The following is a 57,671-nucleotide window of genomic DNA, read 5'->3' as shown; positions in this document are numbered from 1 at the left end:
TATAGGATTGAAAACGTAAAATTAAATGGAATACAGGCTGGAAAAAATGGTTATGCTGTTGAATTGGATTTGGGGCAGACGATTCAGTTGATACCGTATCAGTACGACAGTTTCATGCTTTCGACACATTACAATGTTATGCAATGATAGCACAACTTTATGCAATCCTGGCTTCACCGGAGAAAATAATCCGGATGGCGTAGATTTTTGGATGGGATGGTCCGGATAACGAAAGATCCCGCGGGGCAAGACCGGCCGCTGCAAAAACGGCCAGGAAGCAGGATGGTGGCGGGCGGGGGGATGGGTGTAAAAACGAAAAAGCCGCTTCGTAAAGCGGCTTTTTTCTTTGTTGCCCGACCAGGATTCGAACCTAGACAAACAGAACCAAAATCTGTCGTACTACCATTATACTATCGGGCACCGTTCGTTGGGATTGCAAAAGTATCAATTTTTTTATTTCCGCAAAAAAAATGTTCGGAATTTTCTCATTTTTTTACTGAAACACCCTCCTGCCAAGGCTTTCACGCTACAACAACCGCGTCACCGCCGCCACGATCCTTTCCGGCGCCAGCTCTTCCATACACGCATGGTCCCCACGGAAACAGGGCTTGCTGCCAAACACCGAGCACGGCCGGCAATACAGGTCCAGCTGCACCGCGTTCGCTTCCTGCTGCCCGAATCCCATGAACCCTGCAAATGGATGCGTAGCGCCCCATACAGACACCACCGGCACGCCGTACAGCGATGCCAGGTGCATGTTGGCAGAATCCATGCTCACCATCACGGTAAGACTGCTGATAATGTGCAATTCCTCCTCAAGGGAATGTTTCCCTGCTACCACTTCCACTCCCGGGACCCGCGCAGCCAGGGCTTCCAGTTTCGCGGTTTCTTCCTTGCCGCCGCCGAACAGCAGGATGTCTGCGTCCGTTTTCCCGCGTAGCGTGCGGATGGCCATTTCCATCTTTTCGATGGGATACGTTTTTTCGCGGTAAGTGGCGAACGGCGCGATGCCGATCCGCGGTTTGGCGGAAGGCTTGCGCGGCAATGTGCCGGGCGCGTCCGCATCTACCGGGTACCCCAGTTCCGCGAATACGGCGCGGTAGCGGTCGAGGGTGGAAGTCAGCGGCTGGAGGATTTTGTTTTCTTTCCGCGTCAGCGCCTTTTTCCCCGCCCTTCCCTTGTCGATCACCGCTATTTTGACGGCCGTCATCCGGAAAAAGGAACGGAGTATCTGGCTGCGCAAAACCTGGTGAAGGTCAGCCATGGCGCGGATGCCGGGGAATTGCGCGCGGATGGAGCGGAACAGGCGGAAAAGGCCGTTTACACCTTTGTGCTCGCCTTTTACATCGGCCGGTACGAATATGAGCCGCGGGATGCCCTGGCACAGGGCTCCCCAATTCTTATTGGTGACGAAAACGATGGTAAGGTCCGGATAAGCATCCAGCACCTGTTTCATAACGGGAATGGTCATGGCCACGTCGCCCATGGCGCTCAGCCGCACGGCCAACAGCGTCGTGGGCTTATTGCCCGGATTTTTGCCCATACAGAACGGGGTTGAGCGAAGGATCGTTGTACATTTTCATCTGCTTGTACACTTTCATGTACTTGCGGCCTTTGGAAATATCTTCCAGCAGGGCTTCGATGGCGGTAGACAGGTCGCGCTGCTGTTCCAGCAACACTTCCAGCTTGCGGGCGCAGGCCAGGCGGTGCTCTTCGGTAGCATCGGGCCGTGTAGCCTCTTCCCGCATGTGATAAATTTTCAGCGCGAGGATAGACAGCCGGTCGATCGCCCAGGCGGGGCTTTCGGTGTTAATCGTCGCATCCGGCACGGGGATCACGTCTTTATATTTTTCGAGGAAAAAACTGTCGATATATTCTACCATGTCTGTCCGTTCCTGGTTCGACTTATCGATCCAGCGTTTCATACCGAGGGCTTTCACGGGGTCGATGGCCGGGTCTCGGATCACGTCTTCCAGGTGCCATTGCACGGTATCGATCCAGTTTTTGGCGTACAGCAGGTGTTCTACGGAGGTGTTTTCATAAGGGTTCCGGATCGCCTGGTGGATATCGTTGGCCACATGGTAATCGCGGATACTCTGGTCAAAAATTTCGATGCAAAGTGCGGTAAACATGCAGCAAATGTAAATAAAAAAGCACGCTGTGGAAACAGTGTGCCGGGCATAAAATCATGTGAATGTTCGAGAATGCAATTGTGTAGGCTTTCAATGGTTCTCTAAAGAGGGCTTCGAGTTATTTTCAGACAACGAAACCATCCGCTGACCATATGGTGCCGGCATGTTGGAGACGCCCGCAACACGGCCGGCAACAATAGTCAGATATTATTGATAGGAAAACCCGGTAAGTGGAGATTTTCCGTGCCTTTCTGGTTAATACATATGTTTTCAGGAGAATGCGGTCAGGGGGTACTGTGTCGTTATGCGGTCTAAGCTAAATTGGCATTTCCTGGACATCTGGTACTAAATTACGTCGAACGCCTGTATTATTCTTGCAGTGGTGAAAAATCTATGTTACCACATACAAATGATTGTGAACTAACGCCTTCCTATACGAAAAAGCCGTGCAGAACGGGTGTCTGCACGGCTTTCCGGATATTTCGAAAGTCTTATTTCATTTCTTTCCTGGCGGCGTAATACAGCGGAATGCCGAGCAGGATGATGCCCAGGCCGGGAACGGCGTACTCCGGTTCGTAAATAAGCAGCAACACGGCCAGCGAAAGGGCCACCAGCACGTAAAGCGCCGGTAACACCGGATATCCGAAGGCTTTGTGGCTCCGGGGTATTTCCGGGCGGGTCTTCCGCAGCACGAAAATCCCGATAATGGTGATCACATAAAACAGCAGCACACCGAAAATCACCATGGTGAGCAGATCGCCGTACTTGCCGCTGAGGCAGAGCAGCGAAGCCCACAGGCACTGGATCCACAGGCCCGTACCGGGAACGTCGTATTGATTGAGCTCGCCCGCCTTGCGGAAGAAAAGCCCGTCTTTGGCCATGGTATAGTAAATCCGGGCGCCGGAAAGGATCAAACCGTTATTGCAGCCGAACGTGGAGATGATGATCATCACCGCAATGGCCATAGCACCCACTCCGGGGCCGAAAATCCGCTCCGCGGCGGCTACCCCTACCCTTTCCTGCGGCGCGAATGCGATCTCGTTAAAGGGCAGCACGGCCAGGTACATGAGGTTGGCGGAAACGTAGATGATGGTCACGATGAAAGTTCCCAGGAACAGGGCGCGGCCGATGTTCTTCTCCGGGCTCTTGATCTCCCCGGCAATGAACGTCACGTTGTTCCACGCGTCGCTGGAAAACAGCGTGCCTTTCATGGAAACGGCGATCGCGCCCAGGAAGGCCATGCCGCTGAGCGCCGTGGTCACCAGCTGGCCGTCCACCATCTTCAGGTTGGCCGTTTGCCAGGCGTTTTCCCAGTTGGCGTTCCAGATTTCCGCCTTGGCGCCGATCATCAGGCCAAAAACGATCAGCCCGAAAAGGGAGAACAGCTTGGTGAAAGTGAATACGGTCTGGATGATCTTCCCGTTTTTCACCCCTTTGGTATTGATCCAGGTCAGCAGCACGATGGAAAGGATGGCGATAATTTGCGCCATGTTGACGGAAAACGCCCAACTGCCCAGGGGTATTTTCAGCAGAACGTTGGTTTCCCCCAGACCTGGGGCCAGATAGCCGAGGTATTTGGCAAACGCCATGGCAACGGCTGCGATGGTCCCGGTCTGGATGACGCCGAACTGCGTCCACCCGAAAAGGAAAGCGATGAATGGATTGTAAGCTTCGCGGAGGTAAACGTATTGGCCGCCGGCTTTGGGGAACATCCCCGATAATTCGCCGTAACTGAGGGCGGCGATCAGGGTTACGACCCCGGCCAGCACCCACATGGCCATCATCCAGCCCGAAGAGCCCATGGAGCGTGCCACTTCGGCCGAAACGATAAAGATGCCGGAACCGATCATGGACCCCGCCACGATCATCGTAGCGTCTACAAGGCTCAGTGTGGGCTTGAAGGAGTGTGTCTGGTTGGACATAGCGGTTGATAAAATGGTTGATAAAAGAAAATCCCGGTTGTTATACCGGGATCAAACGTAGCAATCGTTTAATTATTTGGTCGGAGTCGCATCATTGAGCGCCTTGATCACTTCTGCTGTAATGTCGTACGCTTCATCTTTGTACAGGATGTTGGAGGCACCTGCGCGGTAAGAGAAGATGAATGCGTAACGGTTGCCGTTCACGGCCTTGATGGTTTCTTCCAGCCGCTTCTGCAGATCTTCGGAGAACTGCGCTTCCTGGGTTTGCAACTGCGCGATGAGGCTTTGGCGGTTCTGCTCGTGCTGCTGCGCCTTACGCTGGAGGCTGGCTTCCGCCGCCTGGCCTTCTGCCTGCGTCATGGAAGGGGCCCTTTGCTGAAGTACCTGCAATTCGTTCTGCAATGCACGCTCGCGACCGGCAATGTCGTTCTGCGCGGCTTCTTTCTTACGGTCCAGCTCCGCTTTTTTGTCCTTGAAATAAACGTAGTGAGCTTCCAGCGAATCAATATCTACATAGGCAAGCCTTTGCGCGCCGCCAGCCGCCTGAACGGAAGAATCAGCACCGGCTTTGGGGGCAGATTTACCGTTGTTTTGCTGACAGGCTGCAAATACGCCGGCGATCGCCATCAGGAATAAACCATTTTTCACAATAAGTTGACGGGTGTGCATGTTGATCGATAGATTTTAATACGCTTGGATATAATTAGATTGTTGCGGCGGCTAAAATAAGATTTTTGGGATATAAAAAAACGTTAAAAACAAAATAGTGGAAAGATAGGTTCGGTAAGGGTTTGAGGTCGATTCTCCCCTGAAAAACGAAAAAGGGGGACATCGTCCCCCTTTTTTATCATTACTTTTTAGACTTTTCCAGTGCGATTTCCGGCTCGTCCGTCGTCAGGAAATCGGCCCCGGCCTTGAGATACGTCTCCATTTGCGCCGGGTCGTTGACGGTCCAGATGTTGACGGTCACGTTGTTCTTTCTGGCTTGCTGGAAGATGGTCATGTCCTTGTCGATGGTCTTCCAGTTGTAATCGAAGCCCCAGATCCCGTCGGCCTTCAGTTCCGCGGGCGATTTATCGCCGTTGAGATAAGCCACCTTGGCGTGGGGGTCGAGCGCCACGATCTTCTTGCAGATACTGTAATCGAAGCTGATATACAGCATCCAGGCCTGCGATTTGTGCTGGCGGATGAGGTCGTAGCATTTTTGGGCCAACTCTTCACCGCGGCCGGTTTTCGAAGGTTTCAGCTCCAGCACCAGGCGGGTTACGTTCTGCTTTTTGCCTTCTTCGAGGTATTGCTCGAACGTGGGCACTTTGTCGCCGTTTTTGAGGTCGATGGAAACGAGGTCCGCGATGTTCGTCTCTTCCACGACTTTACCGCCGATATGGGGGTCGTGGGACAGTACCGGGATGCCGTCTTTCGACAGCCACACGTCGAACTCGGAGCCTTCACATCCCAGGCGCGATGCTTCGCGCAGCGATGTAATGGAATTCTGGCTGCCCTCGGTATGTTTCCAGGCGCCGCGGTGTGCAACGATCTTGTTCCGTGCGAAATCGTCCTTCACGAAAATGAACGATTCCTGCTGGCCACCCAGTTCCAGGGTTACCGCGTATTGTACGGCGGACGATTCGCCGATGCTTTTCTTCTTCTTTAACCGCACTTCACCTTTCTTCCCGATCATGAAAAGCCCGGAAGTGTCTTCCGCAACCTTTACGCCCGTTGCAGGCCCCTGCGGCGTGAACACCTGCCCGATCACCGCGCCGGACTTGCCTTTCGGAATGGTATAATTGTCCAGATGGAATGCGGGCGCTTGCCCGTTCACCGCTGCTGCGGCCAGTAATGCCGGAATCATGAATCGATAACGTAGACGCATGGTAATGTGTTTTCTATGCTTGTTTAATATTTCGTCAACTTACGGATTATTATGTTCTGCTTTCAAATCAGTTACATAAGCTTACAAAATACGATGGCGTATCCGTAATTCAAAACCTCCGCAAGGTAAATATTCAACTTCCTGTTATCAAGTTAATTTAGTATTAAGATCCATATGGCTTGTCAGGGAAACTGGTGTGAAATGATTCAGTGACTTTTTCGCCTTCAATCAATCTGACATAGAATTTATTCATGTCTGGTTCTATCGGACCGAAAGTCTTAGTTGGATCGTATGCATATGCATGGACTTCGACCCGGTGTCCATCTGTACCAATTTTTGTAAATAAATCATTGGGAGCTCTTCCTGATAATTTCTCGTTCTCATTCAAATCCTTCTTATCAAATCCTAAACTGATAAGGTTATCCACATTTGGATCGTCAGCTATTTGTGCTTGCTTTATCACTCCAACTGCTGCTTCGAAAATTTCTTTAGACGTCATTTTGCAAATTATTTGATGTGATTTACTGATACAAATAAGTTTGAAAAGGGTGAAACAACTCACTATAAATCAGTGCGAACAAAAAAAAAGGCCGCCCCTCGCGGGACGGCCTTGAATTATAATCGGTTGTGAGACCTATTCTTCTTCGTCGAACTGGAACACTTCTTTCGAAGATGCGAGTATGTCGTATTCTTCTTTCGAACCTACGATCATGTTCTCGAATTCTCTCAGACCGGTACCAGCCGGGATCAGGTGACCCGTGATAACGTTCTCCTTCAGACCGAGCATGTCGTCGGTTTTGCCGTTGATGGCTGCGGAAGACAGTACCTTGGTCGTTTCCTGGAAGGACGCTGCGGAGATCCAGCTGTGCGTACCCAGAGAAGCCTTGGTGATACCGAGGAGGAGCGGGCTGGAAGTAGCCGTTTCCGCATCGCGGTATTCCACCAGTTTCTTGTCGGAGCGGCGCAGTACGGAGTTTTCTTCACGTACCTGGCGGAGCGTAACGATCTGACCAGCCTTCATGTTGGTGGATTCACCGGCTTCGGTTACCACTTTCTTGTCGAAGATCTGATCGTTCTCTTCAAAGAATTCGAATTTGTCGGTAGTGTCGCCTTCGAGGAAGCGGGTATCTCCCGGATCTTCGATGGTTACCTTGCGCATCATCTGGCGTACGATCACCTCGATGTGTTTGTCGTTGATCTTCACACCCTGCAGGCGGTATACCTCCTGGATCTCGTTCACCAGGTATTCCTGTACGGCGAACGGACCTTTGATGGAGAGGATATCGGCCGGGGTGATGGAACCGTCGGACAGTGCGGTACCTGCTTTCACGAAGTCGCCGTCCTGTACCAGGATGTGGCGGGTCAGCGGAACGAGGTACTTTTTCACATGGCTTTCGCGGCTTTCGATGATGATCTCGCGGTTACCACGCTTGATATTACCGAATGCTACTACACCGTCGATCTCGGATACGATGGCCGGATTGCTCGGGTTACGCGCTTCGAAAAGCTCGGTAACACGGGGCAGACCACCGGTGATGTCGCGGAGCTTGCCGATCACGCGGGGGATCTTCACGATCACCTGGCCCGATTTAACGGATACGCCCTCTTCCACGATGATGTGGGAGCCCACCGGCAAGTTGTAGGATTTCACTTCCTTATTACCGTCTACAAGGAGAGACGGGATCTTGTTCTTGTCTTTCGTTTCAATAACCACTTTCTCGCGGTGACCAGTCTGCTCGTCAGCTTCTTCACGGAAGGTAATACCCTCGATGATGCTGTCGAAACGAACCTTACCGGCGATTTCGGATACGATAACGGCGTTGAAGGGGTCCCATGTGCAGATCACGTCGCCTTTCACCACTTTCTGGCCATCTTTCACGTTCAGGGTAGAACCGTAAGGGATGTTGTTGGTGATGAGCAAGCGGTCGTTCTTCACGTCCATGATCCTCAATTCACCCGTACGGCCGATAACCACCTGCAGTTTCTCGCCTTCGTTGTTCTCGAAGGTAGTGGTGCGGAGGCCGTCGAACTGTACGGTACCGTCGAATTTCGCAGTCAGCGTGGATTCTACCGATGCGGAACCGGCCACACCACCTACGTGGAACGTACGCAGTGTCAGCTGTGTACCAGGCTCACCGATAGACTGTGCAGCGATGATGCCCACGGCGTCGCCACGCTGCGCCGTGTAACCGGTCGCCAGGTTCTTGCCATAGCATCTTACGCACACGCCGCGTTTGCTTTCGCAGGTCAGCACGGAACGGATTTCTACCGTTTCGATCGTGCTTTCCTCGATCTTCCGGGCGATCTCTTCCGTGATCTGCTCACCGGCAGCAACGAAGAGCTCTTCGTCGTTGGCGGGGTTGAATACGTCGTGGAGCGACGTACGGCCGAGGATACGGTCGTACAGCGGTTCTACCACCTCTTCGTTGTCTTTCAGCGCAGAAGTCGCGATACCACGGAGGGTGCCGCAATCTTCTTCGGTGATCACCACGTCCTGCGCAACGTCTACGAGACGGCGGGTCAGGTAACCCGCATCCGCCGTTTTCAGTGCCGTATCCGCAAGACCCTTACGGGCACCGTGCGTGGAGATGAAGTATTCCAATACGTTCAGGCCGTCCTTGAAGTTGGAGAGGATCGGGTTCTCGATGATCTCCGAACCGGTGGAACCGGATTTACGCGGTTTCGCCATCAGACCCCTGAGGCCGGCCAGCTGTTTGATCTGCTGTTTGGAACCACGGGCGCCGGAATCAAGCATCATGTATACAGAGTTGAAGCCCTGTTTGTCGGATGCCAGCTCACGGATCAGCGTTTCGGTCACTTTCGTGTCCACACGGCTCCAGATGTCGATGATCTGGTTGTAACGCTCGTTGTTCGTGATAAGACCCATGTTGTAGTTATCCCAAACCTCGTCCACCTCGCCGGCTGCGCCGTCGATCATGATCTGTTTAACGTCGGGGATGATCAGGTCGTTGATATTGAAGGACAGACCACCACGGAATGCCGTACGGAAACCAAGCTGCTTGATATCGTCCAGGAATTTCGCGGTTTTCGGAATGTCGGTCGCTTTGATGATGTCACCGATGATCTCACGCAGCGATTTCTTCGTCAGCAGGGCGTTTACGAAACCTGCTTCCTTCGGAACGTATACGTTGAAGATCACGCGGCCCACCGTGGTTTCGATCAGCTTGCGCTCCAGGGTACCGTCTTCCTTACGCACATCCGCTTTTACGCGGATGTGAGCGTGCAGGTCAACGCGGCCTTCGTTATGCGCAATGATCACTTCTTCCGCGGAGTAGAAGGCCATGCCCTCTCCTTTCACGATTTCGGTGGCGGTGGTTTTCTTACCCTTGGAAATGTAGTACAGACCGAGTACCATGTCCTGCGAAGGCAGGGTGATCGGCGTACCGTTCTGCGGGTTGAGGATGTTGTGCGAAGACAGCATCAGCAGCTGTGCTTCCAGGATCGCGGCGTTGCTCAGGGGCACGTGTACCGCCATCTGGTCACCGTCGAAGTCGGCGTTGAACGCAGAACACACGAGCGGGTGCAACTGGATCGCTTTACCTTCCACCAGTTTCGGCTGGAATGCCTGGATAGACAGGCGGTGAAGGGTCGGAGCACGGTTGAGCATCACAGGGTGACCTTTCAACACGTTTTCCAGGATGTCCCAAACCACCGCTTCCTTCCGGTCAACGAGCTTCTTCGCTGATTTCACGGTTTTAACGATGCCTCTTTCGATGAGCTTGCGGATAATGAACGGTTTGAACAGTTCCGCAGCCATATCTTTCGGAAGGCCGCACTCGTGCAGTTTCAGTTCGGGGCCTACCACGATAACGGAACGACCGGAGTAGTCCACACGTTTACCGAGGAGGTTCTGACGGAAACGGCCTTGCTTGCCTTTCAGTACGTCGGAGAGCGACTTCAGCGCGCGTCCGCCTTCCGCTTTCACGGCGTTGGATTTACGGCTGTTGTCGAACAGGGAGTCTACCGCTTCCTGGAGCATACGCTTTTCGTTACGCAAGATCACCTCGGGCGCCTTGATCTCGATGAGACGCTTCAGACGGTTGTTACGGATGATCACGCGGCGATAAAGGTCGTTCAGGTCGGAAGACGCGAAACGGCCACCGTCCAGGGGAACGAGCGGGCGCAGTTCCGGCGGAACAACGGGGATGTATTGCATCACCATCCATTCCGGGCGGTTGTCTACACGGCCATTGGCATCGCGGAAGGCTTCCACCACGCTGAGGCGTTTGAGGGCCTCTGCCTTACGCTGCTGGGAAGTTTCCGTGGCAGCCTGGTTGCGGAGCTGGTAGGAAAGGCCGTCCAGATCGATCCGGGCCAGCATCATTTCCACCGCTTCGGCACCCATCTTCGCGATGAATTTATTCGGGTCCTCGTCGGGCAGCAGCTGGTTGTCTTTCGGAAGGGTATCCAGGATGTCCAGGTACTCTTCTTCTGTCAGCAGATCTGCATAGTTGAGGCCTTTCTCTTGCTTCACGCCAGACTGGATCACCACATAACGTTCGTAATAAACGATGGTTTCCAGTTTCTTGGAGCTCATGCCGAGCAGGTAACCGATTTTATTGGGTAAAGATTTGAAATACCAGATATGAACAACGGGCACTACCAGGCGGATGTGCCCCATTCTTTCACGACGCACTTTCTTCTCGGTCACTTCCACACCACAGCGGTCGCACACAATGCCTTTATAACGGATACGCTTATACTTTCCGCAATAGCACTCGTAATCCTTTACAGGACCGAAGATCCTTTCGCAGAACAAACCATCGCGCTCCGGCTTGTAAGTCCGGTAGTTGATGGTTTCGGGTTTCAGCACCTCTCCATAAGAACGCTCCAGGATCGTGTCCGGCGAAGCGAGGCTGATGGTAATGCTGTTAAAATTTGATTTGGGACGATTTTCTTTCTTGATGGCCATTGTATGTTGTTTAAAGAAAACTCATTGTCTTGCGTGAAGCCGGTTGGTCAGGTTTCCTTTCCTTTTCTCTTGAACATTCACGCTATTACTCCTGCATTCTGCTACGACGGTATCGGAAGGAGGCCCGGGCGGTTTGTCAACCGTCCAGGCCTCTCCTTTAATACAGTTATCAGTCGAATTTCAGGTCCAGACCCAGGCCTCTCAGCTCATGGATCAATACGTTGAAGGACTCGGGCACACCGGCTTTCGGTATGTTGTCGCCCTTAACGATCGATTCGTAAGCTTTCGCGCGGCCCACGATGTCGTCAGACTTGATGGTGAGCAGTTCCTGCAGGATGTTGGCGGCACCGTACGCTTCCAGGGCCCACACCTCCATCTCACCGAAACGCTGGCCACCGAACTGGGCTTTACCACCCAACGGCTGCTGCGTAATGAGGGAGTAGGGTCCGATCGAACGGGCGTGCATCTTGTCGTCCACCATGTGGCTCAGCTTCAGCATGTAGATGATACCTACCGTTGCTTTCTGGTGGAAGCGCTCCCCGGTTTCGCCATCGTACAGGTACGTGTGGCCGAAGCTCGGCAGTTTCGCTTCGGAAATGTATTCCGCGATCTCTTCGGTGCTCGCACCGTCGAAGATCGGCGTCGCGAAACGCAGGCCCAGTTTCTGGCCAGCCCAACCGAGTACGGTTTCGTAGATCTGGCCAAGGTTCATACGGGAAGGTACGCCCAGCGGGTTCAGCACGATATCCACAGGAGTTCCGTCTTCCAGGAACGGCATGTCTTCGTCACGCACGATCTTGGCTACGATACCCTTGTTACCGTGGCGGCCCGCCATCTTATCACCCACTTTCAGCTTACGTTTGCTGGCCAGGTAAACCTTCGCCAGTTTCAGTACGCCTGCAGGCAGTTCGTCACCGATGGAGATGTTGAATTTCTCGCGTTTATAACGGCCCAGCTCCTCGTTGTACTTGATGTTGTAGTTGTGGAGCAGGGTATTGATCTGGTCGTTGGTGTCCTGATCGGTCGTCCAGCCCAGGGGGTTCACGTTCTGGAAATCCACGTTCGCCAGGTTCTTCGCGGAGAACTTGGACCCTTTGGAAATCAGCACTTCGCCGTAGGTGTTGGTGATGCCCGCGGAAGTTTTTTCCTTCAGCAGGGTCAGCAGTTTGCCCATCAGTACTTCCAGCAGATCTTCCTCGTTTTTCTGGTGGATTTTCTCCAGTTTCTCGAGGGCTGCTTTCTCGCGGGTTTTGGAATTTTTATCCTTCTTCGCGCGGGAGAACAGTTTTTTGTCGATCACCACACCTTCGGTAGACGGGGGCGCTTTCAGGGATGCGTCTTTCGCGTCCGAAGCCTTGTCGCCGAAGATCGCGCGGAGCAGTTTCTCTTCCGGAGAAGGATCGCTTTCGCCGCGGGGAGTGATCTTGCCGATGAGGATGTCGCCTTCCTTGATGTGAGCGCCCACGCGGATGATACCGTTCTGGTCCAGGTCCTTCGTAGCTTCTTCGCTCACGTTCGGGATATCCGGCGTCAGTTCTTCTTCACCCAGCTTGGTGTCGCGCACTTCCAGCTCATACTCGTCGATATGGATGGAAGTAAACCAGTCTTCCTTGGCTACGCGCTCGGAGATTACGATAGCATCCTCGAAGTTGTAACCTTTCCAGGGCATGAACGCAACTTTCAGGTTGCGGCCCAGTGCCAGCTCGCCGGCGCGGGTTGCGTAACCTTCCGTGAGGAAGTCCCCTTCTTCCACCTTCTGGCCTTTCTTAACGGCAGGACGAAGGTTGATACAGGTGCTCTGGTTGGTTTTTACGAATTTGGTCAGTTGATAAACGATCAGGTCGTCTTCGAAGCTCACCAGTTTCTGCATTTCGTCGCGCTCGTAACGTACATGGATCTCGTTGGCGTCAACGAATTCCACAACGCCCTTGCCTTTCGAAGTGATCTGCAGACGGGAGTCGCGCGCTGCCTTACCCTCGAGGCCGGTTCCCACGATGGGGACCTGCGGAGCGATCAGCGGAACAGCCTGGCGTTGCATGTTCGAGCCCATGAGCGCACGGTTGGCGTCATCATGCTCAAGGAACGGGATCAGGGAGGCGCTCAGACCAACGATCTGGTTCGGCGCAACGTCCATGAACTCCACTTCCTGCGGGTCCAGGATGGGGAAATCGCCCGTCTCGCGGGATTTAACTTTATCACCGGTAAACGCGCCTTTCTCGTCGAGCGGGGCGTTCGCCTGTGCGATTTTAACGGAGTCTTCTTCTTCTGCGCTCAGGTACTCGATCTTGTTCATATCTACTTTACCGTCTTTCACCTTGCGGTACGGCGTTTCGATAAAGCCCATCTCGTTCACCATGGCGTGTACGCACAGGGTGGAGATCAGACCGATGTTCGGACCTTCAGGGGTCTCGATGGTGCAAAGACGGCCATAGTGGCTATAGTGTACGTCACGCACCTCGAAGCCTGCGCGCTCGCGCGACAGACCGCCGGGCCCGAGCGCGGAGATACGACGCTTGTGCGTGATCTCTGACAGCGGGTTCGTCTGGTCCAGGAACTGCGACAGCTGGCTGGTACCGAAGAAAGAGTTGATCACGGAAGACAGCGTCCTCGCGTTGATCAGGTCTACAGGCGTAAACACCTCGTTGTCACGAACGTTCATACGCTCGCGGATGGTACGGGCCATACGCGCCAGGCCTACGCCGAACTGCGCGTACAATTGCTCGCCCACGGTGCGTACGCGGCGGTTGGACAGGTGATCGATATCGTCGATCTCCGCCTTGCCGTTGGTCAGCTGCACGAGGTATTTAATGATCGAAATGATGTCTGCCTTGGTCAGCACCTTCATATCGAGCGGTGTGGCCAGGCCGAGTTTGCGATTGATCTTGTAACGGCCTACGTCGCCCAGATCATAACGCTTATCGGAGAAGAATAATTTATCGATAATGCCCCTTGCTGTTTCGTCATCCGGCGCATCGGCACCGCGCAGTTGGCGGTAGATGTGCTGAACGGCTTCCAGCTCGGAGTTGGAGGTGTCTTTGTTGAGGGTATTGTAGATGATGGCAAAGTCGCCGCTCACTTCTTCCTTCTGCACGAATACGGACTTCACGCCCATATCGGTGATCAGTTCGATGTTCGCTTCGTCCAGGATGGAATCGCGCTCGAGCACGATCTCGTTCCTTTCGATGCTCACCACCTCGCCCGTGTCTTCATCCACGAAATCTTCCACCCAGCTGCGTAAAACGCGGGCAGCCAGCTTTTTGCCGGCATATTTCTCGAGGTTCTTGCGGTCTGCTTTCACTTCGTCAGCCATGCCGAACAGCTCCAGGATGTCCTTGTCCGTTTCATAGCCGATCGCCCTTAACAGGGTAGTAACCGGGAACTTCTTCTTACGGTCGATGTAAGCATACATCACGTTGTTGATGTCTGTCGCAAACTCCATCCAGGCACCTTTGAAGGGGATCACCCTTGCAGAGTAGATCTTGGTGCCGTTCGGATGCACGGACTGTCCAAAGAACACACCGGGCGAACGGTGAAGCTGGGATACAACTACACGCTCGGCGCCGTTGATAACGAAAGTACCTCTGGGGGTCATGTAGGGGATGTTCCCAAGGAACACGTCCTGCACAATAGTTTGGAAATCAACGTGTTCCTCGTCGTTACAGCTGAGGCGGAGTTTCGCTTTCAGCGGAACGGAATACGTCAAACCCCGCTCAATACATTCTTCGATGGTATAACGCGGAGGGTCTACGAAATAGTCCAGGAACTCCAGATTGAAGATATTTCTGGTATCCGTGATCGGGAAGTTTTCCTTGAATACTTTAAAAAGGCCTTCGTTGTTACGCTTGTCTGGTGTGGTTTCTAATTGGAAGAAATCCTTGAAAGATTGGATTTGGATAGCCAACAGATCCGGTGTCTCAGCAACTTGTTTGATCTTTCCAAAATTTACTCTTTCGTTAGTTTGGGCTTTTTTTAGAGACATATTCGAAGTTAGCAGTTAATATGACTTGTATTGAATAAGGGAAATTAACGATTCTTTGCCAAAAACATCCAAATTATTGTAACTCAACCATCACGACCGGTAATTTCCCGTTTGCCGGGCCATCAGGAAAAGATACGTTCCCAAAGGGAATAAGGCCAAAAAGTACCGGAGCACTTTTTGACCTTAAAAAGAATGTATATTATGCAAAGAATTACTGAATTTCTACGTCAGCGCCTGCTTCAGTCAGCTTCGCTTTCAGATCTTCTGCTTCAGCCTTGCTAACGCCTTCTTTCACTGATTTCGGAGCACCGTCAACCAGTTCTTTGGCTTCTTTCAGACCGAGGCCAGTCAGGTCTTTTACAACCTTAACTACGTTCAGTTTGCTGGCACCTGCAGATTTCAGAACTACGTTGAAAGCAGTTTTTTCTTCAGCAGCAGCAGCTCCGCCACCACCGTCAGCAGCTACAACAACTGCAGCAGCAGCAGGTTCGATACCGTATTCGTTCTTCAGAACGTCTGCCAGTTCCTGTACTTCCTTAACAGTAAGACCTACTAATTGTTCAGCTAATGCTTTTACGTCTGCCATTGTATGATATTTTTTGTGTTGTTTTAAAATGTTGAATTAGAATATATTGTGACTTGGAAGCCAATTTGTAACCGATTACTCGGCGGCGGGTGCGGCTACTTCTGCAGCGGCTTCTCCACCTTCTTTCTTGCCTTTCTCGAGCAGGGCAGCGATTACGCGCTTTGCAGGAGATTGCAGCAGACCGATAACTTCGCCGATAAGCTCGTTCTTGGTCTTGATCTTCGTCAGGTTCGCCAGCTGGTTGTCGCCCAGGTAGATTTCGTCAGCCACGAAAGCAGCTTTCAGAACGGGTTTTTCCAGTTTAGCGTTCGCCTTGCGGAAAGTGCTGATGATCACAGCAGGCTCTTTCGGGCTGTCGGAGAACATCAGGGCTGTAACACCGTTCAGTGCTTCGTAGATACCTGCATATTTCTCGCTGTCCAGGCTTTCCAGTGCCTTTTTGATCAGGGTGTTCTTCGCCACTTTCATTTCCACGTTCTTGTCGAAACAAACCCTTCTCAGGTGGTTCACCTGCGCTACCGTCAGTGACTCGGTATTGGTAATATAGAAGTTGCTGTACTGAGAGAACTTGCTTTTCAGCACCTCAATCACTTCATTCTTTTGGTCTTTGTTCATTGCTTAATGTTTAACATTGACTGCTTACTGCCTTCACTGCCTCGCGGCTCCGGCACCAACGGCCGTCAATTAGTTTTGAACAGATTTAGTGTCGATTACGATGCCCGGGCTCATGGTCGCTGCCATGCTCAGACCTTTCAGGTAAGTACCTTTGGCGGTAGAAGGCTTCAGCTTGATGATCGCATTGATCAGCTCCTGGCTGTTCTGCTCGATCTTCTCGGGAGCGAAGGATACACGGCCGATAGACGCGTGGATGATACCAGCTTTGTCTACCTTAAAGGTAATTTTACCACCTTTCACCTCGGTAACGGCTGCTGCCACGTCGTTGGTAACAGTACCGGTCTTCGGGTTCGGCATCAGGTTACGGGGGCCCAGGATCTTACCCAGCTTACCGATCTTCGGCATCGTTGCGGGCGTCGCAATGATTACGTCTACATCGGTCCAGCCAGCTTCGATCTGCGCGATGAAATCATCCAGACCTACGAAGTCAGCACCGGCTTCTTTCGCAGCAGCCTCTTTGTCGGGCGTGCAAAGTACCAGCACTTTCTTGGTTTTACCAGTACCGTGAGGAAGCGTAACGGAACCACGGATCGCCTGGTCGGCTTTCTTCGGGTCTACGCCCAGACGGATATGCAGATCGACAGAAGAGTCGAATTTCGTGCAGTTAATATCTTTTACAAGGGCAGACGCTTCTTTCAGGCTGTAAGACTTGTTCTTGTCCACCTTCGCGTCAGCTACTTTTCTTTTTTTCGTTGCCATTTTCAGAATGTTTTACTTAATTCCTGCTTTCACAGGGTGAACAATTTAGTTTTCCCAGGGCGCTTTACCGTCTACGGTGATACCCATGCTGCGCGCAGTACCAGCCACCATTCTCATGGCGCTTTCCAGCGTGAAGCAGTTCAGGTCAGGCATCTTGTCTTTGGCGATTGCCTCAACCTGATCCCAGGATACTTTACCCACCTTGTTACGGTTAGGCTCTTTGGAACCACTCTGAACTTTCGCAGCTTCCAGCAGTTGAACCGGAGCCGGAGGAGTTTTGATAACGAAATCAAAGGATTTGTCAGTGTAAACAGTCAGTAACACCGGTAATACCTTACCCATCTTGTCCTGGGTACGGGCATTGAACTGTTTGCAGAACTCCATGATGTTCACACCTTTCGAACCCAGTGCAGGGCCAATCGGAGGAGCAGGGTTGGCTTGGCCACCTTTCACCTGGAGTTTCACGTACGTTGCGATCTCTTTTGCCATTGTGTTGTTTTTAATTTGGTTAAACGTTTCCCCTCCCGTCGCCGGAAGCAGAAACTCCCAAAACTCAAAAGTCGTTCGTTAAAAGACATTTTAAGGGGGATGCAAAGGTAGGTAATATTTAATTGATTCGCAAAAAATATTTGGACTTCGGCATTTTTTTTGCTACTATACGGGAATAGGAATTTTACTGCATGACTAACTGCCTGTAAACGAATGTGATACATCCGGGTTGCCGAACCTTGCAAAGATACGGATTTTCCCCCTCTTCCCTCCCCCGTCCACCCCTGCTGCCATTATTTTCTCCCCATCCCTTCCCGCTTTTTTATAAATTTATCCCCCATAAGCTTTTCCACATGCTATTTCTCCTCTTTTCGCTCTTGTTCAACTCACCAGAAAACCTATCGACCGGCATGAAAAACACCGTACTCTTTATCGGCTCCTACTCCGAAGCGTCCAAAGATGGCATCCGCGCACTCATCCTCACCGACAAAGCTCCCTGGTTCGGGGCCGACCGGAAAGGCATCAGCGGCATCGCCAACCCCTCCTTCCTTAAACTGTCCCCAAACCGCAAAATGCTCTACGCCGTCTCCGAAGTCGGTGAAGGCACCGTTCAGGCATACGCCATCCAACCCGCCGGCGGCCAGGCCCCTCCCGGCCTCACGCCCGCAGGCACTCCGCAACCCGCCGGAAACGGCCCCTGCCACATCTCCGTAGACCCGCAAAACCGGCATATCATCGTCTCCAACTATAATGGCGGCAGTCTTTCCGTTTTCCCGCTCGACGAAAACGGCATCCCCCGCACCGCCGTACAACGCCTCCACTTCAGCGGCAAGGGGCCCAACCCCTCCCGCCAGGAAGCCCCGCACGCCCATTCGACCCTCTTCTCGCCCGACGGCAAGCAGGTCTTCGCCGCCGACCTGGGCACCGACCGCATCTACATATATGATTACGACCCGAAGCACGATAAACGCCCGCTGACCCCAGCCCAACAGCCTTTCACCACCACCACGCCCGGCGGCGGCCCCCGGCACATGGCTTTCTCTGCCGATGGAAAACTCCTCTTCGCCGTGCTGGAGCTCAATGGCCAGGTCCAGACCTTCCGCTATCAAAACGGCGGCCTCACACCCCTGCAAACCGTTTCCGCCGCGCCCGCCGATTATAAGGGCGACAATTTCAGCGGAGCAGACATCCATCTTTCCCCCGACGGTAAATTCCTCTATACTTCCCTCCGCGGCGATATCCACCAGATCGCTATATTCAAAGTACAGGCAGATGGGTTACAACTCGTTAAAAACCAGCCGCTTCCCGGAAAAGAGCCCCGTAATTTCTGCCTGTCGCACGATGGAAGCCTCCTGTACTGCGCCCTACAGAAAAGCGGGACGATCGTCGTTTTCAAGCGCGATCCGGAAACGGGACTGTTGACCGACACCGGCATGTCCATGGAAACGCCTGCTCCCGTATGCCTGGAAATCCTGTGATAATTGCATGTGGCAACAGGCAAAAAGTTGCTGATGCATGTATTTCGTAATTTCATGGCCTTAAACCCCTTAGTTATGAAACGAATGTGTTTGTTCATCGCAATCGTCTGCAGTACCGTTATTTCCGCCCGCGCGCAGGACGAAGCCGCCCAGAAAGCCTGGATGGATTACATGACGCCCGGCCCCATGCACAAAATGATGGCTATGGCCAACGGCACCTGGAATACGGACCTCACTTTCTGGATGTCGCCCGGCGGGCCTTCTTCCAAATCCACCGGCAGCTGTACCAATCGCATGATCCTTGGCGACCGTTACCAGGAAACCGTTCACACGGGAGACATGGGCGGCATGCAATTCGAAGGGCATGGGATCCTGGCGTACGATAACGCCAAGAAGGTGTTCCAGTCTGTTTGGTACGACAATATGGGAACCGGTATCATGATGCTCGAAGGCAAGTACGACGATGCTACCCGCAGCATGACGCTGACGGGCTCGTCTGTCGACCCAACGGGCAAGCCCATGGGCATCCGCGAGGTGTTCAAATGGATAGACGACAATACCCAGTTCATGGAAATGTACATGATGCAGGACGGTAAGGAATTCAAGAGTATGGAAATGAAGCTGACCCGCAAATAGGCGGTTGGCCAACTTTCAGGATTCTTAGCGGCTGCGCGAATGGCGTGGCCGCTTTTTTATTGGAGGTATTCCATTGAAACCAGGGGATAGGGCGATCGCAGCGATGGATGATAACACTTCCGGAAGCGTGTATACGTTGCGTATAGGGCCGGAAAGGCTTGTCTATCAAGCATTCTGGCGTAAGGGGCAAATAATTCTCCATGCTGGATGCAGTTGGGGCTGCTTATCGCGCATTCTGGCAATGGCGGGTAAAAATGCTTTCCATGCGGGATGCAGATGGGGCAAAAAAAAGAGGCTGCCGGATGGCAACCTCTCGAGTATGGTGGAAAACCAGGGTTAGCTGATTTTTTCTACCTGCATAAAGTTGAGCTCTACCGGTGTGGCGCGGCCGAAGATCTTTACGGTTACTTTCAGTTTCTTCTTGTCTTCGAGTACTTCTTCGATGACGCCGTTGAAGTCGTTGAAAGGGCCGTCGATGATCTTGATGGTTTCGCCAACGATGAACGGTTCGCTCATGGTAAGGCCCTGGTCGGAAATCTCGTCTACTTTTCCGAGCATTTTATTGACTTCGGATTTGCGGAGAGCGATGGGTTTTTCCTTACCGAGGAAGTGGATAACGCCAGACACGTTTCGGATGGCCTGGATCACTTCGTCGTTCATTTTCCCTTCGATGGCTTCGATCATCACATAACCGGGATAGAAGTTTTTTTCGCGCATTACTTTTTTACCGGCTTGCACTTTATAAACTTTCTCCACGGGAAGGAAAACCTGGGTGATAACGTTGGCCCAATCACTGCGGCGGATCTCGATATCCAGGTATTCTTTGACTTTCTTCTCTTTGCCACTTACCACGCGCAGCACGTACCATTTGGTTTCCTGAGCGGGCTGAGTGGGGATTTGGGCTTCATCCATTATTGAAACAGTTTATAGTATTGCGATAAAACCAGGTGGGAAGCGGTGTCCATACCCCAAACCATCAGGGTGATAATGATGGTGGCGATCAGTACGATCATGGTAGAGGACTGCAGTTCCTTCCAGGTAGGCCAGGATACTTTATGTACCAGTTCGTGGTAGGATTCTCTGAAGTAGTTGGTGACTTTGTTCATGTGATAATTTCTTGGGACTGAAGTTAAAAAACAATCCTGTTATGAACGATAAAAATTGCCTTCAAGGGAAATTGCGGATTTGTCGAGGAAATCTGCAATTTAACTTTCCGGCAATTTACATTTTAATCAGCACGGGCACTAGGATTCGAACCCAGATCAAAGGTTTTGGAGACCCGTATGCTACCGTTGCACCATGCCCGTGTGTAAGCCATCAGCACCTTTCGTTTTCACCGTCTGCAAAGATAATCTTTGGGAGATTACTTACGCAAGAACTGATGGCTTTTTTTTATTTTCTCAGTAGTAGACTACTGATTATTTCAGGATTTCAGTCACCTGACCAGCACCTACGGTACGGCCACCTTCGCGGATAGCGAATTTCAGACCTTTCTCCATAGCGATCGGTTGGATCAGTTTAACAGTCAGGCTGATGTTATCACCAGGCATAACCATTTCAACACCTGCCGGCAGTTCAACCTCACCAGTTACGTCCGTGGTACGGAAGTAGAACTGAGGACGGTATTTCTGGAAGAACGGCGTGTGACGGCCACCTTCTTCTTTGCTCAGTACGTAAACTTCGCATTTGAAGTCGGTGTGCGGAGTGATAGAACCGGGCTGGCAGATAACCATACCGCGACGGATCTGAGTTTTCTCAATACCGCGGAGGAGCAGACCGGCGTTGTCACCAGCTTCACCTTCGTCCAGCAGTTTTTTGAACATCTCAACGCCGGTGCAGGTAGATTTCATAGATTCTGCTTGCAGACCTACGATCTCAACGTTCTCACCAACTTTGATACGACCGCGCTCGATACGACCGGTAGCAACAGTACCACGACCGGTGATGGAGAACACGTCTTCTACCGACATCAGGAAGGGTTGGTCAACCGGGCGGGGAGGCAGGGGAATGTAAGTATCAACTGCTTCCATCAGTTCCTCGATCTTAGCGATCCACTGGGGATCACCTGCGAGAGCGCCGGTAGCGGAGCCTTGGATGATGGGCACATTATCGCCGTCGAAACCATAGGAAGACAGCAGTTCGCGCAGCTCGATCTCAACGAGTTCCAGCAGCTCGGCGTCGTCTACCAGGTCTACTTTGTTCATGAATACAACCATACGGGGAACACCTACCTGGCGAGCGAGCAGAACGTGCTCTTTCGTCTGGGGCATCGGACCGTCGGTAGCAGCTACTACCAGGATAGCACCGTCCATCTGGGCGGCACCGGTGATCATGTTTTTCACATAGTCAGCGTGGCCAGGGCAGTCAACGTGAGCATAGTGACGGTTTGTAGTCTGATACTCTACGTGTGCTGTATTGATGGTGATACCTCTTTCTTTTTCTTCAGGAGCCGCGTCGATCTCGTCATATCCTTTCTTCTCAGCCAAGCCCTTGTTTGCCAGAATTGTAGTAATGGCAGCAGTCAAGGTAGTTTTACCGTGGTCAACGTGACCAATGGTACCAATGTTAACGTGGGGTTTATCCCGCTTAAAGGTTTCTTTTGCCATTGTATTTTTTTTTAAGATGGTTTGTAAAGTTTATTGCTTTATAGTTGTTTTAAAACGTACTTAACAAACTGGAGCCCGCCGCAGGAATTGAACCCGCTCCTTCTCGCTTACTGGCGAAACGCTCATCCATTGAGCTTACCGGCTTCGTTAAACTTCGAATTTCGGATACCGGCCACAGAAATTTCCCAGAAGGACTTTCCGGTTACCCAGCATCCGAATTCTTTTGAGCTGTTGATGAGAATTGAACTCACGACCTCTTCCTTACCAAGGAAGTGCTCTACCCCTGAGCTACAACAGCGTTGAAGGTGCTTTAGAGCGGGAGACGAGGTTCGAACCCGCGACCTACAGCTTGGAAGGCTGTCGCTCTACCAACTGAGCTACTCCCGCACATCGCTTTGCCTCATCTACATTTCTACCAAAACACACTACGCAAAGCTTGCATTTTTGGTGGGCAGGACAGGATTCGAACCTGTGAAGTCGAAAGACAGCGGATTTACAGTCCGCCCCATTTGGCCGCTCTGGAACCTGCCCGACTTACTTAATAACCTTTTGAGCCAGCAGAGGGATTCGAACCCCCGACCCACTGATTACAAATCAGTAGCTCTGGCCAACTGAGCTATGCTGGCATTCTTTTGTCAAGAAAAAGATTAACATTCTTGCTTAAAGGGAGTGCAAAATAAGGGTGAAAATTTTATTAAAACAAATATTTTTTTTCACTTTCCCAAGATTTTTCAAAACTCACTTGTTTCGGCTAAAATGCCCTACAGCAAAGAACTTTACTACCTTCACCGATCCCTTTTTGAATCGGGATGGCAAAGGTAGTAAAGAGAATATTAATTCCAAAATATTTTTGAGATTTTAATGTAAATTCTTCTCTTTCTTACGCTTGATCTGGTTAACAAGGCTGTCAAACGCAAGATCGAAGGACTCTTCGAAGGATTTGCTCTCATGCTTTACAAAGAAGCTGTGGCGGGGTACATTTACGCGGATCTCCGCTATTTTGTCTTTTACCTGGTGGGCTAACTGATCTAATTTCAGGAAAATCTCGACTTGTACAATCTTGTCGTAAAAGGTGGAAAGTTTCTGGACTCTTTTATTCACATGATCAATTAATTTGGCGTCAGCATCAAAACGCACAGTTTGAATTTGAACATTCATAGCACTAAAATTTTACATTTAACAATCTGATTTCAAATTAGTAGTCATACATCATAGGCGCATTTTTTATATAAAGAACTGTATTACTAATATACTAATTCTTCCCACTCAAATCAATGTGTCTGCCCCTAAAAATTTTGTTAAAATGACCATATCCAATATTAACGCTTCCTCCGCCCCTAACGGATGACGCGCATCATTCGCCAGCCTGTTTTTGATTAGTGCATTTTCCTGTCAATAAAAATTTTGATACTACCCCCGCGGATGCGCCTGCTTATGCACCCGGCGCAGCTTCTCGATCGTATTATGGGTATACACCTGGGTAGATGCCAGGCTCGCATGGCCCAATAACTCCTTCACCGCATTGATATCCGCCCCGTTGTTCACCAGGTGCGTCGCGAACGTATGCCGCAACACGTGCGGGCTCCGCTTTTTCAACGTAGTCACCCGCTCCAGCACCCGGCGCACGGTACGGTACACGTCCCAGGCCTGAACAGGCTTGCCATTGGGCAGGCAGAGCATCGCCCTCCCGGCATAACCCGGAACGGCTTCCCGGCGCTTATCGAAGTAATCCCGGATGTCTTTCAGCAACACGGTCCCCACCGGGATGATCCGCTCCTTATTGCCCTTACCGAGCACTTTGATCTGTCCGTTGGAAATATCGACGCTCTTGTCTTCCAGACCGACCAGCTCCGCGCGCCGGATGCCGGCATGGTACAGCAACCGCATGATAAGGCGTTGGGTAACCCCGGCGAAGTCGTCGCCGAATAGCGGCTCCTCCTCCCCTGCAGGCGGCTGCGCGAGCTTTTCCATGGCCATTTCGTCTACGAACACGGGCAACCTTTCCGGCAGTTTGGGGCCGGTGACACGCGCCATGGGACTTTGCTGGATCACGCCTTTTCGCAGGGCGAACTTAAAGAAAGACCTGAGGGCCGACATCTTCCGGCGGATGGTAACGGCGGAGGCGGGCGCTGGCGCACCCTTACGGGCGTCTTCCGCTTTTTTACGGCCTTCCAGGCCGAGGGCGAGCCACGACTTGATATGGGAAGCCTTCACGCTCTCGAGCGGGATGCCGTCGTACTGACTTTGCAGGTATTGAAAAAACTGGTGAAGATCAAGGGAATAGGATTGCACCGTATGCGGCGAGTACCGCTTTTCGAGGGAGAGCCAGGCGAGGAAATCCTGCGCCAGAGGAGGAAGGTGCACTTGATCCAACACAAAAAAATTGATGATTGTAAAGATACATTAATCCTTTACAATCATCAATTTCGTGTATAAAAAGATGTTACTATCTAATTATTGATCGAACTTGCCGGTTGCTACCTGCTGCTTGTATACAGCCTTCAGCACCTGGGTGCGACGGCGGATAGAAGGCTTGGTAAACGACTGACGCTCTCTCAGTTGCAGCAGAATTTTCGCTTTCTCAAATTTCTTTTTATACTTTTTGAGCGCTTTGTCGATGTTTTCGCAATCTTTGGAATCGATGATTAACATATTTCTCCTTTATTCTGTTTTACAGTATATTTTTACGGACAGCAAAGGTAATCATAACTTTTTTATTCGCAAAATATATTCGTCATTTCTTCTGCCGGCAATTCTCCATTAAATTTGTGTATTATGTTTACCGGCATTATTGAAACGACAGGCATCGTGGCCACCGCCACCACAGCGGGCGGCAACCTGGAACTCACCATCAGCACGCCCCTGGCGCAGGAATTGAAAATCGACCAGAGCGTATCCCACAACGGCGTTTGCCTGACCGTCACGGCAGTGGAGGCAGACCGTTACACCACCGTAGCGGTAGCGGAAACGCTGCAAAAGACCAATATCGGCGACCTCCAACCCGGCCATGCCGTGAACCTGGAAAGGGCCATGATCTTTAACAGCCGGATCGACGGGCACATCGTGCAGGGGCATGTAGACGGCACGGGGACGTGCCTGTCCGTTGACCCGCAAGACGGCAGCTGGCTTTTCCGGTTCGGTTTCGACCCTTCCTTTGCGCCGCTGATCGTCGAAAAGGGGTCTATCTGCCTGAACGGCGTCAGCCTCACGGTGTTCGACATTTCCGACGATGCGTTTTCCGTGGCGATCATACCATATACATACGATCACACCAATATCCGGCACCTGAAACCCGGCAGCACCGTGAACCTGGAGTTCGACATCCTGGGCAAATACGTGGCGCGCCAATTACAAACCCGAGCGAAACCATCCCTCACAACATGAACCATCCCATCACCGACCTGTTGGGCGTCCGGCATCCTGTGATCATGGCCCCCATGTTCCTCGTCAGCAACGAGGCCATGGTCAGCGCCGCGATCCGGAGCGGCATCGCAGGCACATTCCCTTCCCTGAACTACCGGAAGGAAGGTGAGCTGCACGCCGTGCTGGAAAGGCTCAACGCCGTCCGTACCGCCCATCCCGGCGGCAACTACGGTGTCAACCTCATCGTACAAAAAACGAACCCGCTCTATAAAAAGCACCTGGAAGCCTGCGTGGCAGCCAAAGTTCCGTTTTACATCACCTCCCTCGGCAATCCCCGCGAAGTGATCGACGCCGCCCATTCCTATGGCGCGAAGGTCTTTTGTGACGTCACCAACCTCGAGCACGCCCATAAAGCGGCGCAGGCGGGCGCAGACGGATTCATCGCCGTATGCTCGGGCGCGGGCGGCCACGCCGGCCCCTATCCCATGCACATCCTCGTTCCCGCACTGCGGAAAGCCTTCCCGGACATGCCGGTTGTAGCCGCCGGCGGCATCGCTTCCGGCCAGCAAATGGCCAGCGCCATGGTGCTCGGCGCAGACGGCGTTTCCATCGGCACGCGCTTCATCGCCAGCCCGGAAGCCAATGTGAGCGACGAATACAAGCAAGCCATCGTGGACCATGGCATGGAAGACATCGTGCTCACCGAACGCCTTTCCGGCACGCCCTGCAATATCATCAATACCCCCGCCGCCCAGAAGCTCGGTTACAAGCAAAGCAGCTGGGAGAAATGGCTGTCGCGCAACCCGCGCACCAAGAAATACTTCAAGATGATGGTGCAGCTCAAAGGCATGAAAATGCTGGAAAAAGCGACCAAACCCAATTACTATAACCAACTGTGGAGCGCAGGTCAGAGCGTGGAAATGGTAGACGGCATCGAGCCCGTGGCAACCATCGTTTCCAACCTGACGGAGGAGTACCGGCAAAGTTTTCAGCCCTTCTGCAAATGACTGTAATCGATAAACAAAAGGCCCGGCTGTCTGTCGCGGCCTTTTTCTTTCTCAATGGAATTTGTTTCGCCTCCTGGGCTTCCCGGATTCCGGCCATCCAGGAGCATTTGAACCTGAGCGAAGCGGCGCTGGGAAGTTTGCTGCTTTGCATTCCCGTTGGCGCGCTCATTTCGCTGCCGATAGCTGGGTGGCTCGTGACGAGGTCGGGCAGCCGCCACGTGATGATCCTGGCGGCGGTTTTGTATGCCGTTTTCCTTTTCTGCATCGGCCAGGCGGGCAATCCCTGGATATTGGGCTTCGTCCTTTTCCTCTTCGGGTTTGCCGGCAACCTGGGCAATATTTCGGTGAATACGCAGGCCGTGAGCGTGGAAGCGTTGTACGGCAAATCGATCATGTCGTCGTTCCACGCCGTGTGGAGCCTCGCGGGGCTCGCGGGCGCGGGGATCGGCACGCTGATGGTAAACCTCAAAACGCCGCCATCCCAGCACTTCATGATGGTAGCGGGTTTCGCCATGCTGATGATCATCCTGTCTTTCCGCAACTCCCTTCCCCACACCAAAACCGCGGGCGAGCGCCAGCCGATTTTCGTGAAACCCGACCAAGCCCTCGTCAGCCTGGGCATCATCGCCTTCTGCTGCATGATCTGCGAAGGCACGATGTACGACTGGAGCGGGGTTTACTTCGCGAAAGTGGTGGAAGCCGATCCCGGGAAAGTGACCATCGGGTACACGGCTTTTACCGCAGCAACGACATCAGGAAGGTTCGTGGGCGACTGGCTGACCAAACGGTTCGGTATTTCGGGCATGCTGAAAGGCAGCGGCGTGCTGGCGGCATCAGGATTATTGCTGGCCGTGGCTTTCCCGACGGTATGGATGTCTGCACTGGGATTTTTCCTGGTGGGACTGGGCGTTTCCACCGTTATTCCCCTGGTGTACAGCCAGGCGGGGCGCACCAAAACCATGAGCCAGAGCATGGCGCTCGCCGCCGTGAGCACGTTCGGGTTTTTCGGGTTCCTGCTGGGGCCGCCGCTGATCGGGTTCATCGCCCAGGCGTCGGGCCTGCGGATATCTTTCATCTTCATTGCGCTCATGGCTTCCATGATCACGGTGATGGCGATGAGACGGCCGGCAGGCGGGGAAGGCAAGTAAAACTTATTATCTTTGCGCCATGTCAGAAACACCGAATTTTCAGGAAGGCGCCGTGCTGTTGATCAACAAACCCTTGACCTGGACGTCGTTCGACGTTGTCCGCAAGATCCGCAATACCACCAAAGCCAAGATAGGCCATGCCGGCACGCTGGACCCCTTAGCCACGGGGCTTCTCATCTGCTGCACGGGCAAAATGACGAAGAAAATCAACGAATACCAGGCCAAAGAAAAGGAATACACCGGCACCTTCACCCTCGGCGCCGTAACCCCTACGTTCGACCTGGAATCCGAACCGCAAGACCATCAACCCGTCCCGGAACTGGACCTCGCCGCATTGCAGGCCATCGCCGATACCTTCACCGGCCCCCTGCAGCAGCTGCCGCCCATCCACTCCGCCATCAAACAGAACGGAAAACCCATTTACCACCTTGCCCGCAAAGGCGTGGAAGTGAAAGTAGAGCCCCGCGCCATCACGATCCATGCTTTCGAGATCACGAAAGTGGAACTGCCCGTCGTTCATTTCCGCGTGGAATGCAGCACCGGCACCTACATCCGCTCCCTCGCCAACGATTTCGGCGCAGCCGCGGGATGTGGCGGCTATCTCAGCAGCCTGTGCCGCACCCGCATCGGCGACTTCAAACTGGAAGACGCGATGGATGTGGTCCAATTCATCGATGAATACAAGAAAAAACAGGAAACTCAGAACGGATAGCCGATCGCTACGTTCCAGATTATATTGTCGCGGCGCCAGCGGCCATCGCCCAGCGCCCATTCGCTGACGAACCATTTCTTGCCGCCTTCGGCAGGATATGGTTTCTTGAGCGGGATGCCCCAATCGAGGCGGATGACGAAATAACTAAAATCCAGCCGCGCACCGGCACCGGTACCGATCGCCAGGTCGTTGTACAGGTTCTTGAGCTTGAACGCCGCACCAGGCCTGCTGGAATCTTCCTTCAACATCCAGATATTACCGAAATCCAGGAAGGTAGCGCCTTTCAGCATCATCGTCCCGCCAAACAGGCGGAGGATGTTGAACCGGTATTCCACATTCCCTTCGAAACGCATATCGCCCGTTTGATCGGGGAAGATGGCGGATTGCGCCAGCGTATCGCTGCGGAACGAGCCCGGGCCCAGCGTGCGCAACCGCCAAGCGCGGATGCTGTTGGGGCCTCCGGAAGTGAATTGCCTGACGTAAGGCAGCACGTCGCTCTGCCCGTAAGGCAGGCCCAGGCCGAGATAGGCGCGGGTGGCCACACTGCTGCTGTTGTAATTCCAGTAGTGGCGATAATCGAGGTCCAGCCGCACGAAACGCGAAATATTCACGTTGGCGGCCGATTCCAGGTCGTCGCGCTTATTGGTCAGCACATTCAGCAAACTGTTCACCCCTTCCAGCCATGCGCCCGATTCCTCGATGGCGGCGCGGAAATAGGTGTTCTGTCTTTTATGGAAAATATCGTCGTTACTGAAGATGAACGCCGCCGCTTCGCCGCCGATGAATGCCGGCTCGAAGCTGCGCTGCAAATAAGGGTTCTTGCTCACCACCGTATCCCTGAAACCCTGCACCAGCGTAACGCCCACGTAATTCAGGTTAAACGGTTTCACGCTCCAGCGCTTGTAGATCGATTCGTTCCACTCATATCCCAAAGCGCCCGTCACCGTCCGGATATTGAAACGGTCGATACGGCGGAGATTGTTGTACCCCGCGGAAATGCGCGTTTTAGCCGTAGAGCGGTAATTCTGCCGCACTCGGAAAGGCAGCATGAACCGCGGCAGCACGTAATCGGCATTGATGCCGTATTCCTGCGACTGCAGCGAAAGCCCCGCGCGCGACTGGTTCCGCAGTTCCAGGCCGCCTTTCACGGTAATATGCAATTCGTTGGCCGCCCGGTTGAGGTTGAAGTGACGGTACCCCACCGAAACGGCGCTACCCACGGCATAGTCGTTGGAAGTGGTTACATCGAAGTTGGTGCTCATTTCCTGCTTCTTGCGCGGCGATAGCTGGATGTAGGCGTCCAGTTTCTGGACGGTATCTTTCACGTCTTTATACTGCAAGCTCACGAACTGCCAGAGGTTGAGATCGTACAGCCGGCTGATGGTATTGCTGTAGTTGGACGTGGAATATCTTTCTCCCGGCCGCAGCTGGATGGCGCGTGTGAGCACGCGCGGGCGAACGATGTTCTGATGGTATTTGATAGTGAGGTTGCGCGTGGTAGTGGTATGGAAAGTACTGTCTTCGGTGCTTTCCTGCAGCGTCATGTCGGGATAAACGAAAATTTTGTTGAGGTAGAAAAGCTTCGTCTGATCGCTGGCGGAGTCTTCCGGCGGAAGGATCGCCACTTCCACGTCGAGCGTCGGCTTCTGATCCGCGCGCAGCACGCCGGGCATCACCTCGAAAGGGTTGAGCGGGTCAACGAAGAGGGACTTATTGAGGGTGTCGACGGTGAAAACGACCAGGTCGCGGTTGAATTTATAATACCCCGCGTCGCGGATGAGGCGGGTGAGGCGCTCGCGCTCGCTGCTCAGGTTGGACGCTTTGTAGGGGACGTCGGTTTTGAGGAGCGACAGCTTCTCCCCTTCCTTCACGACCTGCGCGATGGCGGTGTCGGGGATATCGTAAATGATCTTGCGGACGATGAAATTCTTGCCGGTGTTGACCTGGTAGGTGACGGCCGCTTTCTGACCGTGATCGCTCTGGCGGGATTGGACGGTGGCGTAGAAATAGCCCTGATTGTTGAGATAGGCGACCATCCGGTCCATCGACTCTTTGGTTTTCACCGAGTCGTAGATAACGGGGGCTTCGAGGTTCCGTTCGCTCAGCATGAGGTTCCAGAACCAGTTGCTTTTCTTTTCGTAGTTCTTTTGATTGTAAAGCCAGACTTTGATGCGGGACCCGAGGAATTTGCGGTTAGGCTGCTGCAGCATGAGCGAGCGGCTGGACAGGTCATTTTTCAGGTCCGTTTTTTCGTTGGACGACAGCGCGCCGTTGATCTCGACTTTCGTGCTTACCAGCAGGCTTTGATTTTCCTGGAGGTAGCGGGTGTTGGAGCAGGCAGCCAGGAACAGGCATACCATCAGCCAGAGCGCACGCTGCAGGGGCTGTCCGAAAGGGGATGGGTATGTCGGTTTCTTCACTGTCAGACTGAATTAACGGGTAAGTGCCGGGCCCGCCGTGGCGGGACATGTTGGCTGAATGCCGGAATTCACGTAGGTTTGACCCTATGTTATCAAAGGCGCAAATTAAATATATTACCGGATTACAGCACAAAAAATACCGTCAAAAATTTGGCCAGTTTGTGGCCGAAGGCGATAAGATCGTCCAGGAATTACTGGGATCGGGTGTTGGCGTCAAGGCAGTGTATGCCACGCAGGAGTGGCTGCTCGATAACCGGGAACTGGCCGAAAAGGCCACTGGCGTGGAAGTGCTGGAAGTGAGCCCGGAGGTCCTGAAGCAGCTGTCGTCCCTTTCCGCCCCCAACCGCGCCGTGGCTTTGGCAGACATGCCGCCCGCGCGCGACTTCGTTCCCGAAGGCGTTTCCCTCGCGCTGGAAACCATCCAGGACCCCGGGAACCTGGGCACCATCATTCGTATAGCCGACTGGTTTGGCATCCGGCAGGTGGTGTGCTCGCCCGATTGTGTAGACGCTTTCAACGCCAAAACCATCCAGGCCACCATGGGCAGCTTTTTGCGCGTGAGCGTCATCATCCGCGACATCCCGCAGTTCCTGGAAAAACACGCGTCCCTCCCCTCCTACGCCGCCACCCTTCACGGTAACGATATTACCCTTACACCAAAAATCGATTCGGGAATTATCCTCATCGGCAATGAATCCCGCGGACTGAGCGACGAAACCCTCCGCCGCAGCAGCCATCACATCACCATCCCGCGCATCGGCCAGGCCGAATCCTTGAATGCCGCCGTGGCGGCAGGGATCATTTGCGGAAGGCTCCTTATTTGAACTGAATGGCCCGCACCGGCAGTATCCGCCGGATGAGCAAAGACGGGATAATGAGCACCAGCACGCATATCACCAATGTTCCCACATTGATCAGCGCTACTTTCCACCACTGAATGGCGATGGGCGCCACAGACATGTAATACGCTTCTTCCGGCAGCCGGATGAAGCCCGTGTATTGTTGCAGGAACGCCAGGCCCAGGCCCAGCACGTTCCCGATCACGATCCCGGCGATCACGATGTAGCCAGCCTGGTACAGGAATATCCGCTGGATGGAGGAATTGCGCATGCCCAGGGCTTTGAGAATGCCGACCATGTTCGTTCTTTCCAGAATGAGGATCAGCATCGCCGTGATCATGTTGAACACCGCCACGATGGTCATGATGATAAGAATGATCTGTTCGGATTTATTCTGTAACCCAAGCCAGTCGAAGATATTGGGATAAATCTCCTGCATGCTGCGCATCCCCAGCTCGGCCGTGGTCAGTTCGTCGCCGATGCGCTCGGCCGCCGTAGCCATATCGCCGAACTGGTTGAGGTGCACTTCGTAGCCGCCGATTTCGTCGGGGTCCCAGTCGTTGAGGCGGCGGATGAGATTGATATCGCCCACCACGTAGGTTTTATCGTATTCTTCGATGCCGGTTTTGTAGATGCCGCAAACGGTGAGCTTCCGGGCGCGCGGCGAAAGGCCGTCGCCCCGCATGAAATACATCACCAGCGCGTCTCCCGGTTTCAGGTGGAGGGATTTGGCGGTGCTGGCCGAAATGATGACCTCGGATGCGTAACCGCTGTCCTGCGCCTTTGTGGTGCGGCCTTCGATGATGAAAGGAAGGGCTTGCCCGGCCGGGGAGCCTTTGAAGATCATCCCTTCGGTTTCGCGGCCTTTTTTAACGATGACGGATTTGGTGGCGAAGGGACTGATGAATTTGACCTGCGGAAGGGCGGCGATGCGCTTTTCGAGGTCGGGATCCTCGGCGAAGGGGGCCTGCTCGGTGAGCGGGCCGCCGGGTGCGCGGTAGTCGGTGATATGATAATGGCCCCAGAAGCTGAAGATCTTCTCGGAGATCACGTGCTGAAACCCGTTGATCATTGCCGTGGCGATGATCATCACCGCAACGCTGAAGCCCGTGGCCGCCATGGCGATGTTGATGATGAACCGCGAAAAGGACGAAGACCGGTTGAAAGCGATCCTTCCGGCAATAAACATGGAGATGCGCATGGCGCGAATTTATACATTTTAGAAATTCATTGTAAATTACAGCTATGAGGATAGTTGCTTTCGTTTGCTGCTCCCTGGCGGCACTATTGTTTTTCCCCGGCGCCCACGGTCAGGTAAACTCCATCACGCCCGACCATATCTACCACCAGAACATCGCCACGGTTAAACTGACGCCCCCAGGCGAAATGCTCGGCCTGCCCATCATCGCGCTCAATTCCGGCGACCAGCTGGAACTGCAGTTCGACGATCTGCAGAACGTCATCAAATCCTACTACTACACCCTGCAGCTCTGCAATTCCGACTGGACGCCCGCCCAGGTCAACACCATCGATTACCTCCGCGGCTTCTCCGAAGTACAGATCCGCGATTACCGGTTCTCCAGCGTTGCGTTGCAAAAATACGTGCATTACAAAGCCCGCATCCCCGGCAACAACTCCACGCCTACACGGGCCGGCAATTACCTGCTGAAAGTGTACCTGGACGGAGATACCAACCGCCTGGCCTTCACCCGCCGGCTCATGGTCATCAACAACAAAGCCGGCGTGGCGGGATGGATTTCCCAGCCCACCAATCCCAAATTCTTCCGCAACTCACAGAAGATCAACGTTTCCGTCAATACGAAAGGCCTCAACCTCCAGAATCCGTTCGACCAGCTGAAGATCGTCATCCAGCAGAATTTCCGTTGGGATAACGCCATCACCGGCATCAAACCGATGTTCATCAAGGGTGATGTGATCGAGTACAATGCGGAGCAGGACTGTATCTTCCCCGCCATGAAAGAATGGAGATGGGTGGATTTAAGGAGCTTCCGGCTGCAAACCGAGCGCGTCCGCAATACGGAATACCTCCGCAACGGCACCGTCGTGAACGTGATGCCCGATGTACCGCGGGATAATACCGTATATCAGTACCTCCGCGATATCAACGGCATGTACGATCCTTCCACTATCGAGGATTACAACATCCAGTTCGAGGGCGACTACGCCCGCGTCAACTTCAATTTCCCCATGAAAGAGCCTTTCGCCGGTTACGATATGTACATTTTCGGGGAACTGACGCAATATGAGCTGAACGATCGCAACAAAATGACCTGGAACGGCGAAAAAGGCGCTTACGAAGGCGCGCTTTTCCTCAAACAGGGCTACTATAACTACGTGTATGGCCTGGTAGACCGCACCCGGCGCGATGCCGCCATGAGCACCGACCTCACGGAAGGGAACTGGTGGGAGACAGAAAATGCCTACACGGTCCTCGTTTATTACCGCACGCTCGGCGGCCGCCACGATGAACTGGTAGGCATGCTCCGGATGAATTCCCTCACTAACAGGCAACGCTAACTCACTGAATCGATCTGATCCTGGAAACAGAAAATGCCTACACGGTCCTCGTTTATTACCGCACGCTCGGCGGCCGCCACGATGAACTGGTAGGCATGCTCCGGATGAATTCACTCACCAACAGGCAACGCTAGGGCGTTTGCGTGATCTGCGGCACCTGCGGATCTGTCTGGTAAATCGACTGTCTTAATTTCACGATGTTGGCTGCGCCACGCTTGATGATGATGCGCGTACCGCGGTCGTACGTGAAATAGCGGTACACCCAGTTGATCATCACCACCAGCTTGTTCCTGAAACCCAGCAGGTTGAGCAGATGCACGACCATCCACGCGATCCAGGCGATGTACCCGCTCAGCCGGATGCCGGCGAACTCCGTTACGGCGCGGTTGCGGCCGATGGTGGCCATGGAGCCGAGATCCTTGTACTTAAAGGGTTTCAGCGTATCGCCCTTCAGCATTTTCGAGATGTTTTTGCCCAGTTGCTTGCCCTGCTGCATCGCTACCTGTGCTACCATGGGATAACCTTTGGGGAAGCGCTCGTCGTTCACCATCATGGCGATGTCGCCGATGGCGTAAATATTTTTCGTGTCTTTGATGAGGTTCAGGTCGTTGACATGGACGCGGCCGTTCGGCAGCATGGCTGTTTCCGGCAAACCGGGGACCGACATGCCTTTCACGCCCGCGGCCCAGATGAGGGATTGTGTTTCCAGCGTGTCTCCGTTGCCCAGTGTGAGGTGCAGGCCGTCGTAATCCTTCACGGCTACGTTGGTGAGCACTTTCACGCCGATATGCTCCAGGGCGGCTTTGGTTTTCCGGCTGGTTTCTTCGGACATGCCCGCCAGTACGCGAGGCCCCGCTTCGATGAGGTACACGTCCATAAGGTGGATGGGCAGTTCGGGATAATCTTTCGGAAGGATGTATTTCCGCAGCTCAGCGAAAGCACCTGCCAGCTCAACGCCCGTAGGCCCGGCGCCCACCATCACGAAGTTCAGTTTGGGACGGATGGCCGCTTCGTCGGAGATCAGCAACGATTCTTCGAACTGTTTGAGCACGTAATTCCTGATTTGCACCGCCTCGATGAGGGATTTCATCCCAATGGCGTGCTCCTCGATCATTTTATTGCCGAAAAAGTTGGTGTTGGAGCCGGTGGCAAGCACGAGATAGTCGTAACGGATATCGCCGATATTGGTTTCCAGGACGTTATTGGCCGTGTCCACTCCTTTCACTTCGGCCATTCGGAAATGGAAATTCTTTTGCTTTTTGAAGATGCCGCGGAGCGGGAACGCGATGCTGTCCGGCTCCAGGCCTGCCGTTGCTACCTGGTACAGCAACGGTTGAAAAAGATGATAGTTGTTCCTGTCCAGCAGTACCACCTGAACGGCAGTCCCTTTCAGCGATTTGGCCAGATTGATCCCGGCAAATCCGCCGCCAACGATCACCACCCTGGGAAGCTTTGAATCCGGTATGTTCGGTTGTATCATGGTATTTGCGTTTAAGATGGTACAACATCGTGGCCACAAATGCCATACCACCAAAAGTTTCTCAAAATTACAAAACTTTCAGGATAAAATGAAAGATTTGAAAATAATGAATAAATATTCCGGTGGATGGAAGACCGTTGGGGGTTGTGCTATATAGGTAAAACAGCCATGGTGGCGGAATTGTTGGTAAAAAGAGTGCGTATTGGACGAACGTTTGCGGGTATAGAACGTCGTAATCAGCTGCTGCGGAAACGGTTAGCGGGGAAAGCCCATTTTGTACGATCGTTTGCAGGATTAGAACGGTTTAACCAGCCGCAGTAGATGGTTGGCGGGAAAGCCCGTTTTCTACGATCGTTTGCAGGATTGGAACGGTTTAACTTGCCGCAGCAGACGGTTAGCGGGGAAAGCCCGCTTTCTACGATCGTTTGCAGGATTGGAACATTGTAATCCGCCGATGCGGACGATTGGCGGGAAAAGCCCGTTTTCTACGATCGTTGGCAGGATTGGAACGTTTTAATCAGCCGCTGCAGACGGTTGGCGGGAAAGCCGGTTTTGGACGAACGTTTGCAGTCCTGCAACGTCGTAACCAGCCGCTGCAGGACCAGTTGGCGGAAAAAAGAAGGCGCCCCCCGAAAGGGATGCGCCGTTTTTAGTTGTGTGTATGTTTATGAAAGATCGGACTATTTCAGTGCCAGGTACAGGGCCGTCGCGAGCAAAGCGCCGATGATGGGCCCCGCAACGGGGATCCAGGCGTACCCCCAGTCACTGTCGCGCTTGCCCTTGATGGGCAAAATGGCGTGCGCGATGCGGGGACCGAGGTCGCGCGCGGGGTTGATGGCGTAACCTGTGGGCCCGCCCAGTGAAAGACCGATGGCCAGTACCAGCAGTGCCACGGGCAGCGCGTCTACCGCACCGAGCCCCACATCCCCTTTCGAAATGTAAAACACCCCGAAAATGAGGACGAACGTTCCGATGATCTCAGTCACGAGATTGGGAATGGTGCTGCGGATGGCCGGAGCGGTGCAGAAAATACCCAGTTTGGCGTCTGGATCGTCCGTAATGTCGAAATGTTGTTTATAAGCGGCGTACACTCCACATGCGCCGAGAAATGCCCCCAGCATTTGTGCGCCGATGTACATGGGCACCTGTTCCCAGGTGATATTGCCGGCAACGGCCATGGCGATGGTTACCGCCGAATTGAGGTGCGCGCCGCTGTAGCTGCCTACGGCGAATACGCCCACGAAAACGGCCATGGCCCAGCCCATGGTGATCACGATCCAGCCGCCGTTCTGGCCTTTGCTTTTATTGAGCAGACAGTTTGCCACCACCCCGTCGCCGAGGATAATGAGGAGCGCCGTGCCGATCAGCTCTGCGAGGAAAATTGACATAGAAGGGTTTGTTTTTTGATCAGTTCAGGATTATGGAATTATTGTTCAGCCCATACTTTGGCGGCTTTCACGGCACGCGCCCATCCTTTCGTCAGCTCCGCCCGCTCGGTTTCCGGCATATCGGGCTTGAAGCAGGCGTCTTCCTGCCATTGCTGGCGGATGGTATCGATACTATCCCAGAACCCGGTGGCGAGGCCCGCCATGTACGCAGCCCCCAGTGCCGTGGTTTCCGTCACTTTCGGGCGTACCACATCCGTTCCGAGGATATCGGCCTGGAACTGCATGAGCAGGTTATTGGCCGTAGCACCGCCGTCTACCCGCAACTCACGGATCGGCATACCGGCATCGGCTTCCATGGCCTTCAGTACGTCCATCGTCTGGTATGCGATACTATCGAGCGCAGCCCGGGCGATGTGCGCGTCTTTGGTACCACGGGTCATCCCCACGATCGTGCCGCGCGCATACTGGTTCCAGTGCGGAGCGCCCAGCCCGGCGAACGCGGGCACGAGGTACACTCCGTCGGTATGTTCCACTTTGGCAGCCAGGGCTTCCACATCGGCGCTGTGGCGGATGATGCCCAGCCCGTCGCGGAGCCATTGTACCACGGCGCCGCCGATGAAGATGCTGCCCTCGAGGGCATAAACTGTCTTCTCCCCTATTTTCCAGCCGATGGTGGTGAGGAGGTTATTGCCGGACGAGATGGCCTTTTCACCGGTATTCAGCATCATGAAGCAACCCGTACCGTAAGTATTTTTAACCATGCCCGGTTCGATGCACATCTGTCCGAAAAGCGCGGCCTGCTGGTCTCCCGCGATGCCGGCGATGGGGATGTTGAACGGCGTGAGCGTGGCTTCCGTTTGCCCGTACACTTCGCTGGACGCGCGCACTTCCGGCAGCATAGATGCAGGAATGCCCATCAGTTCCAGCAGCGACGTATCCCATTTCAGGTCGTGGATATTGAACAGCATCGTGCGCGATGCGTTGCTCACGTCAGTGATATGCAGTTTTCCTTTGGTGAAGTTCCAGACGAGCCAGGAATCCACCGTCCCGAAGGCCAGTTCGCCAGCCTCGGCTTTCGCACGGGCGCCTTCCACATTGTCGAGGATCCATTTCACCTTGGTGCCGGAGAAATAAGCGTCCACGATGAGGCCGGTGCGGGAACGGATGTCTTCCGCCAGCCCTTTGGCGCGCAGCTCGTCGCAATACGCCGCGGTGCGCCGGTCTTGCCAAACAATGGCGTTATACAGCGGTTTGCCGGTTTTCCGGTCCCACACGATGGTGGTTTCCCGCTGGTTGGTGATGCCCATGGCGCCGATCTGGTCGCCCGTGGCGCCGGCTTTCACGATCACTTCCGCGGCAACGCCAGCCTGGGTAGACCAGATCTCGTTCGGGTCGTGCTCCACCCATCCCGGCTGGGGATAAATCTGTTTGAATTCCTTCTGTGCAACGGCTACGATATTCCCTCCGCGGTCGAAGAGGATGGCGCGGGAACTGGTGGTTCCCTGGTCCAGGGCCATGATGAATTTTGCTTCCATGCGAAAGTGTTCTGGCTATTGTTTAATATGATGAAATGTATTGCCTAACGTGGTACCTAGTTTTACGAGGTAGTAAGATACTAGGAATATTCTAAAAGTAAAAAAAATTTCAGGGGCACGAAAAAAGGCCGCTTCGGACGGGTGTCCGGAACGGCCTTTATAACAATTATTTAAAGATTACATTTTCTTGGCGTCTTCCAGGAACTTGGCCAGACCGATGTCGGTAAGGGGGTGTTTCAGGAGACCGAGGATGGAATCGAGCGGGCAGGTGCATACGTCGGCGCCGTTCTCTGCACATTTTACGATGTGGAGGGCGTTGCGGATGGATGCGGCGAGCACTTCGGTCTTAAAGCCCTGGATGCTGTATATCTGCGCGATCTGGGCGATCAGTTCGATACCGTCCCAGCTGCTGTCGTCGATACGGCCGATGAAGGGAGACACGTAAGCCGCGCCAGCTTTCGCGGCGAGGATAGCCTGGCCTGCGGAGAAAACGAGCGTACAGTTGGTACGGATACCGTTTTCGGTGAACCAGCGGATGGCTTTCACACCGTCTTTGATCATCGGTACTTTCACCACGATATTGGGATGGATGGCGGCGAGCTTCTTGCCTTCTTCAACGATGCCGGCAAAGTCGGTCGACAATACTTCAGCGCTCACGTCACCATCTACCATTTCACAAATGGTTTCGTAATGTTTCAGGATGGCTGCTTCGCCTTTGATACCTTCCTTGGCCATGAGGGAGGGGTTCGTGGTTACACCGTCCAGGATGCCGAGGTCGTGCGCCTCCTGGATCTGCGCCAGGTTAGCTGTATCAATAAAGAATTTCATAAAGAAAGATTTAGTATTTCAGTTTTTGCGATCTGCAAAACAACGAACTAATTTCGGAAAATAAAAGGAGAATAAAAGGTGCGGATGCTTGCCTGAGGGGAAAAAAAAGTGGCAAGTTACTTATATCGCACCGCTTCAACCGCCTACCCTTGCTACATTCCTGTCCTGGGGGAGTTCAGCAGGAGCTGGTCGTATAAGACTTGCCGTTGCAAAGGTAACGGAAAGCCACATTACTTGCAAATATTTTCGCCGGCAATCTTCGATCGATCTTGTCAAACCCGCTACCCTGCTCCATTTCAGCGCGTTATTTTTTATACGGCACCGTTGTTATTGCCGCTTTTTCTTCTTTTTTGCGGGCCTGAAAACGTCGTCGGGGTTTTGGATGATGAGCGATTCGTCGTCCGGCAAAATCTTCACCGGAATGTCTGATTCCGCGCGGATGGCGGCATCGCCACGGTATACCGCGGTAACATGTATAATTTGCGTGGTGGAATCGGTCAGGGGGATGAGGAGGTCTTGCCCCAGGATCTTTCCCTGGTCTGCGTTAAAGCGGATCCGCGTCGTATCCAGCGGATAGATTTTCCCGCTGTTGTAAATCCCTTCCACGTTCAGGTAAAAATGAATGCCGCGTTTCAGGCTGTCGGCGTAATGCCGGAAGCGGATACCCGTGAGATAAGGGAGCTGGAGATCGGTTTCGAATGGCTTTCCCGGCCGGTCGGAAAACGTGACCTGGAGCCGGAGCTTGTAATTATCCGGCCGCGCCGCGTTGCGGGAGAATTGCAGCACGCCGTTGCGGACATCGCCGTGCGGGGTTTGCACCTGCACCTGGTTCCAGCGGATGTCTCCGCCGAGAAGCCCTGCCGTCCTGCGTTCCGAGCTGTCGGCATACTTCACTGTCAGCCCGATACGGGTACTGCTGTAAAGTTCCGCCACGGAGGAAGAATCGTAGGTCGCCCAAATCCGGGCGATTTCCTTTTGCTGCGCCAGGGAAGGTATGGCCCAAAGCAGGGCGATCATCATCATTCTGAACATGCTGAAATCAGACTAAAATCATTCCAAATGTAATGAAACCGGATCAAGCGCATCGTCACTTGAAAAAAAATTATATTTTCACGGCATTTTTCAGCTATCACACCTTCATGGCACTAAAACAGCACAGCGACGCAACGCTCAGATATCAACAGCAAGTGGATAATTCCAGGAATTATGTACTGCCGTTCATCGCCCAGGAATTCCCCGAAATGAAAGGGCTCCGGGTCATGGAAATCGGCTGCGGCGAAGGCGGCGTGCTCACCCCTTTTCTCGAACAGGGAAGCTTTTGCGTGGGTGTCGACCTATGGCCCCAGCGCATCGAGCTGGCGAAGGAGTTCCTCGGCGATTACGTGGCCAGCGGCCAGTTACAGCTGATCGCCAAAAATATCTACGACGTGGATTTCGCCGGCGAGTTCCGGCATTCGTTCGATCTCATCATTCTCAAAGACGCAATCGAGCACATTCCCGACCAGGACAAACTCATCGCTTACCTGAAAGAACTGCTCACGCCCAATGGCCAGGTGTACTTCGGATTTCCGCCATGGTACATGCCGCACGGCGGGCACCAGCAGATCTGCGCCAGCAAGGTATTGAGCTTCCTCCCCTACATTCATCTGCTGCCGCGCCCGCTGTACCGCGGTTTGCTGAAATCCGCCGGAGAAAGCGAAGGCACGATCACCGAACTGATGGAGCTCGTGGATACGGGCATTTCCATCGAACGGTTCGAGAAAATCGCGGCGCGTACGGGTTATGACATCACCCGCCGGAAATATTACCTCATCAATCCTATCTACAAATACAAATTCAACCTGCAACCGCGCGAGCAGTTCGGCTGGATGAAAAAGCTGCCGTTCGTGCGCAACTTCTTCACCACCTGCATGTATTACATGATCAAGCCGAAAGCCTAGTTATTTCTTATCCATCCACACCACTTTCTGCTCCGGACGATGCGGCTGCGCGATGATGCTGCCGTACAGATCCGGGCGGCGCGCGCGGATGTAGCGGTACCCGCCTGCCTGGGTGAGCTTTTCACGCGTAAGAGCCGCAACTACGAAGTCGTCATCGAGCTTGCGGCATTCTGCGAGCACATCGCCGAAGGGGTCCACGATCATGGAACAGCCATTCTTCAACTGGTCGTCGTCCATACCGATCGGATTGGAAAAAACACAGTACATCCCGTTGTCGTAAGCACGCGCAGGCAACCATTTCATTAACCACGCACGGCCTTTCATGCCATCGAATTCCAAGCGCAACGACGTGGGATCGTTTTCGCGGTTATGCCATAATGCAGGGTCCACGAAACCCGCGCCGGGCCGGGTAGACGGCGTGCACATGGTAACGTGCGGCATAAACAGCACCTCTGCGCCCAGGAGCCTCGTGGCACGGACGTTCTCCACCACATTGTTGTCGTAACAAATCAGGATACCGCACTTCCACCCATACAGATCGAACACGCAATATTCACTGCCCGGCGTCAGGTACGGATTGATGAAAGGATGCAGCTTCCGGAATTTCGCCAGGAGCCCCGTTTTGTCTACGCACACATATGCCTTGAACAGATTTCCCTCCGCATCTTTCTCGAAAAGTCCCGCCAGGATGGCCACACCATGTTTGGCGGCGATCTCCTGCAGCCTTTTAATACTCGGCCCGTCGGGAATGAATTCCGCGATGTCCGTCAACTGTTCGCGGTCGAGATGCCGGGCGAAGGTATACCCGGTGATGGAACATTCGTGGAACGCAACCGCCTGCGCGCCTTCACTGGCGGCCTTTCCGGCGATTTCGTCGATCATGTTGAGATTATATGGCTTGTCGCCGCTGCGGTTCTCGAATTGTGCCGTGGCGATCCTGAGCTTTTCCATGCTTTTCGTTTGAGAGGTGAACTTCGAAATTAGTGGTTTTCCGTTAGCAGCATCTATCCTCCGCCGAATATTTTAACTTTTCGTCAACACGCCGCATCCGCCGTCAACGCGTACCTTTATCGCTCCGATCATCAAACCCGAAAATTGCTCCAACATGCAACAACAAATGATATTGGTAGCCGGCCCTTACCGCAGCGGTACCAACGACGATCCGGCGCTCATCGAAGCCAATGTGAAACAAATGACGAAAGCCTCGCTGGCCGTGTACCGCCGCGGCCACATCCCGATGATGGGCGAATGGGTGGCTTTGCCGCTCATCGAAGAAGCGGGTTCCCGCGAAATGGGCGATGATATTTTCAACGAGATCTTCCACCCCATCGCCGCGAACCTCATTAATTTTTGCGACGCAGTGGTGCGGATCGGAGGGCCATCTTCCGGGGCAGATTACATGTTGCAGGTAGCGAAGGAAAAAGGGAAATCCGTGTATATGGGCCTGGACGAAATCCCCGCATTCAAAAGTCTCTGAACATCAGCATGCAACAGCGGGCGATATTGAAAAACGGGTTACAACTCCTCCGGAAACACGGGTTTACCTTATTAATGGGCATTGCCGCAGTGGTGCTTTTCGTAAGCCCCGGTGCCAAATCCTGGACGCTGCGGCAACTCATGCGCACCGGCCTTTTCAATGCCAGCATGGAAAAGGAAGCACCGGCCGCGCCGGCCGTCGATTTCGCGTTCGAAGACGGGAATGGGAATTTGCAACACACTTCATCATTGCGGGGGAAAGTCGTTTTCATCAACTTCTGGGCATCGTGGTGCCCGCCTTGCAGGGCGGAATTCCCGTCGATCGAGTCGCTGTACGGTCAATTCAAAAACGATCCCGGGATTTTCTTTTTGACGATCAACGAAGACGACAACGCTTCCGCCGCGTTCGATTACCTGCAAAAAGAGCAATTCACGGTACCATTCTACAAAGCCAGCGGCCGCGTGCCCGCCGAAGTCTACAGCGGAACGCTGCCCACCACGGTGGTGCTGGACAAACAAGGCCGCATCCGCTTTCACCATACGGGTTTTGCGAATTATGATTCAGAAAAGTTCGTGCAACAGGTGGAAGCGCTCATCAGGGAAAATTAATCATTCCATATCTCCCAGGACGCTTCTGCCTGGAGGATCAGCATTTCATGCCCGTTTTTGGCGGCAGCCCCGCGTTCCAGGCCTTTTTTCATGAAAAGCGTTTCGGCGGGGTTGTAGACCAGGTCGTAGAACAGATGCTCCGGTCCCGCGAACGTGTACGGCAGCGGCGGAGCCGCGTCCACATTGGGATACATGCCCAGCGGCGTGGTGTTCACGATCAGTTTGTGCGACCGCATCATTTCTTCCGTCACCGCTTCATACGTAACGGGCCCGCTGCGGCTCACTTCGGTGTATGGGATGTTCAGCGAAGTCAAAGCATATTTTACCGCCTGTGCCGCACCGCCGGTACCGAGTACCAACGCTTGCGTATGATGGGCCGCCAGCAAGGGTTGCAGCGATCTGCCAAACCCCAGCACGTCGGTGTTATGGCCGATGAGGCGTTTCCCGTTCCGGCGGATGCAGTTGACGGCGCCGATGGCTTTGGCGGCATCGGTCAGTTCGTCGAGATAGGGCATGACGGCCTGTTTGTACGGAATGGTGACGTTGAGGCCTTCGAGTGCGGGGTTGTTTTCCCAGAGGGATGGAAATGCGGAAATATCGGGGATGGGAAAGTTTTCGTAGGCGCAGCCGGGGATGTTTTCGCGGGAGAATTTCTCCGTGAAGAATCCTTTGGAGAAGGAATGGCTGAGCGGGAAGCCGATGAGGCCGAATAATCGCACGTTGGAGGGTTTACGGTCATTGAAAAAGGCCAGGGCGCCGGGCCCTGGCCTTCCGTTCGGTATGAAAACTATTCTTTGTCGAGGAAAAGGTGGAAAGTATCTCCACGAAGCCCGACGCGCATGGCTTCCAGGGGAATTACCTCGTTGGGCGCCAGGTTGCCGAGGTTGGCGTTGCAGCCCACGAGCTCCAGGAAGTACAGCTGCTGGTCTTTCTGCGGCGCTTCCCAGATGATTTTTTCAGCGGGGATCTGGGTGAGGATTTCCTGTACCAGCCCTTCGCGCACTTCGCCGCTGCCGCGGTAAATGCCTACGTTGCCGCCTTCGCGCGCTTCCGCGATCACGTAGCTGGAACCGGCTTCCAGTTCGGCGCGCATCAGTTCGATCCATTTGTAGGGTGGAATGATATGCTCGGCGTCTTTACTGCCCACTTCGCTCAAAACGAGACCGTGCTTGGTCAGTTTTTCGATATACCCGCATTTTTCTGCGTGCGGGATGGTGATCGAACCGTCAGACACTTCCATGTAGCTGATCCCATAATCCTTGATCACGCGAACGTATTCGTCGAACTGGTTACGGATGAGGAAAGCCTCGAACAGGGTGCCGCCGAAATAAACGGGTATATTGGCGGCCTGGTACATTTCAATCTTGGTGCGCAGGTTGGGCGTGACGAAAGAAGTGCCGAAACCGAGTTTCACGATATCCACATGCGGGCCCGCGGCGGACAGGAAATTCTTTGCCTCTTCTACGCTCAGGCCTTTGTCCATCACCATGGTAAGGCCATGGCTGCGCGGCTTGCTGGTTCTCTCCGGAATTTGCGTCAGATTAAAATTCATTTTTCACGGTTTATATTCTTCTGAAAGGTCATCACCACTCTTCTAAGTATCGGACAATGTGTTGTTTACAATCCTCCGTACAGAGCGATGCCTGCTCTAAAATGGATTGGTCAGTTGGCTTTTAAAGTCGTAACAAAATAAAAAACCGCGGCAAAAATAAGAAGTAATACCGATAGGTGGGGAAAAAATGACGACGATCAGCGTTTCCGCCTGTACCTGGCGATCAATTCCACGATAACGGGATGTTGCAGGATCGATGGGTCCAGTTCCAGGAACCGCTTCACCTGCCGCGGGAAGAGCTGCAGGGCGGTTTCCAGGTGGAGGAGCCCGTCTTTGGTGCGGCCCATGGCAATGAGGATGGCGGCCTTGTAATAGGCGAACACGGGCTTGCGGCCCACTTTGGCTTCGGCATCGTCCAGCTGGCGCATGGCTTCGTCCAGATGGCCGCCGAGGAACAGGCCGCGGATCAGCTCCTTCCAGGCGGAAGTGCTGGAGGGCCTCAGGCGTACCGCGTTCAGGAAATGGACGAGTGCTTCCTTGTCCATCCCGATCTCGAGGTAACACTGGCCGAGGGTAATATTGTATTCGGCGCTTTGCTTGTTGATCCGGAGGGCCGACTGGATGGCGCGCACGGCGTGTTCCCAGTTTTCCTCCGTCATGTAGCATTTGGCGATCTTGAAATACAGCTTATCGTCGCTCGGGCTTAAATGCACGGCTTTCCGGTAATAATAACGCGCCTGTGTGTATTTGCGCATTTTCTCGTAACAATGGCCGATGGCTTCGTAGATAACGTCTTCCGGTTTGGCGATCTCCAGGTGTTTCTGGAGCACCTCGATAGCGTCGTTGTACTTACGGAGACGGATATATGCGTCGCCCATGTTCCGGTAAGCGTAATCGAACTTTTCGTCGATCACGACGGCGTACTGGTAGGCGTCGATGGATTTTTCGTACAACTTGAGCCCCTGGTAAGCGGTGCCGAGGTTGAACCAGGCGAGCTGGTTGTAAGGGTGCTCGTTGATGATGTTGGTATGAAGGCGGATGCTTTCTTCGTTACGGCCCGTAAACTCTGTCCAGAAGCAGATTTTGTGGAGTGCTTCCTCGTTGTTGGGATCGTATTCCAGGAGCATTTTCAGGCAGTCGAACACTTTTTCGAATTCCTCCCAATCGTCGTACACGTCTGCCAGTTCGAGGAGGAGATCGGTGCGGTCTTCGCCTTCGAAGTGCTGAATCTGTTCTTCCAGCAGGGCAGCGGCTTTCTCGTGCTGGTTCATGGCGAGATAGACGTCTGTCTTGAGGATGTACAGGTTGATATCGTTGGAATCGAGGAGTGCGGCTTTTTCGAGCAGGTCGAGGGCTTCCCGGTATTTCTTGGTCTCGATCAGCAGTGCGGATTTTTTCAGGAGCAGTGCGGAAGAAAAGGGGAACTGCTCGATGGCGAACTCTACGGCCTGGAGGGCGTTGTTCAGTTCGTCGTGCTCATCATAGTAGTCAATGATCTGTTCAAAGGAATCTTCGTCCAGAAAGGCGTGGGAGCGCCCTTCCTTAAGATTTTCAAATTGCTGAAGCAAGTCCCTCAAATCTTCAAAATCCTCGTTAAACTCGTTAAATGATGGGAAATCGTGATTCATTAATGTAAATATATGGGATTTTCACACCGCCACCAAACCAGTTGGTGTGTACCGTTCGTGTATTTTTTAACATTTTTTTAAGATAAGTGCTTATCTTGCGTTAGGATTATCTTATGATAGATAAATAATTCGTATATTTGCAGTACCATGACAACGATCAAAATCATAATGCGCACAGTTTCAATGTCTTGCCTTTTGGTGAGCGCGTTGTTCCTTGTTGGCATCCGGGTGCACGCCCATGATCTTGGCGTAGCAGAACCGGAATACTTCGACAACAACGACAAAACGAAGAGGACCGAAGGCGAAGGCACGTATCGCTTTACGGCGATGCCGAAAACCAGCCTCAGCCTGGACGCCGGCTCCCGCGCGAGCGGCTTCCTGAAACAAACTTTCAACCTGAGCTCTGACAATGCCGTGAATGTGAAGTCTACCATGACGATCAGGAAAGGCAACGTTACCTATATCCTCCCTTACGCTGGCAAGGTGGCGCCGCAGGTTACTCCGGCACCGGACATGCAGTATCATCATCTGCAGGTGAAGCTTCCGTTCAGAAAAGGGTAAGGTTCCTTTTGAAAAGAGATTTTATGGAAAGGCTGCCGCAAGGCGGCCTTTTTCATGTCCGGGAGGAATCCCGGCCCTTGCCCTGCTCTGGTTTTACACCTTACGTTGGAGAACCTCAAACCACATTGACTTACAGCGGAGGCCCCCAGGTTAAATCGGCGGAAGTAGAAGAACAGGCTTCAGGCTGGCAGGGAACGACTATTTCTCGCCCAAAAACCTGATCATGGCGGCTGCGGCGGCCACCTTTCTTTGATAGTTGCATTGGTTTTAGTTGCTGCTCGCAGCAATCTGCCGTTTCACGGCATAAAAAAACCGCGGAACGGTCCGCGGTTTCGATAAGTTGACGTTTTCTTTATCCCCTGATCCGTTTCAGTTCGTCGGCCGTGATCTCGCGGTAGCCGCGGGGCACGTCGAACGTGGAGGCCGGAACGGGGCTGAGGTCTACCCGCGTGGCGATTGCGCGCATTTTAGCGCCTGTTTTCGTCACGATCTCGTATTCCAGCGGTATACCCTTCAGGTTCTGGAAACGGCGATTGTAATAGGGGTTCTCGGGGATAATGTCTGTTGTGTAGTACACTTCGAAAGTGGCCCCGTCAGGCATCGTCCCGATCGCCTTCCGGCATTTGTAGCCCGCGATCTCGCGGGTTTCTGCCTGGTCGGCGAAGGTAATGGCCGAGAATTTCTTCACATCCGCTTCATAAGTCTTTTTATCGGTACGGATGAGGTACTTGTCGCCGTGGTTGTCCATCAGCGTAATGACGTCTTCCTTCTCGGAATTGATGAGGTAGATGTAGTTCACCACGTTGAAGTTCATGTCTACCCGGCTGAGATTGCCGCGGATATATTGTGTCATGGAACTTCCGGCGAACATGGCCTCCATCTGCAATTGTTCGGGCGGCATTTCCACCTTATAGGCGATCCTGGCGTCCGAAATGGTCCGCTGCGCCGAAGCCGGCAACGATGCGGCCAGGATCATGGCCAACACCAGCAGGCGGAGAGGTGACATTTTTCGCATATGAGTTGATTGTTAAGGATGGTAAATGAAAAATCTATGCCAAACGGCTGTTTTCCCTTACCATTCGGGTTTCTTTTTGTCCAGGAAAGCGGCGATCCCCTTCTGGCAATCGGGATGGCGCCGGGTTTCGGCATTGGTACGGGCCGCTGCTTCGAGCCCGTCTTCGAGCGATGTATCGAAAACGTTGGCAATCAATTGTTTGGTAACTGTCAGGGAATTTGCCGAAGCCTCATTGCAGAGGCGCTCCGCCATTTCCTGCACATGTCCTGCGATCCGGTCTGCCGGCACCACGGCTGTAATGAGCCCATATCTTTCCGCCGTTTCCGCCGGCACCAGGGCGCCAGTCAGCATGAGCTCCCGGGCCCTGCCCTCCCCGATCTTGCGGACGAGGAAAACGCTTACCAGCGCCGGCACGAACCCGATCTTCACCTCCGTATACCCAAACCGGGCTTCCGGAACGGCATAACTGAGATCGGCCACCGTAGCGAGACCGCAGCCTCCGGCCAGGGCATCCCCTTCTATCTGCGCGATCACGGGCTTCTTAAGTTCGTACATTTCACGGAATAACTGCATCAGTTCCCGGGAATCGGCATAGTTTTCCTCGAAATCGAACTGCTGGAGCTGCCGGAGATAATCCAGGTCGGCCCCGGCGCAGAATGCCTTTCCGCTGGCGGCCAGCACCACTACTTTCACCTGTCCGTCTGCCTCCGCCTGCGCAAAAGCCTTGCGCAGCGCATGCACCACCTCCCCGTTGAGCGCGTTGCGCTTTTCCGGCCGGTTGAGCGTGATGGTGGCGATCCGGCCCGCCACCGCATAGGTAATACCTGACATGCGCCAAATGTACAGGAATTATTTTTAACGTTTTATACCCATGTATAACTAGATGAAAAACAAAGCGCCCCAACTGTTTTACAGCCGGGGCGCCCTGATTTTGCTTTATCTTTTTTCCTTAGTGGGAAACCTCTGTGATCGGGTGCCCAACATTACCGCTCGGCATCTGGATCCGGAGCATGGCGGCCACGGTAGGCGCGATGTCGGTCATATGCGTGGTTCGGTTGGTTTTGCCCGGTTTCACGCCCCAGCCCATCCATACGAGGGGAATGTGCGCGTCGTAAGGGTTCCATTGGCCGTGGGTGGTCCCGGTCTTGCCGCCGTCGAACCAACCCGGTTGCAGCATCACCATGATATCGCCGGAGCGCAGCACGTTGTAGCCGTTGGTCAGCATCCCGTGTTGCGGATCGGGCAGCGCGGTGGAGCCCAGCGCGTGATGGTCCACGATGTTGGACACACCGGGGTATTTCAGTCCTTCGCGGAGGATGAACGCCTTTACGTCGGCCAGTTTCCCGGCTTTGATGAGGCCTTCGTTATCCAGCCAGAACTGGTAGTTATACGAGGAAATGATCGCTTTTTTGAACCCGAATTCCTTTTCGATCGCGGCGTTCATCGCTTTTACCATGGCACCGTCGTCCCACAGGCCGGCGTGCATCCTGTTTTCTTGCATGAAGCCGGGAACGTGCGCCACGCCGTGGTCTGCCGTGATGAAGAACAGCCACTGGCCTTTGCCGACTTTCTGGTCGAGGTACTTGAAGAATGCGCCGAGGTCTTTATCGAGGCGGAGGTATGCGTCTTCGGTTTCAACCGAGTTGGGGCCGTGCTGGTGGCCGATGTAGTCGGTAGACGAGAGGCTTACGGCGAGGAAGTCGGTGATGGGGCCTTTTCCGAGCCCATGGCCTTCGAGCGCGGCTTTGGCGAACTCGAGGGTGTAGGTGTTCCCGAAGGGTGAAGAGGCGAGGATGCCGAAAGCGTTGCCTGCGGTGCCGGCCAGTTCATGCGGGAAGCTGGTGTTGTCCTGGCCTTTGAACTTGCCTTCGTAGGGCTTTTCATCGGCGGTGGACTGCACGTAGGTATCTACAGGATACAGGGTGGTCCAGGGTTTGGAGATATATTCACGGGGAAGCTGGCGGCGGTTGAAGGCGTTGGCCCAGGCCGGCAGTTCGTTCATGTAGAAATTGGAAGTGATCATGTTGCCGGTCACCCCGTCGAACCAGTATGCCGCGTTGGCGGTGTGGCCTGCGGGGAGGATGGCGCCGCGGTCTTTGATGGCCACGCCAACGGTTTTGCTGCGGAAGTTGGTAGCGATGCGCAGTTCGTCGGTGATGGTGGTGGTCAGCATGTTTTTGGGGCTCATGCGGCCGGCGGCGTCGCTGCCGCCGACGGAGGTGGCGGCGGAGTCTTCGGTGCAGTACATAGACCGGCCGGTGTTGCGATCGTACCAGTTATTGCCGATGATGCCGTGTATGGCGGGAACGGAGCCGGTGTAGGCGCAGGTGTGGCCGCAGGCGGTGATGGTCGGCGTATAGGGGATCAGCGTGTTTTCGCAGGAGAAGCCTTCGCTGATGAGGCGTTTAAAACCGTCATTGGTATAGCGGTCATAATACCGGTAGAGGAAATCCCATCTCATTTGATCCACTACCATGCCCACCACTAATTTGGGTCGGGCCACATGATTTTCTGCTTTTTTCCCGTAATTGGGCGGAAAGCCCTTGGTGGGCGAGGTGGCTTTTTGTCCAAAAGCAACCGGGGCCGCCATTAACAGGAATACGGCTAACATTTTAATACGGCTCATATTACGCTTTGAATTAGTTCCTTTTTACGAATGGGTCCGTTCTGACGTGGAAAAAATAGGGTGTAAAAGTAACCTAAGTTTACAAAAAATAATATTTTAATACCTTTGTGGTCAAATTTTAATTTCATTTTAATCATCACATGGACATATTCGAGAAACTGCTGAAGCATATGGGTCCGATCGGGGAGCACTCCGAGCGCGCCCATGGATACTTTGCTTTCCCCAAACTGGAAGGCGAGATCGGCCCCCGCATGCAATTCCGGGGCAATGAAAAGATCGTATGGAGCCTCAACAACTACCTGGGCCTGGCCAACCACCCCGAGGTAAGGGCTACGGATGCCAAAGCGGCGGCGGACTATGGCCTCGCCTCGCCCATGGGCGCCCGTATGATGAGCGGTAATACCAATTACCATGAGCAGCTCGAAAAAGAACTGAGCGATTACATGGGCAAGGAAGACACTACCCTTCTCAACTACGGCTACCAGGGCATCATGAGCGCCATCGACGCCATCTGCAACCGCAGGGACGTGATCGTGTACGACGCGGAATGCCATGCTTCCATTATCGACGGCCTGCGCCTCCACCAGGGCCACCGCTACGTGTTCAAGCATAACGATATCGAAGACTGTGAGAAACAACTCCGCCGTGCCACCGAATATATCAAGACCAGCGGCGGCGGCATCCTCGTTGTGACCGAAGGCGTATTCGGCATGGCGGGCGACCAGGGCAAACTGAAAGAAATCGCAGCACTGAAAGATAGTTTCGAATTCCGCCTCCTGGTAGACGACGCCCACGGCTTCGGCACCATGGGCAAAACCGGTGCCGGCACCGGCGAAGAACAGGGCGTTCAGGACAAGATCGACCTGCTGTTCAACACCTTCGCGAAAAGCGGCGCATCCATCGGGGCGTTCATGAGCGGCGACAAAGCCATCATCAACTACCTGCGCTACAACATGCGCTCGCAGATCTTCGCCAAATCCATCCCCCTGCCCATCGTGATCGGGCACCTGAAACGCGTGCAGCTCATGCGTACGCACCCCGAAATGAAAGCCAAACTCTGGAGCAACGTGAATAAGCTGCAGCAAGGCCTGCGCGACAGGGGTTTCAACATCGGCAGCACCAACTCACCCGTTACGCCGATCTACCTCCAGGGCGATATCCCCGAAGCAACGGCCATGTGCCTGGACCTTCGCGAGAATTACAACATCTTCTGCTCCATCGTGGTATATCCCGTTATCCCGAAAGGGCAGATCATCTACCGCCTCATCCCCACCGCGGCGCATAACGATGAAGACATCGAGCTGACGCTCAAAGCCTTCACCGAAACCAAAGCCAAGCTGGACGCGAAAGCTTATGCCGTAGCGGAAATCCCGGTAGTTTAATAAAATATTCGAGACATATCGAAGGCAGAGAGGCGTTCCCGCAGGGAGCGCCTTTCTTTTTTCCGCGCGGCTTTACATGAAAAGCTGAAGGGGAGTGACACAACGGCGGCCGGGCCCTGCACAGCTGCCGGCTTAACAATAATTGATTAACAATTCGGGAAAGGTCCGGGCAAAAAAAGGGGGCTGATGGTTAGTCAGCCCCAAGCAAACAAATCGTTCTTTCACTAGGTGTAATACATGATCTTAAGAATCGATCGTTCAGTAGGACATGGTAATAAAAAATTCAAATAAGTTTACGGGCTGTCATAGAACAGGGACGGCGTGCGCCCTATCTAAAATGAATATGATAAGTCAGTTTGTTCAAAGAGTTGAAAACCTTGTGTTTGCATGCACTTTTGCATGGGTATTGAGAACATTCACAAGCTTACCAAAAATAGCATTCCTGCCGGTATGCAGCCATAACACGAACGTTGTATTTCGTTAAGGAGCTGTTAAAATGACAATTGCTACATGATTGTCGCTCAAAGCCTTGCTGCCGCTGTATTTCCGCATACGATCGATATTTTTCCCGATTGCGTAAACAGCGGCGGAACGGATGAAACTACCTTTGCGAAGCTTTTTTCCGTAACCAACATCTGCATGAGATCTGTAATCTTCACTGTTTTGCTGGCGGCCGGCGCTTCGGGCGCTTTTGCGCAGCAGGGCGTCCTCAAAGGCACGGTCCGCAACGACCAGGGCCAGCCCGTTCCATTCGTCAACATCAGCATCCCGCAACTTAAAAAAGGCACCGTAGCCAATGCCAGCGGGGCTTTCATACTTTCAGCGCCCCAGGGCGGACATACCATCCGCATTTCCGGCGTAGGCCAGAAAAGCCTCGAACAGGTAGCACAATTTTCGATAGATACGACCATCACCGATATTACGCTGCAATCCAGCGGCGATCTGAATGAAGTGGTCGTGTCTGCCAGCCGCAGAAAAGAAACGCTCGACGAAGTGCCTTCCTCGATCACCATCGTGGGCCCCAGGGAACTGGAGACCCAGAAAGGCATCAGCAACAATATCATGGACATCCTCGCCGCCACCGTTCCCGGCCTCGGGTTCAGCGGCAACCAGACCGGCAATACCGGGCAAACGCTGCGTGGCCGTAACCTCCTCGTGATGGTGGACGGTATCCCGCAATCCACGCCCCTGCGCGCCGGCGGCCGCGACATGCGCACCATCGACCCCTCGGCCATCGAGCGTGTGGAAGTCATCAAAGGCGCGACGTCGATTTACGGCAACGGGTCAGACGGCGGGCTGATCAACTACATCACCAAAAAAGGCGAGCCCGGCAAGCCCCTCAGCGGCAAAACCACCGTGGGCGTTACGACCCAGCTGAAAGACGCGCAACATACCGGCGGCCTCCAGCTCGGCCAGCTGCTTTCCGGCGCCGCGGGCAAATTCGATTTCGTCGTATCCGGGCATTACGAACAGACCGGCGTGTACAAAGACGCGAAAGGCGGCATCATCTCGCCGGAATATGGACTGGGCGAAACCCAGCTCTGGAACGGCTTTGCGAAGATCGGGTACACCATAAACCCAAAAAACCGCGTGGAAGTGATGTACAACTTTTTCGGCAGCCAGCAGAAAAGCGATTACGTCCTCAAAACCGGCCGTTACCTCGACACACCGTCTATCGGCGTTCCCGGCGTGCGCCCCGGATCGCCCGAAGGCACGCCCTACAACCATAACGCCAGCGTGCACTGGAGCAGCCAGGGCATCGTGGGCGGAACGGACCTCGACGTGAACCTTTACATGCAGCGCTTCCGGACGATCTACAGCTTCGTGGATTCCTGGAAAGGCGGCGGGCAATCGCAGATCAACAGCAAGAAAAGCGGCCTGCGCATCAACCTTAGCAGCCCCGTCCATGCAGGAAAGAACGTGGACATCCAGGCGGTGTACGGACTGGATTTCATGAACGATATCACGAACCAGGACCTGGTAGACGGCCGCGTTTGGGTGCCAGAAATGGACATGCGCAACTACGCGCCCTATGCTCAACTGAAAACGACCTTTTTCCGCCATTGGGTACTGAAAGCCGGCGCGCGTTTCGAGAACATCAACATCGACGTTCCCGATTTCACGACCATCGTCAGCAAAAACAATTCCACCGGCGAATACAATGTGGGCGGCGTGCCCGTGAAAGGCGGGTCCCTCAGCTACAACGCCCTGGTATACAATGCAGGCCTGCGTTACAACGAATGGACGTACTTCAGGCCCTTCGTGAGCTATTCGCAGAGCTTTTCCATCGCCGACCTGGGCCGCACCCTGCGCTCCGCGAAGGAAAACACGCTTTCGCTGCTGAAAACAAAAGCGGTGATCGCGCATAACTACGAAGTGGGCGCCAGCAGCACCCTCGGCCCGGTGAGCCTCGAAGCCAGCTACTACATCAGCAGGTCCGCTCTCGGTTCCGCCTACACGGAGATCGACGGCAGGTTCGAGATCGAGCGCAATCCCGAAAAAGTATACGGTTTCGAATTCGCGGCAGACGCACGCATCCTGAAAAACCTCTCCGCCGGCGGTTCCTACTCCTTCGTGGAAGGCAAGATCGACAAAGACGGCAACGGCAATTACAAAGATGAAAAAGACGCCTGGATCGGCGGCGACCGCATCTCTCCCCAAAAAGTGACGGCCTACGTGAAATACAGTCCGGTAGAAAGCTGGAGCCTCCGCCTCCAGATGCTCCAGGCCCTGAAGCGCGACCGTTTCAAGCCCGGCGCCAACGGCAAATACGCGTATGCACAGGGGCCGGTGAACAGCTTCGCGATCTTCAGCCTGTATTCCAACCTGAAGCTCGACAACCACAGCGGACTTTCCCTCGGCGTAGACAACCTGTTCAACAAAGATTACTATACCGTAACTTCGCAGTGGAACGCCCGCAACGAAAATTATATCAAAGGCAACGGTGTGCGGCTTAACTTACAGTACACGTACGACTTTTAATGAAATTATCGCAACAGATATTCAAGTGGCACCGGGTCACAGGTTTAATAGCAGGGGGCTTCCTCCTGCTATTGAGTTTTACGGGCAGTTTGCTCGTGTTCAGCGACGAGATCGATCACGCGCTGAACGAGCGGTATTTCCACGTGGAGCCGCAGGGCCGGCGCCAATCGCTCAACACGTTGTATGAAGCCGGTTCCAAAGCCCTTCCCGGCAACCCTTACCTTACTTTCCAGCGCATGCCGCAGGCGCCGGAAGAGGCGCTCGTGATGCGCGCGGAATACAGCGCGGAGAACAAGGTATACGTGTATGTGAACCCCTACACCGCCGAAATACTGCATACGCGCGGCAATAAAGACTATTTCACAGGGTTTCTCCTCTACCTGCACTTCACGCTCATGAGCGGGCGCAACGGGTCCATCATTATCCTATTCATGGCGGCGGTGATGCTGGTGGCCATTGCCACGGGGCTGTACGTGTACCGGAAGCATCTATGGAAAGTGCTCACTTTCCGCGATAAGATCGAATGGAAATTCCGCCGCCGGCGATGGAGGAACCTCCACCGCATCGTGGGCGTATGGTCGCTGGTGTTCAACCTGCTGATCGTCATCACCGGTATCCTTATCCAATGGAAGGTGGTAGGTGCGAGGGTCGGCAAGAAAGCCCCGTCTGTAGCGGTTTCCACCACCATCGACTTCGAATCTTTAACTGCGAAAGCCCATTCCGCGATCCCCGCTTATACCATCATGGCCATCCGGCCGCCGCGAACGGAAGGCGGGCCTGTCCTTTTCCTCGGGAACGCGGGCGAGCCGCTGATCTTCGGGGAATACGGCACCACCGTTTCCCTTTCTTCCGACAGCGGGAAAGTGGTGAAGAAAACCATTTTCAGCGACGCTCCCTTGTCCGTAAAATGGGACGCCGCCGTGAAGCCGCTTCATTTCGGCAACTACGGCGGCATTCCGCTGAAAGTCCTCTATAGTTTACTGGGATTAACGCCTGGAGCGCTTGCGCTGTCCGGCATCCTCATCTGGTACCGCCGGAAATGGATGACAGGCCGGGGCCGGATAACCAAACGTTTACGGCCTGCCGCTTAACGCCAGTTCTACGGCAACGGGGTCCTGGGTATTCACCCCGGATGCTTTCATTTTGTCTGTCATCACGCCGGAAGCCACCACGTACCGGAAGTTATAGAACGGCATGAGCGTGGTTTCCAGTCCGTCGGGCACCTGTTTCCCGGTAGTATTGGCGGTCCAGTAGTAATGAATGGTGAGGGTACCCTGCCTATATTCATATGCGAAATTATGCACCACGTCCGACGGCGATGCGGCCTGGAAAGACAGTGGCAGCGGCATCCAGTTGTGCACGCCTTTCGGGATCATGTACACAAGCACCAAACCGTTGTCTATCACGTCTTTCGTGATCTCGGGGGCTTCCACGGTGATGTACTTGCTGAAATGCAGTTTCACCTGGTTGTTGCCGTAATCGAGGGCGTAATGGCCGGGGTATTTCCAGGTAGACGCCATGGTGGTGAATTTCTTTGCCGTGATGTTGGCATTGCCGTTTTCCCCGTCTTTCCCCGCAGGCCCGGCGGGGCCTTCCTTTCTGCATGCGCATAGGGTGAAAAGGACGGTCGTCAAAAGCATTACAAAAATGTTTTTCATAAATGTTGAAGGTTGATGGGGTGATTTTTCTGAACGCAAGCTAAAACGCGGAGTGCAGGCTGTGGTAGGGAATTAACGGATGGAGGGATTGGGTTTACGGAATGCCGGAACGGCTGAAAACAGGAAGGGCCGGTCAATCGACCAGCCCTCCTTATAAAAATGACTTGATGAATTACAGGTGGCTTTCGAGGGCCGTATCGTACTTCACTTTCCAGTCTGCGGTGTTGCCCCAGTTTTCGCCGTCGATGATCATGCTGTCGCCCTTAACGGTACCGAGCAGTTCGAAGCGAACGGAAGTGGCGGAGGTGTCTACCAGGCCGTGGAGCAGCGATTCGAATTTCTCCTTGTCTGCCGGGTTTACGGACACTACCACGCGGGATTGCGCTTCGCCGAAGAGGAAGGCATCTTTGCGGAATTTTTTATTGGTGTGAACGTCGAAGCCGGATTTACCTGCCATGGCGCTTTCCAGGAGGGTGATGAAGAGGCCGCCTTCGCTCACGTCGTGCGCGGACTGGATCAGGCCGGCGGCGTTGAGCTTGGTGATGGCTTGCTGGAGGCGGTGTTCTTCTTCCAGGTTAAAGTGCGGAGCCGGGCTGAATTCCACGCCGATGAGCTTGTGGAGGTATTCGGAGCTGCTGATATCGTTGTAGCTGCGGCCTACGAGGTAGATGAGGTCGCCGTTGTTTTTGAAATCGAGGGTAATGCGCTGGTCCATGGAGTCGAGCACGCCGAGCATACCGATGGTGGGCGTGGGGTACACGGGGCCGTCGGGGCTTTGGTTGTAGAAGCTCACGTTACCGCCGGTAACGGGGGTGTTGAACTTGCGGCAGGCTTCGCCCATACCCTGGATGGCGTGTACGAACTGGTAGTATACTTCCGGATCGTAAGGATTACCGAAGTTGAGGCAGTTGGTGATGGCTACGGGCTCACCGCCGGAGCAAACGATGTTGCGGGCAGCTTCGGCCACTGCGATCTG

Annotated in this window: 50 protein-coding genes, 6 tRNA genes and 1 other RNA gene (2 of these 57 running past the window's edge); 16 read left to right on the top strand and 41 right to left on the bottom strand. The window is 53.8% G+C overall.

The window, feature by feature from the left end; all coding sequences use genetic code 11:
- A protein-coding gene (locus ACQKLP_RS19075; protein ID WP_427324451.1) for a hypothetical protein crosses the window boundary here: on the top strand, positions 1-147 show its final stretch. Its footprint begins 183 nt before the window's first position; only the last 147 of its 330 coding nucleotides appear in the window; the start codon falls outside the window, past its left edge; it ends in the stop codon at positions 145-147.
- Between the two features lie 202 nt (positions 148-349).
- On the opposite strand, the gene ACQKLP_RS19070 is transcribed toward ACQKLP_RS19075, so the two are convergent.
- The 13 genes from ACQKLP_RS19070 to rplK all read right to left on the bottom strand — a co-directional run bounded on the left by ACQKLP_RS19070 (position 350) and on the right by rplK (position 17,288).
- A tRNA-Gln gene (locus tag ACQKLP_RS19070) sits at positions 350-420 on the bottom strand.
- A gap of 106 nt (positions 421-526) precedes the next feature.
- Positions 527-1,543 (bottom strand): glycosyltransferase family 9 protein, encoded by a 1,017-nt coding sequence (locus ACQKLP_RS19065; protein WP_427324450.1) that lies wholly within the window; start codon positions 1,541-1,543, stop codon positions 527-529.
- Positions 1,521-2,132 (bottom strand): DUF4254 domain-containing protein, encoded by a 612-nt coding sequence (locus ACQKLP_RS19060; RefSeq protein WP_427324448.1) that lies wholly within the window; start codon positions 2,130-2,132, stop codon positions 1,521-1,523. The genes ACQKLP_RS19065 and ACQKLP_RS19060 overlap by 23 nt, the downstream gene beginning before the upstream one ends.
- A gap of 491 nt (positions 2,133-2,623) precedes the next feature.
- Positions 2,624-4,054 carry an APC family permease gene (locus tag ACQKLP_RS19055; RefSeq protein ID WP_427324447.1) on the bottom strand — a complete coding sequence of 477 codons (1,431 nt, stop codon included), beginning with the start codon at positions 4,052-4,054 and terminating at the stop codon, positions 2,624-2,626.
- A 72-nt stretch (positions 4,055-4,126) separates the two neighbouring features.
- Entirely contained in the window at positions 4,127-4,723 is a 597-nt protein-coding gene (locus ACQKLP_RS19050) for an OmpH family outer membrane protein (RefSeq protein ID WP_427324446.1), read from the bottom strand.
- Between the two features lie 181 nt (positions 4,724-4,904).
- Entirely contained in the window at positions 4,905-5,927 is a 1,023-nt protein-coding gene (locus ACQKLP_RS19045) for a glycerophosphodiester phosphodiesterase (RefSeq protein WP_427324445.1), read from the bottom strand.
- A 163-nt stretch (positions 5,928-6,090) separates the two neighbouring features.
- Positions 6,091-6,426, bottom strand: a complete 336-nt coding sequence (locus ACQKLP_RS19040; protein ID WP_427324444.1) for a hypothetical protein — start codon at positions 6,424-6,426, stop codon at positions 6,091-6,093.
- Between the two features lie 135 nt (positions 6,427-6,561).
- The gene (gene rpoC / locus ACQKLP_RS19035; RefSeq protein ID WP_427324443.1) at positions 6,562-10,860 is read right to left on the bottom strand and encodes a DNA-directed RNA polymerase subunit beta'; all 4,299 of its coding nucleotides are present in this window, start codon (positions 10,858-10,860) and stop codon (positions 6,562-6,564) included.
- A 169-nt stretch (positions 10,861-11,029) separates the two neighbouring features.
- Entirely contained in the window at positions 11,030-14,839 is a 3,810-nt protein-coding gene (rpoB, locus tag ACQKLP_RS19030; RefSeq protein WP_427324442.1) for a DNA-directed RNA polymerase subunit beta, read from the bottom strand.
- Between the two features lie 211 nt (positions 14,840-15,050).
- Positions 15,051-15,425 carry a 50S ribosomal protein L7/L12 gene (rplL, locus tag ACQKLP_RS19025; RefSeq protein WP_423737600.1) on the bottom strand — a complete coding sequence of 125 codons (375 nt, stop codon included), beginning with the start codon at positions 15,423-15,425 and terminating at the stop codon, positions 15,051-15,053.
- A gap of 75 nt (positions 15,426-15,500) precedes the next feature.
- Complete coding sequence (rplJ, locus tag ACQKLP_RS19020) at positions 15,501-16,040, bottom strand: 50S ribosomal protein L10 (RefSeq protein ID WP_427324441.1); 540 nt, start codon at positions 16,038-16,040, stop codon at positions 15,501-15,503.
- Positions 16,041-16,109: 69 nt separating this feature from the next.
- The gene (gene rplA, locus ACQKLP_RS19015) at positions 16,110-16,799 is read right to left on the bottom strand and encodes a 50S ribosomal protein L1 (RefSeq protein ID WP_341841070.1); all 690 of its coding nucleotides are present in this window, start codon (positions 16,797-16,799) and stop codon (positions 16,110-16,112) included.
- Positions 16,800-16,844: 45 nt separating this feature from the next.
- Entirely contained in the window at positions 16,845-17,288 is a 444-nt protein-coding gene (gene rplK / locus ACQKLP_RS19010) for a 50S ribosomal protein L11 (RefSeq protein WP_126246850.1), read from the bottom strand.
- A 410-nt stretch (positions 17,289-17,698) separates the two neighbouring features.
- On the opposite strand from rplK, the gene ACQKLP_RS19005 reads away from it, so the two are divergent.
- Together ACQKLP_RS19005 and ACQKLP_RS19000 are read left to right on the top strand one after the other, a co-directional pair.
- Positions 17,699-18,766, top strand: a complete 1,068-nt coding sequence (locus ACQKLP_RS19005; protein WP_427324439.1) for a lactonase family protein — start codon at positions 17,699-17,701, stop codon at positions 18,764-18,766.
- 75 nt (positions 18,767-18,841) lie between these two features.
- Positions 18,842-19,402 carry a DUF1579 domain-containing protein gene (locus tag ACQKLP_RS19000; protein ID WP_427324438.1) on the top strand — a complete coding sequence of 187 codons (561 nt, stop codon included), beginning with the start codon at positions 18,842-18,844 and terminating at the stop codon, positions 19,400-19,402.
- Positions 19,403-19,738: 336 nt separating this feature from the next.
- On the opposite strand, the gene nusG is transcribed toward ACQKLP_RS19000, so the two are convergent.
- The 11 genes from nusG to rpsU form a co-directional block, all read right to left on the bottom strand.
- The gene (gene nusG, locus ACQKLP_RS18995; protein ID WP_298717376.1) at positions 19,739-20,314 is read right to left on the bottom strand and encodes a transcription termination/antitermination protein NusG; all 576 of its coding nucleotides are present in this window, start codon (positions 20,312-20,314) and stop codon (positions 19,739-19,741) included.
- Positions 20,314-20,508, bottom strand: a complete 195-nt coding sequence (secE, locus tag ACQKLP_RS18990) for a preprotein translocase subunit SecE (RefSeq protein WP_298717379.1) — start codon at positions 20,506-20,508, stop codon at positions 20,314-20,316. Before secE ends, nusG begins: the two co-directional genes overlap by 1 nt.
- 130 nt (positions 20,509-20,638) lie before the next feature.
- Positions 20,639-20,709 (bottom strand) — tRNA-Trp (locus ACQKLP_RS18985).
- 111 nt (positions 20,710-20,820) lie between these two features.
- Positions 20,821-22,008, bottom strand: a complete 1,188-nt coding sequence (gene tuf / locus ACQKLP_RS18980; RefSeq protein WP_126246845.1) for an elongation factor Tu — start codon at positions 22,006-22,008, stop codon at positions 20,821-20,823.
- Positions 22,009-22,234: 226 nt separating this feature from the next.
- A tRNA-Thr gene (locus ACQKLP_RS18975) sits at positions 22,235-22,306 on the bottom strand.
- A gap of 16 nt (positions 22,307-22,322) precedes the next feature.
- Positions 22,323-22,395, bottom strand: a tRNA-Gly gene (locus ACQKLP_RS18970).
- 58 nt (positions 22,396-22,453) lie between these two features.
- Positions 22,454-22,539, bottom strand: a tRNA-Tyr gene (locus ACQKLP_RS18965).
- Positions 22,540-22,560: 21 nt separating this feature from the next.
- Positions 22,561-22,634, bottom strand: a tRNA-Thr gene (locus ACQKLP_RS18960).
- Positions 22,635-22,866: 232 nt separating this feature from the next.
- Positions 22,867-23,166, bottom strand: coding sequence for an HPF/RaiA family ribosome-associated protein (locus tag ACQKLP_RS18955; RefSeq protein ID WP_427324436.1), 300 nt, complete (start codon positions 23,164-23,166; stop codon positions 22,867-22,869).
- 252 nt (positions 23,167-23,418) lie between these two features.
- The gene (locus ACQKLP_RS18950; protein ID WP_427324434.1) at positions 23,419-24,384 is read right to left on the bottom strand and encodes a tyrosine-type recombinase/integrase; all 966 of its coding nucleotides are present in this window, start codon (positions 24,382-24,384) and stop codon (positions 23,419-23,421) included.
- 78 nt (positions 24,385-24,462) lie between these two features.
- Positions 24,463-24,660 (bottom strand): 30S ribosomal protein S21, encoded by a 198-nt coding sequence (gene rpsU, locus ACQKLP_RS18945; protein ID WP_126246843.1) that lies wholly within the window; start codon positions 24,658-24,660, stop codon positions 24,463-24,465.
- Positions 24,661-24,783: 123 nt separating this feature from the next.
- Here rpsU and ACQKLP_RS18940 point away from each other — a divergent pair, with 123 nt between their 5' ends.
- The 4 genes from ACQKLP_RS18940 to truB are packed head-to-tail and all read left to right on the top strand — an operon-like array spanning position 24,784 to position 28,238.
- Complete coding sequence (locus ACQKLP_RS18940; protein WP_427324433.1) at positions 24,784-25,392, top strand: riboflavin synthase; 609 nt, start codon at positions 24,784-24,786, stop codon at positions 25,390-25,392.
- On the top strand, positions 25,389-26,378 hold the full coding sequence (locus ACQKLP_RS18935; RefSeq protein ID WP_427324432.1) for an NAD(P)H-dependent flavin oxidoreductase: 990 nt from the start codon (positions 25,389-25,391) through the stop codon (positions 26,376-26,378). Before ACQKLP_RS18940 ends, ACQKLP_RS18935 begins: the two co-directional genes overlap by 4 nt.
- Positions 26,375-27,526, top strand: a complete 1,152-nt coding sequence (locus tag ACQKLP_RS18930) for an MFS transporter (protein WP_427324431.1) — start codon at positions 26,375-26,377, stop codon at positions 27,524-27,526. The genes ACQKLP_RS18935 and ACQKLP_RS18930 overlap by 4 nt, the downstream gene beginning before the upstream one ends.
- A 19-nt stretch (positions 27,527-27,545) precedes the next feature.
- Positions 27,546-28,238 carry a tRNA pseudouridine(55) synthase TruB gene (truB, locus tag ACQKLP_RS18925; protein ID WP_427324430.1) on the top strand — a complete coding sequence of 231 codons (693 nt, stop codon included), beginning with the start codon at positions 27,546-27,548 and terminating at the stop codon, positions 28,236-28,238.
- Here the strand turns inward: truB and ACQKLP_RS18920 are convergent.
- Positions 28,226-30,658, bottom strand: a complete 2,433-nt coding sequence (locus tag ACQKLP_RS18920) for a BamA/TamA family outer membrane protein (protein ID WP_427324429.1) — start codon at positions 30,656-30,658, stop codon at positions 28,226-28,228. The two genes, truB and ACQKLP_RS18920, sit on opposite strands and share 13 nt — an antisense overlap.
- A 47-nt stretch (positions 30,659-30,705) precedes the next feature.
- On the opposite strand from ACQKLP_RS18920, the gene ACQKLP_RS18915 reads away from it, so the two are divergent.
- Entirely contained in the window at positions 30,706-31,482 is a 777-nt protein-coding gene (locus ACQKLP_RS18915) for a TrmH family RNA methyltransferase (RefSeq protein ID WP_427324428.1), read from the top strand.
- Here ACQKLP_RS18915 and ACQKLP_RS18910 read toward each other — a convergent pair.
- Complete coding sequence (locus tag ACQKLP_RS18910) at positions 31,475-32,698, bottom strand: ABC transporter permease (protein ID WP_427324427.1); 1,224 nt, start codon at positions 32,696-32,698, stop codon at positions 31,475-31,477. The two genes, ACQKLP_RS18915 and ACQKLP_RS18910, sit on opposite strands and share 8 nt — an antisense overlap.
- Before the next feature lie 44 nt (positions 32,699-32,742).
- Between ACQKLP_RS18910 and ACQKLP_RS18905 the strand changes: the two genes are divergently transcribed.
- Positions 32,743-34,035 (top strand): DUF5103 domain-containing protein, encoded by a 1,293-nt coding sequence (locus ACQKLP_RS18905; RefSeq protein WP_427324426.1) that lies wholly within the window; start codon positions 32,743-32,745, stop codon positions 34,033-34,035.
- Between the two features lie 130 nt (positions 34,036-34,165).
- Here ACQKLP_RS18905 and ACQKLP_RS18900 read toward each other — a convergent pair whose 3' ends face one another.
- The 6 genes from ACQKLP_RS18900 to ACQKLP_RS18875 form a co-directional block, all read right to left on the bottom strand.
- Positions 34,166-35,515, bottom strand: a complete 1,350-nt coding sequence (locus ACQKLP_RS18900; protein WP_427324425.1) for an NAD(P)/FAD-dependent oxidoreductase — start codon at positions 35,513-35,515, stop codon at positions 34,166-34,168.
- A gap of 680 nt (positions 35,516-36,195) precedes the next feature.
- On the bottom strand, positions 36,196-36,903 hold the full coding sequence (locus tag ACQKLP_RS18895) for an MIP/aquaporin family protein (protein WP_427324424.1): 708 nt from the start codon (positions 36,901-36,903) through the stop codon (positions 36,196-36,198).
- 38 nt (positions 36,904-36,941) lie between these two features.
- The gene (glpK, locus tag ACQKLP_RS18890) at positions 36,942-38,438 is read right to left on the bottom strand and encodes a glycerol kinase GlpK (protein WP_427324422.1); all 1,497 of its coding nucleotides are present in this window, start codon (positions 38,436-38,438) and stop codon (positions 36,942-36,944) included.
- 177 nt (positions 38,439-38,615) lie between these two features.
- Positions 38,616-39,266: a fructose-6-phosphate aldolase gene (fsa, locus tag ACQKLP_RS18885; protein WP_126246831.1), complete on the bottom strand. Its 651-nt coding sequence runs from the start codon at positions 39,264-39,266 to the stop codon at positions 38,616-38,618.
- A 106-nt stretch (positions 39,267-39,372) separates the two neighbouring features.
- Positions 39,373-39,472: signal recognition particle sRNA small type (ffs, locus tag ACQKLP_RS18880), an RNA gene on the bottom strand.
- A gap of 121 nt (positions 39,473-39,593) precedes the next feature.
- Positions 39,594-40,298, bottom strand: coding sequence for a hypothetical protein (locus tag ACQKLP_RS18875; RefSeq protein ID WP_427324420.1), 705 nt, complete (start codon positions 40,296-40,298; stop codon positions 39,594-39,596).
- 107 nt (positions 40,299-40,405) lie between these two features.
- Between ACQKLP_RS18875 and ACQKLP_RS18870 the strand changes: the two genes are divergently transcribed.
- Positions 40,406-41,206: a class I SAM-dependent methyltransferase gene (locus ACQKLP_RS18870; protein ID WP_427324419.1), complete on the top strand. Its 801-nt coding sequence runs from the start codon at positions 40,406-40,408 to the stop codon at positions 41,204-41,206.
- Here the strand turns inward: ACQKLP_RS18870 and ACQKLP_RS18865 are convergent, their stop codons facing one another.
- On the bottom strand, positions 41,207-42,157 hold the full coding sequence (locus tag ACQKLP_RS18865; protein WP_427324418.1) for a nitrilase family protein: 951 nt from the start codon (positions 42,155-42,157) through the stop codon (positions 41,207-41,209). It abuts the gene before it with no gap.
- Positions 42,158-42,311: 154 nt separating this feature from the next.
- Between ACQKLP_RS18865 and ACQKLP_RS18860 the strand changes: the two genes are divergently transcribed.
- Together ACQKLP_RS18860 and ACQKLP_RS18855 are read left to right on the top strand one after the other, a co-directional pair.
- Positions 42,312-42,683, top strand: a complete 372-nt coding sequence (locus ACQKLP_RS18860) for a hypothetical protein (RefSeq protein ID WP_427324417.1) — start codon at positions 42,312-42,314, stop codon at positions 42,681-42,683.
- Between the two features lie 8 nt (positions 42,684-42,691).
- On the top strand, positions 42,692-43,291 hold the full coding sequence (locus ACQKLP_RS18855) for a redoxin domain-containing protein (RefSeq protein ID WP_427324416.1): 600 nt from the start codon (positions 42,692-42,694) through the stop codon (positions 43,289-43,291).
- Here the strand turns inward: ACQKLP_RS18855 and ACQKLP_RS18850 are convergent.
- The 3 genes from ACQKLP_RS18850 to ACQKLP_RS18840 form a co-directional block, all read right to left on the bottom strand.
- The gene (locus ACQKLP_RS18850; RefSeq protein ID WP_427324415.1) at positions 43,288-44,010 is read right to left on the bottom strand and encodes a shikimate dehydrogenase family protein; all 723 of its coding nucleotides are present in this window, start codon (positions 44,008-44,010) and stop codon (positions 43,288-43,290) included. The two genes, ACQKLP_RS18855 and ACQKLP_RS18850, sit on opposite strands and share 4 nt — an antisense overlap.
- Before the next feature lie 68 nt (positions 44,011-44,078).
- Positions 44,079-44,843, bottom strand: coding sequence for a phosphosulfolactate synthase (locus ACQKLP_RS18845; protein WP_126246825.1), 765 nt, complete (start codon positions 44,841-44,843; stop codon positions 44,079-44,081).
- Between the two features lie 197 nt (positions 44,844-45,040).
- Entirely contained in the window at positions 45,041-46,411 is a 1,371-nt protein-coding gene (locus ACQKLP_RS18840) for a tetratricopeptide repeat protein (protein WP_341841092.1), read from the bottom strand.
- A gap of 228 nt (positions 46,412-46,639) precedes the next feature.
- Between ACQKLP_RS18840 and ACQKLP_RS18835 the strand changes: the two genes are divergently transcribed.
- Complete coding sequence (locus ACQKLP_RS18835) at positions 46,640-47,032, top strand: hypothetical protein (RefSeq protein WP_427324414.1); 393 nt, start codon at positions 46,640-46,642, stop codon at positions 47,030-47,032.
- Between the two features lie 352 nt (positions 47,033-47,384).
- Here ACQKLP_RS18835 and ACQKLP_RS18830 read toward each other — a convergent pair whose 3' ends face one another.
- From ACQKLP_RS18830 to pafA, 3 genes are all read right to left on the bottom strand, one after another.
- Positions 47,385-48,047, bottom strand: a complete 663-nt coding sequence (locus tag ACQKLP_RS18830; RefSeq protein WP_341841094.1) for a hypothetical protein — start codon at positions 48,045-48,047, stop codon at positions 47,385-47,387.
- Between the two features lie 57 nt (positions 48,048-48,104).
- Positions 48,105-48,878: an enoyl-CoA hydratase/isomerase family protein gene (locus ACQKLP_RS18825; RefSeq protein ID WP_427324413.1), complete on the bottom strand. Its 774-nt coding sequence runs from the start codon at positions 48,876-48,878 to the stop codon at positions 48,105-48,107.
- A 118-nt stretch (positions 48,879-48,996) separates the two neighbouring features.
- The gene (gene pafA / locus ACQKLP_RS18820) at positions 48,997-50,658 is read right to left on the bottom strand and encodes an alkaline phosphatase PafA (RefSeq protein WP_427325059.1); all 1,662 of its coding nucleotides are present in this window, start codon (positions 50,656-50,658) and stop codon (positions 48,997-48,999) included.
- Between the two features lie 155 nt (positions 50,659-50,813).
- On the opposite strand from pafA, the gene ACQKLP_RS18815 reads away from it, so the two are divergent.
- The 3 genes from ACQKLP_RS18815 to ACQKLP_RS18805 all read left to right on the top strand — a co-directional run bounded on the left by ACQKLP_RS18815 (position 50,814) and on the right by ACQKLP_RS18805 (position 56,128).
- Entirely contained in the window at positions 50,814-52,055 is a 1,242-nt protein-coding gene (locus ACQKLP_RS18815; protein WP_427324412.1) for an aminotransferase class I/II-fold pyridoxal phosphate-dependent enzyme, read from the top strand.
- Between the two features lie 639 nt (positions 52,056-52,694).
- Complete coding sequence (locus ACQKLP_RS18810) at positions 52,695-55,037, top strand: TonB-dependent receptor (RefSeq protein WP_427324411.1); 2,343 nt, start codon at positions 52,695-52,697, stop codon at positions 55,035-55,037.
- Positions 55,037-56,128 (top strand): PepSY-associated TM helix domain-containing protein, encoded by a 1,092-nt coding sequence (locus ACQKLP_RS18805; protein ID WP_427324410.1) that lies wholly within the window; start codon positions 55,037-55,039, stop codon positions 56,126-56,128. Before ACQKLP_RS18810 ends, ACQKLP_RS18805 begins: the two co-directional genes overlap by 1 nt.
- On the opposite strand, the gene ACQKLP_RS18800 is transcribed toward ACQKLP_RS18805, so the two are convergent.
- Positions 56,111-56,695, bottom strand: coding sequence for a hypothetical protein (locus ACQKLP_RS18800; protein WP_427324409.1), 585 nt, complete (start codon positions 56,693-56,695; stop codon positions 56,111-56,113). The genes ACQKLP_RS18805 and ACQKLP_RS18800 overlap by 18 nt on opposite strands.
- 172 nt (positions 56,696-56,867) lie before the next feature.
- A protein-coding gene (purL, locus tag ACQKLP_RS18795; protein WP_427324408.1) for a phosphoribosylformylglycinamidine synthase subunit PurL crosses the window boundary here: on the bottom strand, positions 56,868-57,671 show its 3' portion. The gene runs 1,419 nt beyond the window's last position; the window shows 804 of its 2,223 coding nt (coding positions 1,420-2,223); its start codon lies off the right edge, out of view; it ends in the stop codon at positions 56,868-56,870.

The sequence above is a fragment of the Chitinophaga sp. NPDC101104 genome, from assembly GCF_050277495.1.
GTDB lineage: Bacteria > Bacteroidota > Bacteroidia > Chitinophagales > Chitinophagaceae > Chitinophaga.
The sequence above is the reverse complement of the archived record's forward strand: the minus strand, read 5'-3'. Positions and strand labels throughout refer to the sequence as shown.

Bases quoted from the DNA above. Each gene is read 5' to 3' on its own strand.
- ACQKLP_RS19065 (WP_427324450.1), bottom strand. From the start codon at position 1,543: ATGGGCAAAAATCCGGGCAATAAGCCCACGACGCTGTTGGCCGTGCGG.
- ACQKLP_RS19060 (WP_427324448.1), bottom strand. From the start codon at position 2,132: ATGTTTACCGCACTTTGCATCGAAATTTTTGACCAGAGTATCCGCGAT.
- ACQKLP_RS19055 (WP_427324447.1), bottom strand. From the start codon at position 4,054: ATGTCCAACCAGACACACTCCTTCAAGCCCACACTGAGCCTTGTAGAC.
- ACQKLP_RS19050 (WP_427324446.1), bottom strand. From the start codon at position 4,723: ATGCACACCCGTCAACTTATTGTGAAAAATGGTTTATTCCTGATGGCG.
- ACQKLP_RS19045 (WP_427324445.1), bottom strand. From the start codon at position 5,927: ATGCGTCTACGTTATCGATTCATGATTCCGGCATTACTGGCCGCAGCA.
- ACQKLP_RS19040 (WP_427324444.1), bottom strand. From the start codon at position 6,426: ATGACGTCTAAAGAAATTTTCGAAGCAGCAGTTGGAGTGATAAAGCAA.
- rpoC (WP_427324443.1), bottom strand. From the start codon at position 10,860: ATGGCCATCAAGAAAGAAAATCGTCCCAAATCAAATTTTAACAGCATT.
- rpoB (WP_427324442.1), bottom strand. From the start codon at position 14,839: ATGTCTCTAAAAAAAGCCCAAACTAACGAAAGAGTAAATTTTGGAAAG.
- rplL (WP_423737600.1), bottom strand. From the start codon at position 15,425: ATGGCAGACGTAAAAGCATTAGCTGAACAATTAGTAGGTCTTACTGTT.
- rplJ (WP_427324441.1), bottom strand. From the start codon at position 16,040: ATGAACAAAGACCAAAAGAATGAAGTGATTGAGGTGCTGAAAAGCAAG.
- rplA (WP_341841070.1), bottom strand. From the start codon at position 16,799: ATGGCAACGAAAAAAAGAAAAGTAGCTGACGCGAAGGTGGACAAGAAC.
- rplK (WP_126246850.1), bottom strand. From the start codon at position 17,288: ATGGCAAAAGAGATCGCAACGTACGTGAAACTCCAGGTGAAAGGTGGC.
- ACQKLP_RS19005 (WP_427324439.1), top strand. From the start codon at position 17,699: ATGAAAAACACCGTACTCTTTATCGGCTCCTACTCCGAAGCGTCCAAA.
- ACQKLP_RS19000 (WP_427324438.1), top strand. From the start codon at position 18,842: ATGAAACGAATGTGTTTGTTCATCGCAATCGTCTGCAGTACCGTTATT.
- nusG (WP_298717376.1), bottom strand. From the start codon at position 20,314: ATGGATGAAGCCCAAATCCCCACTCAGCCCGCTCAGGAAACCAAATGG.
- secE (WP_298717379.1), bottom strand. From the start codon at position 20,508: ATGAACAAAGTCACCAACTACTTCAGAGAATCCTACCACGAACTGGTA.
- tuf (WP_126246845.1), bottom strand. From the start codon at position 22,008: ATGGCAAAAGAAACCTTTAAGCGGGATAAACCCCACGTTAACATTGGT.
- ACQKLP_RS18955 (WP_427324436.1), bottom strand. From the start codon at position 23,166: ATGAATGTTCAAATTCAAACTGTGCGTTTTGATGCTGACGCCAAATTA.
- rpsU (WP_126246843.1), bottom strand. From the start codon at position 24,660: ATGTTAATCATCGATTCCAAAGATTGCGAAAACATCGACAAAGCGCTC.
- ACQKLP_RS18940 (WP_427324433.1), top strand. From the start codon at position 24,784: ATGTTTACCGGCATTATTGAAACGACAGGCATCGTGGCCACCGCCACC.
- ACQKLP_RS18935 (WP_427324432.1), top strand. From the start codon at position 25,389: ATGAACCATCCCATCACCGACCTGTTGGGCGTCCGGCATCCTGTGATC.
- ACQKLP_RS18930 (WP_427324431.1), top strand. From the start codon at position 26,375: ATGACTGTAATCGATAAACAAAAGGCCCGGCTGTCTGTCGCGGCCTTT.
- truB (WP_427324430.1), top strand. From the start codon at position 27,546: ATGTCAGAAACACCGAATTTTCAGGAAGGCGCCGTGCTGTTGATCAAC.
- ACQKLP_RS18915 (WP_427324428.1), top strand. From the start codon at position 30,706: ATGTTGGCTGAATGCCGGAATTCACGTAGGTTTGACCCTATGTTATCA.
- ACQKLP_RS18910 (WP_427324427.1), bottom strand. From the start codon at position 32,698: ATGCGCATCTCCATGTTTATTGCCGGAAGGATCGCTTTCAACCGGTCT.
- ACQKLP_RS18905 (WP_427324426.1), top strand. From the start codon at position 32,743: ATGAGGATAGTTGCTTTCGTTTGCTGCTCCCTGGCGGCACTATTGTTT.
- ACQKLP_RS18900 (WP_427324425.1), bottom strand. From the start codon at position 35,515: ATGATACAACCGAACATACCGGATTCAAAGCTTCCCAGGGTGGTGATC.
- ACQKLP_RS18895 (WP_427324424.1), bottom strand. From the start codon at position 36,903: ATGTCAATTTTCCTCGCAGAGCTGATCGGCACGGCGCTCCTCATTATC.
- glpK (WP_427324422.1), bottom strand. From the start codon at position 38,438: ATGGAAGCAAAATTCATCATGGCCCTGGACCAGGGAACCACCAGTTCC.
- fsa (WP_126246831.1), bottom strand. From the start codon at position 39,266: ATGAAATTCTTTATTGATACAGCTAACCTGGCGCAGATCCAGGAGGCG.
- ACQKLP_RS18875 (WP_427324420.1), bottom strand. From the start codon at position 40,298: ATGTTCAGAATGATGATGATCGCCCTGCTTTGGGCCATACCTTCCCTG.
- ACQKLP_RS18870 (WP_427324419.1), top strand. From the start codon at position 40,406: ATGGCACTAAAACAGCACAGCGACGCAACGCTCAGATATCAACAGCAA.
- ACQKLP_RS18865 (WP_427324418.1), bottom strand. From the start codon at position 42,157: ATGGAAAAGCTCAGGATCGCCACGGCACAATTCGAGAACCGCAGCGGC.
- ACQKLP_RS18860 (WP_427324417.1), top strand. From the start codon at position 42,312: ATGCAACAACAAATGATATTGGTAGCCGGCCCTTACCGCAGCGGTACC.
- ACQKLP_RS18855 (WP_427324416.1), top strand. From the start codon at position 42,692: ATGCAACAGCGGGCGATATTGAAAAACGGGTTACAACTCCTCCGGAAA.
- ACQKLP_RS18845 (WP_126246825.1), bottom strand. From the start codon at position 44,843: ATGAATTTTAATCTGACGCAAATTCCGGAGAGAACCAGCAAGCCGCGC.
- ACQKLP_RS18835 (WP_427324414.1), top strand. From the start codon at position 46,640: ATGCGCACAGTTTCAATGTCTTGCCTTTTGGTGAGCGCGTTGTTCCTT.
- ACQKLP_RS18830 (WP_341841094.1), bottom strand. From the start codon at position 48,047: ATGCGAAAAATGTCACCTCTCCGCCTGCTGGTGTTGGCCATGATCCTG.
- ACQKLP_RS18825 (WP_427324413.1), bottom strand. From the start codon at position 48,878: ATGTCAGGTATTACCTATGCGGTGGCGGGCCGGATCGCCACCATCACG.
- pafA (WP_427325059.1), bottom strand. From the start codon at position 50,658: ATGTTAGCCGTATTCCTGTTAATGGCGGCCCCGGTTGCTTTTGGACAA.
- ACQKLP_RS18815 (WP_427324412.1), top strand. From the start codon at position 50,814: ATGGACATATTCGAGAAACTGCTGAAGCATATGGGTCCGATCGGGGAG.
- ACQKLP_RS18810 (WP_427324411.1), top strand. From the start codon at position 52,695: ATGAGATCTGTAATCTTCACTGTTTTGCTGGCGGCCGGCGCTTCGGGC.
- ACQKLP_RS18805 (WP_427324410.1), top strand. From the start codon at position 55,037: ATGAAATTATCGCAACAGATATTCAAGTGGCACCGGGTCACAGGTTTA.
- ACQKLP_RS18800 (WP_427324409.1), bottom strand. From the start codon at position 56,695: ATGAAAAACATTTTTGTAATGCTTTTGACGACCGTCCTTTTCACCCTA.